This window comes from Niveispirillum sp. FG156, from assembly GCF_057809555.1.
Window position 1 is genome coordinate 1 of sequence record NZ_JBMDKE010000046.1, and the last position, 55,460, is coordinate 55,460.

A 55,460-nucleotide genomic window follows, 5' to 3' on the forward strand; every position below is an offset into this window, starting at 1 on the left:
CTTCGAAACCAAAATCGGCCGGACGGTCACAGCAGGCGTAAATGTAAGGTTCTGACGGTTTTAGCTGACTATTCCTTAACTCCCGCCTCGCATCGCCGGATGGGCATTGTGCATCCGGCGATGCATTTCTTTGTCAATAATTCCCCCGAGCCATCGGCGATTGCGGGGAAAAAGGCAGCTACAAAGGGCAGACAGATGACGGGACAGAATAGGGGGCCGCGCGCCCTGCGATCGGTTTGGACCTATCTTCTCGCCCTTCTGGTCTGGTGCGCGGCGACATTCCCGGTCATGGCCGAGGAGGCGCCGAGTACCGCCACCCTGATGCTGTCCGGGACCGGGCCGGATGATGCGATCCCTTGGGATTTTGTGATCAATGGCGGCATGCGCGCGGGCGAACAGGCCCGTATCCCGGTCCCTTCCAACTGGCAGATGCATGGGTTCGGCCATTACCAGTATGGTTATGACAAGGGGCCGCGTGCGGCGGACAAGGCCACCTATCGCCGCCGATTTACGGTCCCCGCCGATTGGAAGGGCCGCACCGTCCGCATCATTTTCGAAGCGGTGATGACCGATACGCTGGTGAAGGTGAATGGCACTGTCGCCGGTCCCGTTCATCAGGGCGGTTTCAACCGGTTCAGCCATGACATCACCAAGCTGGTCAAACCCGGTGAGGAGAATGAGATCGAGGTGCAGGTCAGCGAGGCGTCTGCGGCCATGGCCACGGATATTGCCGAGCGCCATGGCGATTACTGGGTTTTTGGCGGCATCTACCGCCCCGTCTGGCTGGAGGCATCGCCGCCGGAATCCATCGCGCAGGTGGCCATCAATGCCCTGGCGTCCGGCGATCTGACCGCTGACATCACCTTGCGCGCGCCCCGTACCGTGACGAAACTGGTGGGCCAGGTCATGACCCGCGATGGTGCGGTGGTGGGGCAGTCCTTCACCGCCACCATTCCGGATGGTGGGACAGGCCGTGTCCGTCTGACCGGCCAGATCGCGCAGCCGGCCCTGTGGTCGGCGGAGGCGCCGAACCTTTATGATCTGCAGGTGACCCTGTTTGCGGGTGACCGGCCCGTGCATCAAGTGCGGGAACGGTTCGGGTTCCGGACCTTTGAAGTGCGTGGCGGCGAGGGGCTTTATCTGAACGGTCAGCGCATCATGCTGAAAGGCGTGAACCGCCACAGCTTCCGCCCCGAAACGGGCCGCGCTGTCAGCCGCTCCCAGGCCTATGATGATGTACGTACCATCAAATCCCTGAACATGAACGCCATGCGGGTGGCCCATTACGCGCCGGAAAAGGCGTTCCTGGAAGCTGCCGATGAACTGGGCCTTTATGTCATCAACGAGTTGAGCGGCTGGCAGAATGCCCATGACACCGAGGTGGGCCGCAAGCTGGTCCGGTCATTGGTGGAACGCGACGTCAACCATCCCAGCATCCTGTTCTGGTCGAATGGCAATGAGGGTGGCTGGAACCGGGAACTGGATGGCGATTTCGCGCTTTATGATCCGCAAGCCCGTCCCCTGATCCATCCGTGGGAGGCGTTTGGCGGCATCGATACCAAGCATTACCCCCGTTATCCGGACCTGCTGCGCCGGCTGTCGGGTGAGATGCTGGTGATGCCGACCGAGTTCCTGCATGGCCTGTTCGATGGCGGCATCGGGTCGGGCCTGGATGATTACTGGCGTGCCATGAAGGCATCAAAGCGCGGTGCCGGCGGCTTTCTGTGGAACCTGGCGGATGAGGGGCTTGTCCGCACCGACCAGGGTGGGCGGATCGATCTTTACGCCACGTACGCAGCGGACGGGATTGTGGGGCCGCATCAGGAAAAGGAGCCCAGCTTCTTCACGGTCAGGGACATCTGGTCACCGGTACAGATCGATGCCCCCGTCCTGGATGACGGTTTCACGGGCACCGTGACGGTTCGCAATCAATATGACTTCACGCCACTGACGGCGGTGCGGTTCCAATGGGAATGGCTGCGCTTTGCCGGCCCTGCCGACAGGAAAGCCGATGCCAAGGTTCTGGCGAAGGGTGAGGTGGCGGGACCGGCCATCGCGCCGCATGAAGCGGGTGAACTGCGCCTGCCGGTGCCGTCTGTGTGGAAGCGGGCGGACGCGCTGCGTCTCACGGCGATGAAGGGGGATCAGCCGCTTCTGACCTGGGTCTGGGCCGCCCGACCGCATCCCGCCGATGATGTCGCCGGCAGCAGGATTGGCCGCCCGCAGGTGGTGCGCAACGGGGATGTGATCGATCTGGTGGCCGGCAACCTGTCGGCACGGTTCGATTTGAAGACCGGGCTGCTGACGGGTTTGACCCGTGATGGCCAACAACAGCCCTTGTCCAACGGTCCCCGCCTGCTGCTGGCCCGTCCCAAGGGGACGGGGGAACCGGCCTGGGTGGAACCGGTGGGGAAGGGTGAGGGGCTGTATGAATTTCCGGAACCCATGATGGCGAACATCGCCGCCATCGATCTGGGCATTGTGGACGCCGATGGCTGGGCGGGCTTCAGCCTTGAACTGTCATCCGATGGCCATAACTGGCGGCGGGTATTTGACGGTGCCCGCGTGGCACGCGATGGCCAGACCTACATCTTCCCGCCGCAGATCGTGAAGGCGATTCGCATTTCCAATTTGGCCGGCGTGCGGTCGGTGCCGAAACTGGTGTCGGTGCGGCTGGCGCATGAGGCGGACCGGTTTCTGCGCCCTGATGCCGGACTGGTCACGGTGACGGCTGGCATCGGTAACGATCTTGTAACGAGAAAGCCTGTGGCCTGGCTGGAGGCACCAGGGGCGGGCGGGCTGTCGCATGTTCGCTGGGTACTGGGTGAGGACGGTATCCTGACCCTGGATTACCGCTATGATCTGACCGGCGCCGTTCTCTATCACGGTATCGGCTTTGATCGGCCACTGGCTGAGGTCACAGGTGTACGGGCGTTGGTGCGTGGGCCGGGTCCGGTATGGCAGAACCGGCTGCGCGGCCCGGTGCTAGGCGTGCATGAAATTGCCGGCGAAGGGGCCGGCCTGCCGAAACCTGACGTCGCCGGATATTTCGCCGATCCACGCTGGGTTCGGCTGTCGGGCGGGCAGGGCACGCTGACCATCGCCAGCGATGGGGCGCCCTATCTTCAGCTTGGCGCCAGATTGGCCGATTTCCCGACCACCAGTGTGGATTTCCCAGCCAGCGATATCGGCTTCCTGCAGGCCATTCCCGGCATGGGCGCCAAGAACCAGGCCGCTGACCTGACCGGCCCGGCGGGCATGCCCTCCATGGCGAACGGGTCTTATGGCGGCCGCCTGCGGATCAAATACTGACCTGTTTACAGGAGAGTTCCCATGAAATCCGCCCGCTTCGGCATCGCAATCCTGTGTCTTGCCTGCCTGCCATCCGTCGCGCTGGCACAGGAAAGCCGTTCCATCGGTGCCGATCCGCAATTGCCGGCGCCGTTTGCCACGCCATCGGTGAAAAACACGCCCGACACAACGCCGTTCCATGAAGGGGCGGAACTGTGGACGGCACCGGGGCTGGCGGTGAACCGTTTTGCGGAGGGGCTGGATTCACCGCGTAATGCCATTGTCCTGCCCAATGGCGATGTGCTGGTCGCGGAGGCCAAGACGGAGCGCAAGAACGAAGACCCGAGCTTCGTGGATAAGGGGGCCAACTGTATCCTGTTGTTGCGCGACAATGATGGGGATGGCCGCGCGGACGAGCGCCATGTGCTGATCGGCGCGTTGCAGCAGCCCTATGGCATGGCGCTTATCGGTGACCGGCTTTATATCGCGAACGCCAATGGCGTCTTCTGGACGCCTTACCAGCAGGGCCGGTCCACGATCCCGGATGATGCGCCGCGCACCTGGATCACGCGGTTTGACCCGACCGGGTACAATAATCACTGGACCCGCAACCTGCTGGCCAGCCGGGATGGCCGTACCCTCTATATCGCGGTCGGTTCGGCCAGTAATGCCGGTGAATATGGCATGGCCAAGGAGGAGCGGAGGGCCGCGATCCTGGCCATTGATCTTGCCACCGGCAACGAGCGTGTCTTTGCCGGCGGGCTGCGCAATCCGGTCGGGATGGATATCGAACCGGTCACAGGCCAGCTCTGGACATCGGTCAACGAGCGCGATGAACTGGGTGATGATCTTGTTCCTGACTATATCACCTCGGTTGCCGATGGCGGCTTTTACGGCTGGCCCTACAGCTATTGGGGCAAGCACCCGGACCCGCGTCTGAAGGGGCAGCGGCCTGATCTGGTTGCGAAATCGATCACACCCGATTTTGCCGTGGGCGCACATGCCTCGGCGCTTGGCATTGCCTTCGGCGCGTCAAGCTCCCTGCCGGCCCGGTACCGCTCCGGCGCCTTCGTGGCGCGGCACGGTTCCTGGAACCGGTCCGAACTTCTGGGCTATGACGTGGTGTTCGTGCCCTTTGCCGGTGGCAAGGCCGTGGGGCCGCTGGAGAAGGTTCTGACAGGTTTCACCGATCAATCGGGCCATGTCCATGGCCGTCCCCGGTCATTGGCGGTGGCCAGGGATGGTGCCTTGCTGATCGTTGATGACAAGGGCGGCACGATCTGGCGCCTTTCGGCGGCCAGATGACCTCCCCGTCTACCCTTCCCAGCCGATGCTGACCCGCACGGTGCGCGGGCGGACGGGGGTTGCCTGCGGGCCCGCGCCAAGGGTGAACGGGTTGCCATAGGCGAACTGGTTGGCGTCGCTGTCGAGGATATTGTCCAAGGCAACGCCAAGCGACCAGCCCCCGGTCGCGTGCAGCGTCACCCGCCCGCCCAGCAGATCGACCGGACCCTGACTGATCCCGTCGGTGAAGGTCAGGTGGGTGCGGCCCGTGTGGCTATAGTCCAGGGCCGCCAGCAGGTTCACGCCCTCCGTGACCTGTCCGCGCCAGGACAGGCTGGCGCTGCCGCTGAGGCGTGAGGCACCGGGCAACCCGCCATCCGCGCTGCCGGTAAAGTCACGGGCGACACGGGTCAGTTCCGGATCGTTTAGGATCAAGGTCGCATCCAGCCGCCAGGGACCCAGATGCAGGCGGGGCGTCACCTCAATCCCCGTATTGCTGCCGTCCCCGGCATTGGTGGTGACGGTCAGACCATCGGCCCGCAACTGGTCGGTCTGGATATTGCGCCAGCGCGCATGGAAGATGGCCGCGTCCAGCATCAGCCGCCCCTGCCACAGCGACAGCTTCGTTCCCAGCTCATAGTTCCACAGCTCATCGGTCTGGAACCGTGCGGTACGATAATCGTCACCCGTGACCGGTCCGGCTTCTTCGATATTGATACCGCCGGGGCGATAGCCCTCCGTCATCTGGGCATAGAAAGAGGTATCTTCCCAGGCCTGCCATGAAAGGGCCAGCTTGGGCGTATAATCCGTCTCCCGCGTATAGCCCTCGGCCCTGGCTACCGATGGCACAGGCGCGCGGGCCGTTGCCTCCACCTCCTGCGCCACATGGAACAGGCGGCCACCGGCGGTCAGGGTCCAGTCGGGCTGGAACCGCCAGGACAGCTCCCCAAACAAGGCCGCCTCCTTCACCTCATCCACCCGGTCACGCCGCCACAGATCGGTGCCGGTCTCTGCCGCCGGGTTCAGGCGGCGGCTGGAATTGGCGGTCTGGCGCGACAGGTACAGGCCGGAAAGCCAGTTGAGGCCATTGTCGCCGTCATCCTTGCTGGTCAGCCGCGTTTCATGGGTCCACAGGCGGGATAATTGTGCCTCATGGAACAGTGCGGGTCGGGCCGGCAGTCCGGCCAGCCCCGGCACGGCAGTGCTGGCATCATAGAAACTATCGATCTCATGCCGGACAAAGGCAGTGGTGCTGTGCAGGTCGGCGAAGGATAGGCTACCCGTCAGGGTGACATGCGCCTCGTCGAAATCATTATCGTGCGGTTCGGCCAGTTGCGCCGCGCGGGTACAGCAACCGCGCCGTCCCTGGATATAATGGCTGTCTTCCGTGTCGATCAGCTGATAGGTGCCGCCCAGTTCCAGGCGCCAGTCATCGCTGGGCACGAAGGCGACCAGCAGGCGCCCACCCTGCGTATCTGTGCGGTCGATGTTGCGCCGTCCGCCAGCCGCATCGATCACCCCGCCCTCCCGGTCGGCATAAAGCGCCAGCCTGACCGCCAGCCGGTCGGTCAGCAGCGGCTGGTTCAACACCGCCTCCACCCCGCCGCCCGGCGCACCGTCGCGGGTCAGGCTACCGGAAAGCCGCGCCTGTGCCGACCGTTCCGACAGGTCGGGCGGGGCCGGCACGATGCGCAGGATGCCGCCGATGGACCCGCCGCCATAAAGCGTCCCTTGCGGCCCGCGCAGCACCTCCACCCGGTCCAGATCGATCAGGTGCAGGTGGGGATCGGGCGCGTTGTAATTGACCTTGGCATTGTCCAGATACAGGCCGACCGTGGCCTGGGTCTGGCCGGTAAAGGCACTGTCCGACAGGCCCCGGATGGCCAGCTTGTTCCGCCCCGGCCCCAGATGCGTGCTGCCCACCCCACCCAGCAGAGGCAGTGCGGCGTCGGGGTTTGTGCTGCCAAGACGGGCCAGATCGGCAGCGGTCAGCCATCCCACGGCAACCGGCAGATCGGCGGGGGAGGCCCCGCGCTTCGTCGCCGTCACGATGATGGGTTCTATTGGTGCCGCCTGCCCCTGATCCGCCGCTGACCGCAGCCGGGGTGCGGCCAGCGGCTCCAGCCGGTACGTGTCCGGCCCGACCTTGCGGAAGCCAAGCCCCGTCCCGGTCAGCAGCTTTGTCAGCGCCTGTTCGGGTGTCAGCGGGCCGCTGGCACCGGGGCTGTGCCGGCCCGTCAATATCTGGTCCCCGCCGATGGAGATGCCCGTCTGTCGCGACAGATCGGACAGGGCGGCACCCAGGGGGCCGGCAGGCACGGCGATCCCCTGTTCAGCGGCCAGTACCGGCAGGGCCGTCAGCAACAGGACCAGGGCGGAGAGGGGGAAAAGACGCAAAGCGGGAACCGTCAGGGGCGTTTCGACAGCACGAAGCTATCACCCTGACGCGCCACGGCAATGGGCAGCAACCCCTGCAGATTATTCAGCAGCGTTGCCTGATCAGCGTCCAGCCGCAGCACGCCCGAGAAATGCAGGCCCGCCGCCGCCCCTTCTGCCCGCATGGGCAGCGGGTAATGGCGTGACAGTTCCGCCAGGACCTGGGGCAGGGGGGCATTGTCGAAGGACAGGCGGCCCTGCGTCCAGGCGGTGACGGCCTGTGAATCCACCGCCGTGACCGGACCGGCTGTCTGGCCGTGAAGGGCGCTGATCTGCTGTCCCGGTGTCAGACGCTGTTTGGCGGTTCCATCGGCATTGCCGACATCGACCAGACCGCGCGTAACCGTGACGGTCACGCCCATATCCAGGTTGCGCACATTGAAGGCGGTGCCGACCACGGTCACCAGCCTTTCACCCGCCGCCACGGTAAAGGGACGCGACGGGTCCTTGGCGACATCGAACAGCGCCTCACCCTTTTCCAGTACGACGGAGCGGCGGTCATCCAGCATGGCGACCGACAGGCGGGTCCCGCTGTTCAGGATGATGCTGGACCCATCGGCCAGTTTGGCCGTCTGGCGCTGACCGGGGGCGGTTTCGAAAATCTGCGGCGCGGGGGTGACGGCATACTGGCTGGTCAGGGTGACCGCCAGGGCGGCTGCGGCCACGGCGGCACCCCCCAGGAACCAGCGACGGGACAGATTGGCCGGTGCCGGCATCGGGGCCGCCTTGCGCCGGCTGGCCAGATCGATGATGGCCGCCGGCTGTTCCGCCGCCGGCATCGCGTCCAGCTGCCGCCACAGCCCCTCCACCTTGTCATAGGCGATGCGGTGGGCCGGATCGGCTTCCAGCCATTCGGTGAATTCCAGCCACACCGCCTGATCGGCAACGCCCTGCAAACGGGCGTGCCAGTCCGCCGCCTGTTCCAGGCGGGGATCAAGGGGTGCTTCGGGGGGGCGGTTCACCATGTTGGCTGCTTCTGGTTCGGGCTTTGTCCTGTTGACGTCACGGAAGGGGCGGTACCCCACCCCCTCTCATGAATTATTTTTCATTCAAGACGGCGCCCCAGCCTTTTCAATAGGTTCTTCATGGCGGCGGCCATGTGTTTTTCCACGGCACTGCGGGAAATGCCCAGGCTGGCGGCGATCTCCGCATGCGGGCGGCCTTGCAGCTTGTGCATTTCGAAGACGCGCTTGCCCTGCGGCGGAAGGGCGTCGATGGCATCGCGCAGCAGGCGCAGCTCCTGTCGCCCGCCCACCACGTCTTCCGCCGTCGGGGTCTCTGCGATGGGTTCGGGTCCGTCGACCAGGGCATTGGCCGACAGCCATTCGCCATCGCGTGCGGCGGCGCGCGATCCGCTGCGCTGCCGGTCGAAGGCGAGGTTCATGGCCATGCGGTTCAGGAAGGCGGGCACATTCTCCACCCCCTCGCCCCCATCGGGCAGGGTGGCCAGCCGCTCATACATTTCCTGCACAATATCTTCCGCCTCCGCCGCACTGCCCGTGCGCGCCGTCAGAAGCCGCAGCAGAAAGGCGCGGTGTTCCAGATAGGCGGTGATCAGGGGCGGGGGCGGGGCGATGACGGGACCTGGGATCGGCGGGAAGCTGCTTTCCGATATAGACCCGGACCCACGCCCGATCAATGCAACAGGTGGGCGGCAGGTAGTTTTCGCCACAGCCTCAAATTTTTTTCAGTTCGCACCTGCGGTCCGCTGCGGGCGGTGCCGTCATGCAGTTGAAGGCCGCTGAAACCGGCCGATCCAACCGGCGGAGTGACGCCTGTGATTGAAATGCTGATGCGCGATGAGGAGGGGGTGCGGGGCAGCCTGCGGTTCGATGCCGAACGGCTGGGAACCCTGACACGCTGCCGCCCGGCTGTTGTGGCCATCACCCACCATTTCGCCCCGGAACGGCGGCGGGTGGAGGCGATGATCCGCAACACCTATGCGCAGACCTATGGCGGTGACATCACCATCACCCATCCGATGCTGATGAGCCTGCGCGACGCCGACGACCGTATCCTGGCAGGTGTCGGCTTCCGTCCGGCGGGCACCGGCCCCCTTTTCCTGGAAACCTATCTGGACCAGCCGGTCGAAACCCTGATCCCCGGTCAGCCGCAGCGCGGCCAGGTGGTGGAGATCGGCAATCTGGCCGCCGCAGAGGCCGGGGCGTCCTACCTGCTGTTCATGGCGCTGGCCGCCTATCTGCATGGGCAGGGATATGAAAAGGCCGTCGTCACCGCCACCCGCCCGCTGCGCCGCCTGTTCCGCCAGATCGGCTTCGATCCTGTCGAACTGGGCCGTGCCACGCCTGACCGTGTCGGCCCTGCCGCCGCCGCCTGGGGCAGCTATTACGCCAACGACCCGCGCGTGGTCTGCGGCAATGTCGCGTTTGGCGCTGAAAGCCTGGACCGTTTTCTGGCCGGCGATGCGCGGCAGGCGCTGCCTTCCTTCCCCACCTTTCCCCGTCTGCATCCCGCCGTTTCGGCGCCCGAGGTGATTGCATGAGCCGCATTCTTTCTGCCATCCGCATGCAGGACCCGGCAAAGCCCGCCATCAATGACTGGTCCTATGGCAGCCTGTTGGGCGCCATCGACCGGCTGGCCGCCGACCTGTGTGAAAATATCGGCCTGGACCGCCGGCCCGTCGCGGTGGAGGCGGCCAATTCCGCCGCCTGGGCCGTTCTGGACCTTGCCCTGCTGGAACTGGGTCTGGTCAGCCTGCCCTTGCCAGGTTTTTTCACGCCGGATCAGCGCAGCCACGCCCTGGCCGATGCCGGTGCCGGCTGGCTGATCACCGACAGCCCGCAGCAAGGTGGGCAGGCGCTCAGTGTGGGTACGCAAACGCTCTATATTCATCGCCTGGACCATGCGCCCGTGCTGCTGCCGGCGGGTACAGCCAAGATCACCTACACATCCGGCACGACCGGGACGCCCAAGGGTGTCTGTCTTTCGGCTGCCGGTCTGGAAAAGGTGGCGACCTCCCTGGTGCAGGTGATCGGTGCCGATTATGCGGGCCGCCACGTTGCGATCCTGCCCCTGCCGGTCCTGCTGGAAAATGTCGCGGGCCTGTACAGCACGCTGCTGGCCGGCGGCCATTATCTGGCCGCCTCGCCGGCGGAACTGGGGCTGGCGCAGCCTTTCCAGCCGGACTTTGGCCGGCTTCTGGCCGCCCTGTCGGTTGTTCGTGCCAGCAGCGTCATTTTGGTGCCGGAACTGCTGCGCGGTCTGATGGCCGCGATGGCACAAAGTGGCCGTACGCTTCCTGATCTGCGGCTGGTGGCCGTCGGTGGGGCGCGGGTGGCACCGGCCCTGCTGGCGCAGGCCGCGATGCTGGGCCTGCCGGTCTACCAGGGCTATGGCCTGTCGGAATGCGGATCGGTGGTGGCGCTGAACACCCCTGATGCAAACCGGGTGGGGACAGTGGGCCGCGTGCTGCCGCATCTGAACCTGGCGATCGACCCGGACACACGGGAGGTCAGCCTCAATAACCATGCGTTCCTTGGCTATGTCGGTGGCGACCCCGCCCTTTCCCGCATTGCCACCGCCGATCTGGGTGGCGTTGACGAGGATGGCTTCCTGTCCATCCAGGGCCGGTTGCGCAATGTCATCATCAATGCCTTTGGCCGCAACATCGCGCCAGAATGGGTCGAAGCGGAACTGATGGCGCAGCCGGAAATCCTGCAGGCGGTGCTGTTCGGCGATGCCCAGGCCGACCTGACGGCCCTGATCGTGCCCTCCCGGCTTGGGCAGGACCCGTCCGCCCTGTCGCTGGCCGTGGCGCGGGCCAATGGCGCCCTGCCGCCCTATGCCCGCGTCGCCCGCTGGCACGCTGTTCCCGCCTTCACCCCCCTGAACGGCATGCTGACCCCCAATGGCCGTCCCCGCCGTGATGCCATTGCTGCGGCCCATGCCCCCCTTCTGTCCCGTAATGAGGATGAGACACCCATGCCCCAACCCTTCTTCGACCGTCTGGTGACGGAGACGGAGCCGGCGCGCCTTTCCCTGCTGTCGGTGCCGCAGATCCAGGATGGTCTGACGGGCCGTATCAGCCTGGAAACCTACATCGCCTATCTGACGGAGGCGTATCACCATGTGAAGCACACGGTGCCCCTGATGCGCACCGCCCGTGCCGCCCTGCGTCCCGGTCAGGAATGGCTGATCCCCGCCCTGGATGAATATATCGAGGAGGAGGAGGGGCACGAGGAATGGATCCTGAACGACATCCGCCATGCCGGTGGCAATGCCGAGATGGTGCGCCATGGCACCCCGCGTGCCGCCACCCAGGCCATGGTGGATGAGGCCTACCGCTTCATCCGCGAGGAAAACGCCGCCGGCTTCTTCGGCATGGTCTATGTGCTGGAAGGGACCAGTACTGCCATCGCCACCCATGGGGCCGAAGCGGTGCGCAAATCCCTGAACCTGCCGAAAAGCTGCTTCAGCTATCTGACCAGCCACGGGTCGCTGGATATCCAGCATATGGAATTCTTCCGCACCCTGATGAACCAGGTAAGCGATCCGGCGGATCAGCAGGCAATCATCACCATGGCGAACCGCATCTTCGGCCTGTTCGCCGGCCTGTTCCGCGCCATTCCCCACAGCCGCCACACCGAGGAGGTGCGCCATGTTGCATGAGGAAAGCCTGGAAGGCCGCACCATCCTGGTCACCGGTGGTGCCGGCGGTATCGGGTCACCCCTGGTCAGCCTGCTGCGCAATCGCGGGGCGCAGGTCACGACCCTGGGGCGTGGCGACATGCCGGGGCGCCATATTCGCGCCGACCTGTCGACCCAGGCCGGCATCGCGCATGCTGCCGAACAGGCCCGCCTGCTGGCCCCGCAAATGCTGTTCAACATCGCGGGAAGGCAATATTTCGGCCCCGTGGAGGGGCAGCGTCCGGCGGACCTGCTGGGTGATTATCTGGTGAACCTTGTAGCGCCGGTAACCCTGACCCAGGCGGTGCTGCCCATGATGAAGCAGCGGGGACGCGGCCACATCGTCAATGTCGGTTCCGTCTTCGGCTCCATCAATTTCGCGCATTTCGCGGGCTATTCCAGCGCCAAGGCGGGCCTGAAGGGCTTCAGCCAGGCCCTGCTCCGGGAAGTGCGGGGGACGGGCATCACCGTCTGTCATGTGGCCCCGCGTGCCGTGCGCACCGGCTTCAACGGGCCGCTGGTGCAGCGTTTCGCCGAACTGACCGGCATGGCGCAGGATGAACCCATCCAGGTCGCCCGCCGTATCCTGGCCGCGGCCCAAGCGGGCAAGGCCGAAACGGTGATCGGCTGGCCCGAAGCCTTTTTCACCCGCCTGAACGCCCTTTTCCCCGGTCTGGTCGACCGGGCGCTGGCCGGCAACGATGCCAAGGCCGCCAGCCTTTTCTCGCATCCGACCGCCCCGACGGGCGGCGCCACCATCACGCCCCTTGGAGAGAAAAACCATGCGCGCTGACAAGAAACTGATCCTGGCCACCCTGTTCCTGCTGCTGGCCGGTTCGGCCCTGGCCTCCACCGATCCCGCCATGGACGCCAAGGTCGCGGAACTTCAGGCCGGCTGGGCCCATGTGAAATATGAGGTGAAGGGGGAGGATGCGCAGCTTTCCGGCATGGAGTCCCTTGCCGGTCAGGCCAAGACCGTCACCGCCGCCTATCCCGGCAAGGCCGAGCCCCTGATCTGGGAAGCCATCATCCTGTCGTCGGAGGCGGGGATCAAGGGCGGCATGGGCGCGCTGTCGCTGGTCAAGGAGGCGAAGGCCAAGCTTGAAACCGCCGAACAGATCGATCCCACGGCCCTGGACGGGTCCGTCAATACCTCGCTGGGCAGCCTTTACTATCAGGTGCCGGGCTTCCCCATCGGCTTTGGCAGCGATAAGAAGGCCAAGGTCTATCTGGAAAAGGCGCTGGCCCTGAACCCGGACGGTATCGATCCCAACTATTTCTACGGCGATTTCCTGTTCCGGCAGGGGGAATATGCCAAGGCGCGTGACGTTTTGAACCACGCGCTGGCTGCCGCCCCCCGTCCGGGCCGGGAGGTTGCCGATGCCGGTCGCCGGGAGGAAATCAACGCCGTGCTGGCCCAGGTGGAAACCAAGGTCGCCCGGCGCTGACTGATCCCCGGACCGTGGGCAGTGCCGGGTCAGTCAAACAGCTGATCAATCCTGGCGCTGACCCATTTGGGGTCAAACAGCCCTGCCGGATTCTGGAGAACGGAGTCCGGCAGGCCCAGTTGTTCCACAAGATCGTCGCGCACCGCGATCAGGTTGCCGGTGTGACAGACGGGGGTATAGCCCTTTTCCCGGGCAAGATTGGCCGTCGCCTGAAAGCTGGAGCCAGACACACCCTCTCCATGGATCGCCACGACCGGTGTCGGTATGGTGCTGTTGACCTCAACAATCACGATCTTGGGGCGATAGGACAGCAGCGACTTCCAGATGTGATAGTCGCTGCTGTCGATATCGATGCTGAGAACCTCGAACTCTGCCGGAATGGGGGTGCTGGACAGCAGCGCGTCAAGCGTGCGCCCCTCCTCGCTTTCATGGACGAACGCGCTGATCGGATAGAGGGCACCGGGCGGAAACTTCGCGCAGGTTTGCAGAAGGTCCTGGTACTTCGCCTCATCGCCCTCGATATAGACCCCGCGCCATCCCTGACAGGCCAGGGCAAAGCTGTTGCTGAGATGGATGCCGTCCCAAGCCCCGAATTCGCAGAACCAGCCGGACCCGATATTCAACCGCATCAGGATTTCGGCCAGGATACCATCCTCGCCATTCTGGCTGTTGATATTGGCGCGATAGGCAAGCAGGGGTGAGCTTGCCAGGAACAACCTTTCCCTGTCATTCACGATGGACAGCAGACGCCGGGCCTCGTGGCTGTCGGGATGTTGCTTCAACTCCTCCGTGCAGACCAGACGCGCCAGATGAGGATAGCCTTTGCGCAAGGCTGCGGCGGCGATCATGGTCAGCGAGCGGGGTGGGGCGGACATCATGGCTCCATGGTCTGCAATGGCGCCCCTTTGGACGTCCTCTCAAAGCTTTATCAGAATATGCTAAATGCGCGTGGCATTTTCATGCCAGGGTAAGAGGGTTGTTGGATTTCAACCGCTTGCCGCTGACAGATGGAATGAAGCCCCAACAACCCCGTAAAATCATTTCCGGGTCTGCTGCACCGCCACGCCGTCCAACGCCAGGTTCAGCTTCAGAACATTGACCCGCGGCTCTCCCAGCAGGCCCAGCAGGGGCTGTTCGACATGGGCGTCCACCAGTTGCCGGACCATGGCCGGGTCCAGGCCACGCGCGCCGGCAATGCGGGCGACCTGGAAATAGGCGGCGGCGGGGGTGATATGGGGGTCCAGCCCGCTGCCCGAAGCGGTCACCAGATCGACCGGCACCTTGTTTTCAGGTGCCGCCCCCAGCCGTTCGGCATCGTTCTTCACCCGCTCCGTCAGGGCTGCACTGGTGGGACCCAGGTTCGACCCGCTGGACGCACCGGCATCATAGCCATTGCTTCCCGCTGCCGACGGGCGCGGCCAGAAATAACGCTCGCCGGTAAAGGACTGCCCGATCAATTCCGATCCGATCACCCGGTTATCGGCATCGCGTATCAGGCTGCCGCCTGCCTGATAGGGAAACAGGGTTTGGCCGATCCCACTGATCAGCAACGGATATCCCAGGCCGCAGATCAGGGTGAACAGCACCAGCAGGACCAGGGCGGGACGCATTTCCTTCAACATGATTGGACTTCCTTACACAATGCCCAGGGCCGTGACGGCCATGTCGATCAGTTTGATGCCCGCGAACGGCACCACCAGACCGCCGATGCCATAGATCAGCAGGTTTCGGGACAGCTGGCTGGCCGCCGACCGCGCGCGGTAGGTCACGCCCTTCAAGGCCAGCGGGATCAGCGCGATGATGATCAGGGCATTGAAGATGATGGCCGACAGGATGGCCGATTGCGGGGTGGACAGGCCCATGATGTTCAGGCTGCCCAGCACCGGATAGATGCCGGCGAACATGGCCGGGATGATGGCGAAATATTTCGCGACATCATTGGCGATGGAAAAGGTGGTCAGGCTGCCGCGTGTCATCAGCAGCTGTTTGCCGATGGACACGATCTCGATCAGCTTGGTCGGATCGCTGTCCAGATCGACCATGTTCCCGGCCTCGCGCGCGGCCTGGGTACCGGTATTCATGGCGACGCCGACATCCGCCTGGGCCAGGGCCGGGGCATCGTTGGTGCCGTCGCCACACATCGCGACCAGCCGTCCATCGGCCTGTTCCTTGCGGATCAGGTTCAGCTTGTCCTCCGGCGTGGCCTGGGCCAGGAAATCATCCACCCCGGCCTCTGCCGCGATGGCCGCCGCCGTCAGGGGATTGTCGCCCGTGATCATGACGGTACGGATGCCCATGCGGCGCAGTTCGGCGAAACGGTCGCGGATGCCGCCCTTGATGATATCCTTCAGATGCACGATGCCCAGCACCCGGTCGCCGCGCACCACGGCCAGGGGCGTGCCGCCGGCCTTGGCGATGCGTTCGGCCAGGGTATCCAGTTCCGGCATCTTCACCTGTCCCGTGCCGCGCTGTGCCGCGACATGGCGCAGGATGGCGTCCACGGCCCCCTTGCGGATGGCGACACCGGCAATGTCCACCCCGCTCATCCGCGTCTGGGCGGCAAAGGGGACGAAGCGCACCTCCTGATGCGCGATTTCCGGCTGGCGCAGGCCGTATTTCTCCTTGGCCAGGACGACGATGGACCGGCCCTCCGGCGTTTCATCCGACAGGCTGGACAATTGCGCGGCTTCCGCCAGCTCCCGCTCCGTCACGCCCTGCACGGACAGAAATTCGGTGGCATGGCGGTTGCCCAGGGTGATGGTGCCCGTCTTGTCCAGCAGCAGCGTATCGACATCGCCCGCCGCCTCCACCGCGCGGCCCGAGGTTGCCAGCACGTTGAACCGCACCAGACGGTCCATGCCGGCAATGCCGATGGCCGACAGCAAGGCCCCGATGGTGGTGGGGATCAGGGTGACGAACAGGGCCACCAGCACGATCACCGGCACCGACCCCCCGGCATAAAGCGCGAAACCGGGGATGGAGACCACGGCCAGCAGGAAGATCAACGAGAGGCCGACCAGCAGCAGGTTGAGCGCGATCTCGTTCGGCGTCTTCTGCCGCTCCGCCCCCTCGACCAGGGCGATCATCCGGTCCAGGAAGGTGGAGCCCTGGGCCGCCGTGATGCGCACGATGATCTGGTCCGAAAGGACCCGCGTGCCGCCGGTCACGGCGGAACGGTCACCCCCGCTTTCACGGATCACCGGCGCGCTTTCGCCCGTGATGGCGCTTTCATCGACGGTGGCGATGCCCTCCACGATCTCCCCATCGCTGGGGATCAGTTCACCTGCCGTCACAACGACATGGTCACCGACGGCCAGAATGGCGGCGGGCACGGTTTCGGTGCCGCCGGACAGGTCCGTGCCTATCAGGCGGCGGGCCACGGTCTCCGTGCGGGCGCGGCGCAGGCTGGCGGCCTGGGCCTTGCCCCGGCCCTCCGCCACAGCCTCCGCGAAATTGGCGAACAGCACCGTGAACCACAGCCACAGCACGATCTGCAATGAAAAGCCCGTGCTGTCATTGCCCATGGCCAGATCGCGCAGCAGCAGAAAGGTGCTGAGCGTGGCGACCACGGCCACCAGGAACATGACGGGATTGCGCACCAGCACAGCCGGATGCAGCTTGGCATAGCTGGCCTGGATCGCGGGCCACAGGATAGCCCCGTCCAGCACGGAGCTGCGGGCCAGCCGTTTATTGCCATGGCCCGTGACGATATCTGCGTTTCGCATGTTCATTCTCCGGTCGCTCACGGGGTCACGGCGGCGGTCAGCATCAGATGCTCCACCACCGGGCCCAGCGACAGGGCAGGGAAATAGGTCAAGCCGCCGACAATCAGGATCATCGCCACCAGCAGCCCGACAAACAGCGGGCCGGTGGTGGGAAAGGTGCCTGCCGACGGTGGCACGAGTTTCTTGGCAGCCAGTGAGCCGGCAGCGGCCAGCATGGGCACGATGATGAAGAACCGGCCCACGAACATGGCGATGCCAAGGGTGACCGCATACCAGCTGTTGCTGGCCGTCAGCCCCGCAAAGGCGCTGCCATTGTTGGCGGCGGCAGAGGTGTAGGCGTACAGGACCTCCGAGAAACCATGCGGTCCTGCATCCTGAATGCCAGCCAGTCCCGGTGCGATGACCACGGCCACCGCCGTGAATAGCAGGATCATGGCCGGCATGGCCAGGATGGTCAGCACGGTCATCTTAATCTCCCGCGCCTCCAGCTTCTTGCCCACATATTCCGGCGTGCGACCCACCATCAGGCCGGCCACGAACAGGGCGATGATGGCCATCAGCAGCATGCCGTAAAGCCCGGCCCCGACGCCGCCGACAATGATCTCCCCCAGCGCCATGTTGATCATCGGCACCATGCCGCCCAGCGGCATGAAGCTGTCATGCATGGCATTGACGGCGCCGCAGGAGGCGGCGGTGGTGATGACCGCGAACAGGGCGGACATGGCCGTCCCGAACCGCACCTCCTTGCCCTCCATATTGCCCAGCGTCTGATCGACATGGAACCCGGCCAGCAGGGGGTTGCCCCCCGCCTCGGCGCCATAGGCCAGGGTCACGCCGGCGATGAACAGCACGCCCATGGCGGCCAGAATGGCCCAGCCCTGCTTCTCATTGCCGACGGCGCGGCCGAACAAGTTGGTCATGCCGGCACCGATGGCGAAGATCAGCAGCATCTGCACGAAGTTCGACAGGGCCGTGGGGTTTTCAAACGGATGGGCGGAGTTGGCGTTGAAGAAGCCGCCGCCATTGGTGCCCAGCATCTTGATGGCCAGCTGGCTGGCCACCGGCCCCTGGGCGATGGTCTGCTGCGCGCCTTCCACCGTGGTGGCCACGGTATAGGTGTCGAAATTCTGCGGCACCCCCTGCCAGATGAAGAACAGGGCGGCCAGAATGCTGAAGGGTAGCAGCAGGTACAGCGTGGCGCGGGTCATATCGACCCAGAAATTGCCGATGGTCATGGCCGACCGCCGGGCAAAGCCCCGCACCAGGGCCAGTGCCAAGGCGATGCCGGTAGCCGCCGACAGAAAATTCTGCACCGTCAGGCCCACCATCTGGCTGAGATAGCTCATGGTGGTTTCCCCACCATAGGATTGCCAGTTGGTATTGGTGACGAAGCTGATGGCGGTGTTGAAGGCCAGTTCCGGCGTCACCGCCGGCAATCCCTGCGGGTTCAGCGGCAGCAGGTCCTGCATCCGCAGAATGCCGTAGAAAAACAGCATGCCGGCCAGATTGAACAGCAGCATAGACAGGGCATAGGTCAGCCAATGCTGCTCCGTCCGCGCGTCCACGCCGGCCAGTTTGTAAAGCCCCGTTTCAACGGGGGCGAGAACGGGGGAAAGCAGGGTGCGTTCCCCCGCAAAGATGCGCGTCATGAAGCCGCCAAGCGGCCGTGTGACGGCGATGATGACCGCGCAGAACAGCGCGATCTGCATCCAGCCGATCAGGGTCAAATCGGAAACTCCGAAAGCCGGCGGCGCTCAATAGCGCTCAGGCCGGCACAGCACATGGATCAGGTATAGGGCCAGCCCGATGGCGGTGGCGACGCCCAGGATCAAGTCCAGCATCGTCCTACAACACCTCGCAGGCATAGGCATAGCCGACGCCCAGGGCGAACAGCCCCAGCGCCAGCGCGATCATGATGATGTCAGTCATGAAACCCCACATCGATGGGCCGTGCGGGCGCACGGCATCGACCGCATTGAAATTCAAATGCGCGTAAGGGTTCGATGGGGAACGGGGGCTGCGGACATTAAAATCCGTTTATGCCGGAAGCTGCACCAGCTCCAGCAGGCTTCCATCCGGTGCGCGCAGGGTGCCGGACAGGCGGCCGCCATAAACCGCGCCGTCGCGGCGGGCGGGCGGGGTGATCCATTCGCCGCGTACCGCCGACAGGTCGGGATGCGACAGGGTGCAGATGGCGATACCCGGCGGCAACTGCCCGTCATGCCGGGCGCGCGGGGTCGCCGCCGGCGGATACTGGTCCAGCTCCAAAAAGATGTCGCGGTCATCCACCAGGGTGGCGATCCGGTGCCGCTGATCCAGGGGAAGGCCAAAGGCGTTGGCCAGCATCGTATAGGGAATATCCAGCCGTTCCCCCAGGCGCAGGCCGGTGGTTTCCTCAAACCATCTGATGCTGGCTTCCATATCGGAGCAGGCCAGGACCAAAATGAACAGCCTGTCGATCAGGCTTTCGGCACGCGGCAGGTCGAAGGCCGGCAGGTTGCCGTTGATCTGTGTCAGATACACGATTTCCCCGTCCGGCCCCTTCACCTGCATCGGGTGGATGGTCGGCAGCCCGGTATTGAGGCGCGGCGGGCCGATGATCTCGAACGGGCTTTGCAGCATCCGTTCATTCACCGCCATGACATCCTGCACACAGATTTCCAGGGCGGCCCAGCCATGGGTGCGCAGCGGGCGGTAGCTGTCGACGGGATCGCCCGCCACGAAGCGTACGAACACCTCCGTCCCGCTGGCCGGTTGCAGAACCAGATAGGCGCGGTCGGCACTGGCGGGACAGCCCCAGGCGGCGGCAAGCGCGACCGAGAGGCTGCCGCGTTCGACAATGGCGTAATCCAGCCATTGCACATAGCGCGCGGCGCTGGCCTCCGGGTCGGTCACCGTCAGGGTGGCGGCGCGCAGCAGCTTCATTGGGCCAGTTCCTCGGCGATATTCTCGCTGGTGTCATCCAGGGCGGAAATGGTTTCCGCCTCCTGCTGCACCACGCGCAGGACACGGGCCAGGAACTCCTGGTTCCACAGGCCGCGTTCGGCGGCTTCGGCCTTGCTGGGGGCGAAGCTGTCGATCTCCGCCCGGCTCACGATACCCTTGGCCGCCAGCAGCCGTTCCAGCGTGTCCAGGCGCTGGCGGGTCACCACCAACTCGCCGGCCAGCGACATGGCGACCGCCAAGGCGCGTTCCGCCTCCCAGCTTTCCAGGAAGCGCGGGCGCGTGCCCGTGGGTTTGGCCGATGCCCCGGCCAGGGCCTGCTGGATCGACATTACGCAACCTCCTTGCGGGCACCCACAACGTGCCAGGCCGCCTTGCGGCCATAATCCTCGCCCTCGCTTTCGGCGGCGTCGGGGAAGATGGTCTTGTCCACCACGGCGGTCACCCCGCCATGGATCAGGCTTTCACGCGCAAAGCCGGCCTGCACCATCCAGGCATCCAGGTCCGCCTCATGCATCTTCGTCCAGAACGGCTCTGCATTGTAAAAGGCGTCCCAGTCGCGCATTGCCTGTTCGAACAGCGGCATCTGCGGTGAATATTGCGGCTGTTCAACATGCAGGACGATACCGCCCGGCGCCAGCAGACGGTGCGTTTCCTTGAAGATGCGCTGCATGGAGCTGTAGCTGGTTTCATGCAGGAACATCGTGGTCTGCACCCAGTCGAAACTGCCATCGGCAAGCTGCGGCAGGCTTTCGACATTGGCCTGCACGAAGCGGATATTGTCCACATTCAGGCTTTTGGCGCGGGCCAGACCATAACGCAGCATCGGCGCGCCGACATCGACGGCCACCACCTCCGCCTCGGGAAAGCCCTGGGCCAGCGGCAGAACGCTGTGACCCAGGCCGCAACCCAGATCGAGAATGCGCTTCGGCTTGAAGTCCGGCAGGTTTTTCCGGACCCAGGCGACCACCGCCTGACCGCCGCCATCCGACCATTGGCCCAGCATGCCGCCGGTCGTCGCGAACAGGCCGCAATCATAATTGGCGGCATTGGCGACATCGCCGGGGCCATACTCGGTGTGATAGCTGCCGGGCATGCAATGATGGTCGATGGCCGCGATATAGCGGGGCAGGGGCAGCGACGGGTCTAGCGTCAAACGCGGATCGCCATCGGTCAGGGCGGCGGCGCGGGCCGCCAGCTCCTCCCGCTGGCGCAGGGTGACCCAGCGTCCGGCCTGCTGGCGCATCTCCATCGTGTTCCGGCGCAGCGCCGACCAGACCTGCCAATAGGGATCGCGCGCCAGGGCGCGGCGCACCTGCTGCCGGTCCGTGAAGGTCTTGCCCGGTGCCACACGCGTGTCGAACGCCGTCTTCACGCCGGGCAGGACGCGGCTGGCCAGATGCCGGTTCATATGGGCCAGGAAGTTGAAACGCTCGACCTCGTCATGCGTCATCTCTGGGAAGATGCCGTGGCGACCGACCGCGCGGTAATCGGGCGGGCCGTCATAGGCGGCCAGCAGGGCCGCATCGCGATCCCGTTCCGGTTTGCCTGAACCGTCCATATCCTTGCACCCTCCTGCCCTGCGTCGCATGACCGTATCCGGTTGGGGCGAACTGTACGGTCCATGCCGCCCGACCGCTGCATGTCCGATCCCAAATCTCCACCACGTGGATGATAGGGCGTCTGCCCGCCCTGCGGACAATGGGGCCGGGGCCACCTGGACCAACCGTTCCGCCCCACCCCATCATCCAGGTCTGCCAGGATCGGGGGAGGCGTGGATGACCAGGGTAACGCGGCACTTCATTAAGGTTGACGGGCGGCTGGTTCATTACCGGCGCGCGGGGCAGGGGCCGGTCCTGCTGGCCCTGCACCAGTCGCCCCGCGACAGTGCCGAACTGCTGCCCCTGATGCGGGCGATGGCACCTTTTGCTACCGTGATCGCGCCGGACAATCCCGGTTTCGGCCTGTCCGACCCGCTGCCGCCGGGTCCCGCCACGATGGACCGGTTTGCCGGCGCTGTCGATCGTCTGATGGACGCGCTGGGCCTGATCCGGGCCGCGTTCTATGGCCTTCACACCGGTGCCTGCATCGCCAGCCGCTTCGCCGCCCTATATCCGCAGCGCGTCTCCGGCCTTGTCGTTGATGGCTTCATGTTCATGGAGGAGACGGAAAGGGCGGATATGCTGGCCCATTATCTGCCGGCCTTTCATCCGCAATGGGATGGCGGGCATCTGGCCTGGGCCTGGCATCGCATCCGCGATCAGGGCATCTTCTTCCCCTGGTATCGGCGCGACCCGTCGGCCCGGCTGGCCCGGCCAAAGCCTGACCTGACCCGCATCCATGATCAGATCATGGAATTCCTGCGGGCCGGCGACAGCTACCGCACCGGGTATGAGGCGGCCTTGTCGTATCGCCCGGCGGCGGACATGGTGGCCCTGACGGTTCCCACATTGCTGTTCGCGGCACAGGATGATCCGTTGTGCCGCTACATGGCAAAGCTGCCGCCGCTGCCGGACGGTGTCACGGCGGGGACGGCACCCAACCGCACCGCCGCCTGGGATGTCATCACCGGTTTCCTGCGGGGGCACCTGCCCGCCGAACCGGCACCCCCGCCGCCTGACTTTCCGGCGCGGGGCGTGACGGATGGCATCGCCTGGTTGGCGGGTGGGCAGGGGGCGCCCTGTCTGCGCCTGCATGATCTGGGTGGGGCGGGCGGTCTTCTGCCCCCGCCGTCCGCCGGTGCGTGGCTTGCCCCCGACCTGCCCGGCATGGGCGATAGTGAGGCGGTGGCCGATCCCGGCGATCTTGCCGCCATGGCCGATGCCATCGCCGGCCTGCTGACCACACGCGGCTGGACAGGGGGAGAGGTGGAGGGCTGGGGCTATGGCGCGGCTGTCGCGTCTCTGCTGGCGAGGCGGCATCCGGGACTGGTCACTGGCCTGACCCTGCATTCCGGCATCGCCGAACCGCCCCTGGATCTGCGCCCCGTGGAAGGCGGCGGACACCTGCTGGCGGCGTGGCAGCAGGCGCGCGACAGCCACCTTTTCACCCCCGGCAACGGTGTGCTGCCGGGGCCGGAGCGGTTGCAGGCGGAGAGCTGGTACTGGCTGAAAGCGGCACCGGTTCTGGACCAAGCCTGGAAGGCGCTGGGGGCGGTTGGTTGGTAGTGTATTTGGTGCCCGGAAACGGTGCCCGGCATTATCTAAGTGTTTTCGCGTATCATCTGTGGATTGTCACAGGGTGGGTGGCGTTTTGGCCCTCAGCCTACCAACATCACGCTCACGCGAAAGTAACCTTAGACACCCAAACCGTTGCGCCACAACTCGGATTGGCGTGCCCGACACAGCCTCAATCACTCGATCCCGAAAATCATGTGAATGGGACTTTCCTTGCGTCCAGTCAGCAGATCTATCCAGTGCCATCCAGTGACCGTGAATTACAATTTAAGTTTAACAGGGTGCGGAAAAACCATGCGGCGCATCCGTTCCGCCGCATCGCCAATGGCCTGTCCCGCGACATCCAGTACGCCGCCAAAGGATAGGAAACCGTGAAACGTACCGGGGTAGGTCAGGTGCTCCGCCGCGACGCCGGCATCGCGCAGGCGCGATGCGTAGAGTGCCGCCTCATCATGCAGTGGATCATATCCGCCCGTCAGCAGCAGGGCCGGCGGCAAGCCGCGAAGATCGGGTGACAGCAGGGGCGATACAGCCGGCAGGAAGGCCAGACCCGGATCGGTCAGGTAATTGCCCTTGGCCCAGGCAATGCCGTCCCGCGACAGGAAGTACTCGCCATTGCCCTTGGTCTGCCGAGAGGTGAGGCGTGGATCACCATCGGCCAGGGTCAGCACGGGGTAGAACAGTACCTGACCCCTGGGCCGCCGTTCCGTTGGGCACAGCAGCTGACAGACGGCGGCGGCCAGGGTGCCGCCGGCACTGTCGCCGCCGATCAGCAGCCGGGCCGGGTCCCCGCCATGATCCCCGATCCGGGACAGCGCCCAGCGGGTGCTGTTCAGCGCATCGTCCAACGGGGCGGGAAACGGGTTCTCCGGTGCTAGACGGTAACCCACACTGGCCACGATGAACCCGCTCTTTGCCGCCAGATGCGACAGTGGCGCGTCATAGCAGGCAAGGCCACCCATGGACCAGCCGCCGCCATGGAAGAACAGCAGCACCGGTGCCGGTCCCCGGACCGACTGCGGACGGTAGATCCGCAGCGGCAGGGGATGATCGGCCAGGGGCACCCCCTCCATCCGGATGGAGACATCATCCGCCACCGGCCCGCCCAGTTGACTGAACAGCAGGTCGTAGTCGCGCCGGGCGGTCGCCATGTCGATATCATCGATGGCGGTGCCGCCCGCCTGTCGGAAGCTTTCAAGAAGGTTGAGGGACTGCGGGTCCAGCGTCACGATCGGCCACTCCCCGTCAGTAGCGGTATTTCAGGCCCAGCGACCAGGTACGCGGCGCGCCGTAATAGGCGAGCTGGTAACCCAGGCTGTCCGACAGGTCGAAACCGTGGCTGACATAGCGCTTGTCGGTGATGTTGCGGATGCCGAATGTGCCGGTCCAATGCTCGTCCGCCGTCTGGAACGCCACCTGAGCGTTCAGCAGGGCATAGCCGGACTGGGCCAGCACTTCGCTGCTGCTGACGGTGGGATAGGTCTTGGAGCGGTAGGAGAGGTCACCATCCACGATCACCCGGCCGGCATCGCCCACTTCCCGCTGCCAGTTGGCGGCAAGGCGGAAGCTCCATTCCGGGGAATTCACGGGGGTGCGCAGGTGGGAAATGTCGGCCCCGCCCGGCCCCTTATATTCATCATACTGCGCGTCCAGCCAGGCGGCGGTGGCGGACAGGGTCAGGTCCTGCGTGGCCCGCGCCGTCATTTCCAGCTCCAGCCCCTTGGTCGTGGCGGCGCCGGCATTGGTGAACAGGGCCGCGAAGCCGCCCGTGCTGTCGGCCACGAAGCTGGAAAGCTGCAAATCCTTGTAGTCGTTATAGAAACCGGCAAGGTTCAGGGTCATCCGGCGATCCAGCAGGCTGGATTTCAGGCCGACCTCATAGGACCACATGGTCTCCGGATCATAGGCAACCGCCTGGGCCGGGTTGTTGGACCGGCCATCGAAGCCACCGCTTTTGAACCCGCGCGCCGCACTGGCATAAGCCATGACATCGTCGCTGAGTTTGTAATCCAGCCCCAGCTTGGGCGACAGCGATGACCAGTTGTCGCCCGTCTTCACATCGGTAATCCGCAGGCCGGTGCCCAGCGGCGGTGGGACGGGAGCAGTGGCCGCGAAGAATTCCTGAATCCGGTCGAAATCCTTCTTCTCATAGGTGTAACGAAGGCCGGCGGTCAGCGACAGGGCATCGGTGACGTGATAGCTGCCCTGGCCATAGGCGGCGTAGGAACGGTTGGTCTGATCGTTCAGGGAGTTGGTGACGAGGCTGATGACGGGGCCGGCAAGGCCGCTTTCCGTCTCGTCATGCTCGCGGAAATAATAGAGGCCGAAGACGCCATCGAACCGGTCACTCTTCACATTGGCCTGGAATTCCTGGCTGAACTGCTTCTGCGCCTCGTCCACGAAGACGCCGAAGATGGCGGCACCCGTGGCATCCAGGTCCAGATGCGTTTTGTAATCCATGGTCCGGTAGGCGGTGATGGATTTCAGGCTGACGGTATCGCTGGCGTCCCAGCTGATATGGGCGGCGACACCGCGCACCGACAGCTTGTTCAGGCCGTTGAAATCAGCATCGACCTTGAACGGGTCGGCATTGGGCGGGGTCCCGAACACGGCGGTGGCGCGGGCCGGGGCGCGTGAGGTATCGGGACGGTCGTCGGACCCGTCGGCGGAAAGGGACAGGGTCAAGCGGTCATTGGGCGTAGCCTTCAGGCCCAGGCGCCAGGCGAAGGTTTCCTGATCGCCATCATCCTTGCCGCTCACGGAGTTCTTGGCATAGCCGTCGCGCGACAGGTAGGCGATGGCGGCACTGCCGGCCAGTTTTTCCGGGATCAGGGGACCACGGACCGACGCCTTCACATCGCGGCGGTCATAATCGCCAAACGTGGCCTCCAGGCTGGCGGCGGTGCGGTCGTCGGGCTGTTTGGAGACGAATTTGACAGCGCCGCCGATGGTGTTGCGGCCATAAAGCGTGCCCTGGGGACCGCGCAGCACCTCCACCCGTTCCGTATCGAACACATCCAGGAAGGCGCCCTGGGCGCGGCCCAGATAGACATCGTCCAGATAGATGCCGACACCGGGATCGGCAAAGGCTAGGCTGTCGATCTGTCCCACGCCGCGGATATAGACGACGGCGTTCGACGCATCGCCCTCATGCAGGGTCAGGTTGGGCACGGCGGCCTGCAGGTCGCCCAGGTCGGACGCGCCCAGCCGGTCCAGCGCATCCGCCGACAGGGCCGTGACGGCAACGGGTGCATCCTGCAGCCGCTCCGCCGACCGCCGGGCCGTCACCACAATCTCTTCCAGGGCCAGCGTATCGCCCTGGCCCGTCTCCTGTGCCCAAACGGGCAGCACCGCGATACCGGTCAGCAGCCCCGCCATATAGGTGGCATTCCACGCGCTTGTCTTGGCCATGTTTCCTGTCCCCATCCACGCGGCGGTCAGATGCCGCCGTTGAGGCCAGCATGGCCCGTGCCGGGGACAGGATATAGCGAAGAGACAGCGGACAAGATTGCCGCAGATTTTGCGGGTATCTGGCGGCAACCTATCCCAGGCTGGCGCGATAGGCCCGCCAGCCACCGAAAGGGGTGATGTCGGTGGCACCGGCTAGGGCGTGACTTTCGCACAGGAAACAGGTGACCTGACGGCCATCATCCAGCGTCACCTTGCCCACGCCCAGCGGGGCGGGGATGCGGGCGACGAACTGGCCGAAGGCGGCGGGGGGTAAGGCCCATTCCTCTGCCACGATCCCCGGCCCCGTGAAGCCGGGCTCACGCACCAAACCGGGCTTGGGCGGTACGGTCCCGGCCAGGGCATAGAAGCGGTAATCGGGGGCGGTGCGCACATCGGCCAGCTTGATCCCGCCGACGCTGGTCAGCTCCTGGTTCAGCGGCATGCCCGACAGATGGGCACCGACCACCACGATAGGCAGCCAGTCGGCGGGTGTGGTGGGCATGATCTCTCCCTTGCCATGCAGGCGGCTGGCCAGCAAGGCCAGACCATTATCGGTGAAGGCAGGCCCGACCAGCGTAACGCCAAAGGGCAGGCCATTGGGGCGGCACCCGGCGGGCACGGCTACGGCGGCACAGTCCAGCAGGTTCACAAAATTGGTGTAGCGGCCCAGATGGCTGTTCAGCCGCACGGGATCGGCCAGCATGTCCGCGACCGTGTAGATGGTGGGCGTGGTGGGCAGCAGCAGCAGATCAACATCGCACCACAGGCGGGCAATTTCCTGAGTGTAGAAGGCCAGGGAATATTGGCCGACAAAGGCCTCCACCGCTGTCTTGCCCTCCGCCCCGGCGATGATGGCGCGCACGGTGGGGTCCATGGCGTCGGCCTGACCCTCAAAAAACTCCTCAATCGCGGCCAGACGTTCGGCCACCCAAGGGCCGCCATAAAGCAGATGCGCACATTCGCGCAGCGGCTTGTAATCAAACGGTACCGCCGTGCCGCCCAGGGACACCAGCCGTTCCACCGATGCGTCGTACAGCGCCTCTGCCGCGTGATCGCCCAAGAACTCCTTCTCCGCCCCCGTCAGCACGCCAAAGCGGAAGCCGGACAGGCGCAGGGGCCGGGTCTGGGGTGGCCGTGAGAAGGGGTCGGCGGCATCAAACCCTTCCGCCACACGGCGGACGAGGTCACCATCGGCCACATCATGGGCCAGTACCGTGATGCAATCCTGTGAGCGGCAGGCGGGCACGAGGCCAGAGGTGGACAGCAGACCCTTGCTGGGCTTGATCCCCACCAAATCGTTAAAGGCAGCGGGCACCCGGCCCGATCCCGCCGTGTCGGTGCCAAGGGCAAAGGCCACCTGCCCGCGCGCCACCACCACCGCCGACCCGGAACTGGACCCGCCAGAGATATAGTCGCTGTTGAACACACAGCGCGGGGCGCCATAGGGGCTGCGCGTGCCGTTCAGCCCTGTGGCGAACTGATCCAGGTTGGTCTTGCCCACCAGGATCGCCCCGGCGGCGCGCAGTTTGGCCACCACCGTGCTGTCGGATGCGGGCGTGAAGGCAAAGGCGGGGCAGGCGGCGGTGGTGGGGATGCCGCCCGCGTCGATATTATCCTTGGCGGCAAAGGGGATGCCCCAGAGCGGCTTTGCCGGGTCATAGCCACCCGCCGCCAGCGCCGCTGCCTCGGCACGAAGCTGTTCGGCGGGAACCAGGGATATCCAGGCGGCAGGATCAGGGTTGGCGGCCAGACGCGCCAACACCGCCTCAATCACCGCGACCGGGTTGCTGGCCCCGCTGCGATAAAGCTCGGTCAGGGCCTGGATGGTCAGTTTTTCGGGCAGCATCAGACGATATCCTCCAGAATGGCGACGGTCTGTCCGGCATTGACGGTGCGGCCCGGCTTCGCGGTGATCTCCCGCACCCGGCCCGCACTGGCGGCCTTGACCTCCATCTCCATCTTCATGCTTTCCAGGATCAGGATGGTGTCACCGGCGGCCACCACCTGGCCCGGCTCCACCATCACCTTCCAGACATTGCCTGTTACACCTGTTTCGACACCGGAACAACCATCGGGCAGGCTGGTATTGTCGGTCACCGGGCCGCCATCGTCGCTGACGAAACTGTCCAGGCCACGGGCCTTCCAATCTTCCCGCTCGGCCTCAAACGCCGCCTGCTGGCGGGTTTTGAAGGCATCAATGCCGGCAGCATTCTCGGCCTGGAAACGCAGGTGTTCGGCATAGTCCAGCGTTGTTTCCTCTATCCGCACGGGGTAGCGGCCATGGGGGAAAGCCTCACGCGCTTTAGCCAATTCCTGTTCCGTTACGGGAAAGAAACGAATTTGGTCAAAGAAGCGCAGCAGCCAGGGGCTGCCCTGCTGGAAGGGGGAGGTGCTGCGCCAGGAATTCCACACCTGGATGGTGCGGCCAAACAACTGGTATCCGCCCGGCCCCTCCATGCCATAGATGCACATATAGGCCCCGCCGATGCCCACGGCATTTTCCGGGGTCCAGGTGCGGGCGGGATTATATTTGGTGGTCACCAGCCGGTGGCGCGGGTCCAGCGGCGTGGCCACCGGTGCACCCAAATAGACGTCGCCCAGCCCATAGACAAGGTAGGAGGCATCGAAGACGATGCGCTTTACGTCTTCCTGACTGTCCAGCCCATTGATGCGGCGGATGAATTCAATATTGTCCGGGCACCAGGGGGCGTCGGCCCGCACCAGTTCCTGATACTTGGTCATCGCCAGCCGGACCTGTGGATCATTCCACGACAGGGGCAGATGCACGATACGGCTGGGCACCTTGGCCTGCTCAATGCTGCCCAGGCCCGCCTCAATCTCCGCCAGCACAGCCAGCAGCGTGCGGAGCGGCAACGTTCCGCTGTCGTAATGAACCTGGAGGGAGCGGATGCCGGGGGTCAGGTCGATGATGCCGGGCAGGGCACGCTCACGCAAGGCTGTGACCAGCAGATGCACACGCAGCCGCAGGCCCAGGTCCAGCGCCATCGGCCCGTATTCCACCAGCAGATAATCATCCCCCGCCCGGCGATAGACCACAGGCACCGGCCCGTCGATGCGCGCCAGGATGGGGGAGGGGAGGGTGGCATGGGTGATGATGGCGGGGGCCTTGGGTGTCACAGATACCGGCACAAACCGCACCTTGTCGCCGGGCCGCAACTGCCCGACCTTCCACAGATCATCCTTGGCGACGACCACCGGGCAGACGAAACCGCCTAGGCTGGGGCCATCGGGGCCTAAGATGATGGGCATGTCGCCGGTAAAGTCCACAGCACCAATGGCATAGGCATTGTCATGGATGTTGGACGGGTGCAGCCCCGCCTCCCCGCCATCGGCGCGGGCCCAGGCCGGGCGCGGGCCGATCAGGCGCACGCCGGTGCGGGCGGAATTGAAATGCACCTCATAGGTGGCGGCAAACAGGTCGGCGATATCCGCTTCCTGGAAAAAGTCCGGGGCGCCATGTGGCCCGTAATGGACGGACAATTGCCAGTCATTGGACAGAATGGGCAGGGCGGGCGTTTCGGCCACCCCCACCGGCAGCCCGGCCAGGGTCAGCGTGTCACCCGCCTTCAGGCAGCCGGTGGCATGCCCCCCAAAGCGGCCCAGCGCGAAGGTGGCCTTGGAGCCCAGATATGTCGGCGCATCAAAGCCACCGGCCACGGCCAGATAGGTGCGCTGCCCCGCCCCCTGAATACGGCCCAGCGCCAGGGTCTGCCCGGCCTTGACGGTGACCGGTGTGCCATGGGCCACGCCCACACCATCCAGCGTCGCCGCCATCACCGCCCCCGTCAGGGCGATGGTGGCATCGGCATTGAAGCGCAGGGTGGGGCCGGTCAGGGTGCATTCCAGCGCCGCCGTGCCCTCCGCATTACCCAAAAGCCGGTTGGCCAGACGGAAGGATTTATCATCCATCGGCCCCGATGGCGGCACGCCGACATCCCAATAACCCAGCCGCCCCGGCCAATCCTGGATGGAGGTCTGGGCACCGGGGGCCAGCACCTCAATCGTCGCCGGGGTGAAGGCGAAATCCTTCAGCACCGATGTGGCGACTTTCCCCTGTCGGAACACATCCGACCCGATGATGGCAGCCAGATAGGACAGGTTGGTTTCAATCCCGGCCACGCGGCTGGCGGCCAGGGCGGCTGACAGCTTGTCGATGGCGGCATCACGGCTGTCGGCATGCACGATCAGCTTGGCCAGCATCGGGTCGTAATTGGCCGTGACCTCCGTGCCGGTCGCCACCCAGCCATCGACACGGATATCGGTGGGGAAGGTCACATCGGTCAACAGGCCGGTAGAGGGGCGGAAATCGGCGGCGGCATTTTCGGCATAAAGCCGGACCTCAATCGCGGCCCCCTGCGGGATCAGGCTTTCCTGCGGGGGCAGGGTGAAATCACATGCTGCCTGCCGCACCATCCATTCCACCAGATCGACGCCGAACACGGCCTCTGTCACCGGATGTTCGACCTGCAACCGCGTATTCACCTCCAGGAAATAGACCTGGGCGCGGGCCACATCATAGATGAACTCCACCGTGCCCGCGGACGCGTACTTGACCGATTGGCCCAGGGCGATGGCGGCATCGCGCAGGTGCAGGCGCACCGCATCGGGCAGGCTGGGGGCGGGCGTTTCTTCCACCACCTTCTGGTTACGGCGTTGCAGGGAGCAGTCGCGCTCCCCCAGTGCCACGACCCCGCCCTTGCCATCGCCGAAAATCTGCACCTCGACATGCCGCGCCTCGGCCACGAAGCGTTCCAGATACACCCGCGCATCGCCAAAGCTGCTGGTGGCCATGCGCTGGACGGCGGCGAACTTGGCGGCCAGCTCCTCAGCAGAATGGCAAAGCTGCATACCGATGCCACCACCGCCCGCGGTACTTTTCAGCATGACGGGGAAGCCGATCTCGGCCGCCGCCACCTGCGCCTGTTCCACATCCTCCAGAATGTCGGTGCCGGGCAGCAGCGGCACGCCCGCCGCCTTGGCCAGGGCGCGGGCCGTGTGCTTCAGGCCGAAACCTTGCAGATGTTCCACGCGCGGGCCGATGAAGGTGATGCCCGCCGCGTTCAGCCGTTCCACAAACCGGGCATTTTCCGACAGGAAGCCATAGCCGGGGTGGACCGCCTGCGCCCCCGTCGCCTTGCAGGCGGCGATGACGGCATCAATATCCAGATAGGATTGTTTGGCGGGCGAGGGGCCGATATGCACGGCCTCGTCCGCTGACAGGACCGGCAGGGTGAAACGGTCGGCGTCGGAATAGACGGCGACAGAGGCGATACCCATGCGCCGCAGGGTTTTGACCAGCCGCGCGCAGATCTCGCCACGATTGGCGATCAGGACCTTGGTGAACATCAGATATCCCCTTTGGCGTCAGGCAGCCCAGACCAGCACCCGGATGGGCGTGGGGTCGAAGGCGTTGCAGGGATTGTTCACCTGGGGACAGTTGGAGATGACACACAGCAAATCCTGATGTGCCACCATTTCCACATAATCCCCGCCCGATGACACGCCATCGGCAATGGCCAGCGTACCGTCAGGGTCGATGGGCACATTCATGAAGAAATTGATGTTGGGCACGATATCGCGCTTGCCCATGCCATGGCGCGACACGGCGATCAGGAAGTTTTCCCGACAGGCATGCATGTATTTGGTCTGTTGCCCGAAGCGCACGGTGTTGCTTTCGCAGGAGCACGCCCCGGCGGATGTATCATGGCTGCCGCTGGTATCGGCAATCACGGTGGCCAACGGGTTGCCCCGGTTGGAATATAGCACCGACCCCGGCCCGATATAGGGCGTACCCTGGGCCAGCACCGTATCCTGCGCGCTGTAACGCTCAGTATGGTCGGAAAGGCTATAGAACAGGGTGTCGACGGCCTGACAGCCCTCGCTGTCGATGATGCGGAACACCTGGCCCTTGCGCACGATGCCGGACCAGGGATGTTCCGCCGGGATCACTTCATCGTGGATGGCGGTGCCCAGGTCACGGCTGGACAGGACGGGGGTGAAGCTGCTGTTGGTCATGATAAATCCCTCCCCCGCTTAGGCCGACAGATAGGCGTCGGTATTGACGAAACCGCGTACAGCCTCTGCCGTGGCGGTGCGGCACAGGTCATCCGCTGCGGGTGCGGGGGCCGTGTGGATGGTCAGGTCCACAGGCACAGGTTCCACGCGCGGGGCCAACGGGTGCGGGGTGTTGGAGAGGGCCAGGATCAGGTCCATTTCGGCCCGTAGCGATACGAAATCACCCGGTGTGACGGCGCTGGCATCAAAGGCGAAGGTGCCGTCCGCACTGACGCTGGCGGGCGCGAAGAAGCTGATGCAGGGCGGGATATCCCGCTGCGTCAGCCCATGTTTGCCAGCGGCCAGGATGAAATTGTCCCGCGCGTTGCGGATACCGCTGTCGGGGCCATAGGTGCGGGTGACAGAGGCCGGGGTGGACCCGCCGATCACCGTGTCATGCCGCCCGCAACTATCCTCCACGATCGACAGCAGCACCCGCCCCATGTCGGAGAACAGGACCCGGCCCTTGCGCAGGTCCGCCGTCCACTGGATCTTGATCGTGTCGGCATGGTTGTACCGTTCCGACGGGTCGGCCAGGTTCCAGGCCAGAAGCGACACACCCGGTGTCGCCCCCGGATTGCTGATGCGCAGCACCTGCCCGCGCCGGATCACCCCGGTCCAGTACCAGCCACCGGGCAGGCTCTCGGACAGGATGATGCTGTCGGCGCTGGGCGGGGCTGCATCACGCGGGCTGGGCGGCGGCAGGACCAGCGGCGCATGGCCGGCACCGGCGGATTTCAGTTCCAGGTAGCGGGCGCGATTGGCAGCGATCTGTTCTGGGGTCTGGCGGGGCATGATGCTCCCTCCTCACGCGGCGTCGGCCGGGTCGTCCCGGTCCGGTTGCCCGTCGACAGCGGCCGGGTCGTCCCGGCGGGGCGGATTGGGGTCTGTGCCGAAGCCTGGATTGCCCGCCACCCGGCGGGGCCAGACCTCGATATCGTTGGTGATGCTGGCGCCGTAACGCAACCGTTCTTCGGGCAGGTTGCGGCGGCGGTCAAAGGCGATGACCCGGGTGCCCAGGTGAAAGGCCTCCGACAGATCATGGGTGACCATGACCACGCTCATCGGATGTTCGTGCCACAGTTTGCGCATCAGCTTATGCACATCGCCCCGGATGCCGGGGTCCAGCGCACCAAACGGTTCATCCAGCAGCAGGACCTTGGGCTTGGCAATCAAGGCCTGGGCCAGGGCCAGCCGCTGCTGCATGCCGCCCGACAATTGGGCGGGGTACTTGTCCAGCGCGTGGCTCAGGCCGACCGCGTCTAGCAGGCGGGCGGCCTCATCCTTGGCCTGACGCCGGGCGGCGCCGAACAGGCGGCCCAGCACCCCGCCGCCCTTCAGCTCTGCCCCCAGCAGCACATTGCCCAGCACGGTCAAGTGCGGGAACACGGAATAACGCTGGAACACCACGCCCCGGTCGGGGCCGGGTTCGGGCGAGATGGGAACGCCGTCGATCAGGATTTCGCCCTTGGTCGGGGTTTCCTGGGACAGCAGCATGCGCAGAAAGGTGGTCTTGCCACAGCCGGACGGGCCGACCAGGGCCACAAAGGAACGCGGGGCGATTTCCAGGTTGATCTGTTCCAGAACCACCTGCTCGCCATATTCCTTCCAGACATTGCGAACGGAAATCTGCGTCATGCCCCGGCCCTCGCATCCTCAAACCACGGGAAGGCGCGGCGTTGCAGCACCCGCAAGCCCAGATCCATCAGGAAGCACAGCAAGGTGATCCAGGCGACATAGGGCAGGATCACATCCATGGCCAGATAGCGGCGGACCAGGAAGATGCGGTAGCCAAGGCCGCTTTCACTGGCAATTGCTTCCGCCGAAATCAGGAACAGCCAGGCGGGGCCGAGGTTCAGGCGGATGCTGTCAATCAGGCGTGGCAGGATTTGTGGCAGCACCACGCGGATGGCAATGGTCCAGCTATTGGCCCCCAGCGTCTGCGCCTTGATCAATTGCTGTCGCGGCAGATCATCGATCTTCAGCATCAGATCGCGGATCAGGCACGGCAGCACGCCGACTACGATCAGGGTGATTTTCGATGCCTCCCCCAACCCCACCATGATGAACAGGATGGGCAACACGGCCAGGGGCGGCACCATCGATACCACCGTGACAAACGGGGACAGAGTGGCGCGGACATAGGGCAGCAGACCGGCGGACAACCCAACCAGCAAGCCGCCCGCCGCCGCGATGGCGATGCCCACCGCTAGCCGGGCGAGCGAGGCGCCGGTATCCAGCCACAGCAGCACATCGCCCGTGCGCTTGTCGGCGGTAAAGGCCATGCGGTCGATGGCATCGGCAAAGGCGGTCAAACCCGGCAGCAACTTGTCCGCCGGGTTTTCCGCCAGCCGCACCGCCGACCCCATTGCATAGGCCACCAGCACCGCCATAAAGGGCAGGGCCGCCAGCAGCAGCCAGCTTGTGCGGTCGGGTCGCTTGTTGATCAGGCGCATGGACGGCTCTTTCATTGCTCTGACGGTCGGGGCGCTTTACCCCTCACCCTCCCAAGCCTGTCAAGGCTTGGGAGGGTGAGGGATCAGCCGATTGGCTTGTTCCAACCGTAACCCGATCGCCCGTTACAGCTTCCCGTCTGCCGCCGCCGCCATGTAGGTGTCGGTGAAACGGAGCTTCACGAAGCTCTTGCTGCCATAGGTCACCCCACCCGGAAACTCGATCCCCACGGCTTCCGCCGACGGCGCGCCGTTGCCAAGCAGGCCGTGGTCGAACAAGAAGCCTGCAACCTTCTGCATGGTGGCCTTCGGTTCGGCCCCGCGCACGAAAGCCAGCGCGTCGGCGGGCTTGAAGAACATACGGGTAGCCTTCAACTGTGCGTCATACCCGGCTAGATCGGTGCCGGACGCCTTGCCCATGGCGGTGCGGGCGGCCACACCGGCGGGCGTGTCGGCGGACATCAGGGCCATGGTTTCATACCAGATGCCAGCCAACGCCTTGCCGAAGGCCGGATTGTCCTTCAGCGTGTCGGTATTGGCGACGGTCAGGTCGATGATTTCGCCGGGGATCTGGCTGCTGTCGAACACCTTCTTCGCACCCGGCGTGGCCAGGATTTCGGCGACCAGCGGGTTCCAGGTGACGACCGCCGTCACATCCGCCGTGGACCATGCGGCGACCATGTCAGCGTCAGAGGTGGAAACGACGCTGACATCCTTCTTTTCCGTCAGCTTCACGCTTTCCAGCGCGCGGGTCAGCAGATAATGGCTGACCGAATATTCCACCAGATTGACCTTCTGGCCCTTGATATCGGCCAGCTTATCCTTGCCCTTCAGGATGACGGCGTCATTGCCGTTGGAGAAATCGCCCACGATGACGGCGGTGGTGTCCACGCCACCGGCGGCAGGGATGGACAGGGCGTCCATGTTGGTGACGGTGACGGCGTCAAAGGCACCGGCGGTGTACTGGTTGATGCTTTCAACATAATCGTTGAACTGCACCACCTCGATCTTGATGCCGTATTTGTCGGCCCATTTCTTCACGATGCCCTGATCGGCAGCGTACTGCCACGGCATCCAGCCGACATAGATGGACCAGGCCAGCTTGAATTCCTTCTTCGGCGCCGCATAGGCGGGAAGGGAGAGCAGCGAGGCGGCAACCAGGCCGGCGGTCAATTTTCCAAGGAAGCGGCGCGTCTTCATCATCCAACCCCTGTCGTTCCAAACCGGTTTGGGGGTTGGCGGAGACCGTAAGGGGGCGCCAACCCACCTCGATCTCCCGGGCTTTTGTCCCGCCGTGTACCAGACAGGGCCGGCAACCGGCGGCGTCTGGCGGCAGCTCTCGGACCAGACACCGTGGTTTCCCACGGTCGGAACCCTAGCCACCTTTAATACGCTGTATAGCAGCAAGGTCCGTGCCAGCCGGTGTGGCGCGGATTTGCGGGGGTGCGGGATTTGAGGTGCCACAACGGCAGGCAGTTTGCCTGCATCTGCCGCATAAAATTTGGGCAGGGGCGAATTGATGGAGCGCGAGGTTGACAGGCCGAGCCTGCTTGGGCCATCTGCCTGCCTGTTGCCCGACCTGATGGAGTAGTTTGCCGTGATCGAACGTCTGATCGAACGCACCTTGTACTCGGCCCGCTGGCTGCTGGTGCCGATGTATCTTTGTCTGGCATTGGTGCTGGTCGCGTTCACTGTCCGGTTCGGTGTCGAACTGATCCATCTGTTCGATTACGCCCTGTTCGGCGAGAGCGAGGCCGATCTGATCCTGGCGGCGCTCAGCCTGGTCGATCTGACCCTGGTCGGCAGTCTGGTGGTCATGGTCATGATCAGCGGGTATGAGAATTTCGTGTCGCGCATCGAACTGGACGAGAATGACGAGAAGCTGTCCTGGCTGGGCAAGCTGGATAGCGGCACGCTGAAAGTGAAGGTCGCCGCCTCCATCGTGGCCATTTCATCCATCCACCTGCTGAAAAGCTTCATGGATGCCGACAAGGTGACCAATGACAAGCTGATGTGGCTGGTCATCATCCACCTGACCTTTGTGGTGTCGGCTGTGCTGATGGGCTGGCTGGACAAGCTGTCCTTCGCCGGCAAGGGCAAGGATTGACGGTTTGTCATTGAAGATGCAGGTCACATGTCCAGCCCGGCATGTGACCTTTTGTTTCAAGGTTGCAATATTTCGCTTTAACCACAAAAAATTTATTAAAAAACCCTTAAACCTGCGTTATGTGAACGCAACATATCCCGTGGGGTAAGGGGGAACCGGGATGACCGGTCGTTTCAGCGGAATGTGGTGGCGATCGGCGGCCCTTCTGGCCGTTATCATGATATCTATCCCCGCCATGGCCCGTCCCCTGACATTTGCCTTCGGTGATCACAACGAGGCACCGTTCGCCATTGTCGAAAATGGGCAGTTGAAGGGCGGGTTTGCCCTGGAGTTTGGCCGGGCGCTGGCGACGCGGCTGGGTCTGGATGCCGCGTTCCGGTTTGTGCCGCGTAACCGTATCGCTGCCGAAATCTCCACCGGCAGCGTCGATGCCTATTGTCTGGCGGCACAGCCCTATTATCCGGCCTTCGCGCCCGACCGCTTCACCCAGTCATTCTTCACCGATCACGACATCGTGCTGCTGTCTGCCGGACTGCGCGGTCCGGCGGCAATAGACTCGCTGCTGGGCGCGCGGGTGGGGACGGTGTTGGGCTTCCTCTACCCTGCCGCCGTCGAAACGTTGTTCAGCAGCGGAAAGGCGGAGCGTATTGATGCGCGCAATGCCGATGGCAATCTGCGCAAGCTGCAAGGCGGGCGCCTGGATGCCGTTATCTTGCCACTGGCGACATGGCGTCTGGCTGTATCGCGTGACGAGGCCCTGGCAAAGGTCGCAAGACCGGATTTCATCCCGGTTGCCACGCGTGACCGCGTGTGTCTGGTCAGCCCCGCCAGTCCAGTAACCGTGCCCGAAGTGAACCTTGCCATCCAGTCATTGGCGTCGGATGGAACATTGGCGGTGATGCTGCGCGATCTGGGATTGTCAACCTCGCTGCAATCGTCGCAACTGCCGCTGACGGCACCGGGGCCGGCGCGCCGCTGATCAGTCCAGCAGACCGTCAATATCGGTCATCAGCCGCTGACGCCGCTGCACAACCGGTACATTGTCGGCACTACCGGTCGTGGCGTCCGGCACGTCTGCCATCGACGCTACGTCGTCGGCCTGTTCATCGGCCAGGACAGCCGCCACGGCCGCCCGCACATCGTCCCGGCGTGCAGCCGGCACCCAGAATTCAAGCCGCACCAGCCCCGCCGCCTTGCGGCGGGCGCGTGCCCTGATTTGCCGGATCGCGTCGCTCATACCGTCACCTCTTCAGATGCGACCACAGTAATGCAACCTGCATGCGAATGAAAAGTGCAGCCAGCGCGGTGCGGTCATTCCATCACGGCGGCGTGCTTGTCCAACGCGGCGGCCGCCTTCGGCTTGCGCAGCAGCAGCAATAGCGGAATGGCCGCCAGCGTGACCAGCATCATCATTTGAAAATCATTGATATAGGCGATCATCGCTGCCTGTCGGTTCACCATCAGGTCGGCAGCGGCCAGCAATTCCGGGGCGGCCTGTCCCACCATGCTGATCGGCCCGTCGATATTGGTGTTGAAGGGGCTGATATGGGCGGACAGTTCGGCATGGTTGATCTGGGTGAAATGCGCCAGCGCCGCCGTCACGACCGACACGCCCAGGCTGTTGCCCATGTTGCGCACCAGACTGAACAGGCCGGCGGCATCGGGCCGGTCGGCGGGGGCCAGGGTCGCAAAGGCCATGGTCGACAGCGGCACGAATACCATGCCGATCCCCAAACCCTGGATCACACCGGACAGGATGATGGGGCTGGAATCCATGACGATGGTGAAGCCCGTCATCATATGCAGCGACCAGCCGGTGACGCAAAGACCCGTCAGGATCAGCAGGCGTGGGTCCACTACCCGCATCAGCCGTCCGACCATCAGCATGGAGATCATTACGCCCACGCCACGCGGGGCCATCACCATGCCCGTGGTGATGGTGGGATAGCCCATCAACCGTTGCAGCATCGGTGGCAGCAGGGCCATGGCGGCCAGGACGACGATGCCGATGATGAAGATGAAGACCAGCCCCAGCAGCAGGTTGCGGTCGCGCAGAAGATGTGGCGGCAGAAACGGCTTTTCCGCCGTCATCATATGCACACCGAAACCCCAGAAGGCGGATACCGCCACACCCAGTTCCAGCCAGATTTCGGGTGAGGCGAACCAGTCCAGCTGTTCGCCCCGGTCCAGCATCAGCTGCAAGGTGCCCACACCAATGGACAGCAGCGCGAAGCCGATGAAATCAAACCCGCGCTGCCGCGTGGGTGCCTTTGGCAACCAAGCCAGGATGCCCAGGAAGGCCATGATGCCGATGGGCACGTTGATGTAGAAAACCCAGCGCCAGTTCAGGCTTTCGGTCAGCCAGCCACCCAGGGTGGGGCCGATGACGGGGCCAACCATGACGCCGGCCCCCCACATGGCCATGGCCTGACCATGACGGTCGGGCGGGTTGATGTTCAGCAGCACCGTTTGTGACAGGGGCACAAGAGCGGCACCGAACACGCCCTGCAGCAGCCGCCAGATGACCATTTCCGTCAGGCTGCCGGCGGTGCCGCACAGCATGGAGGCCGCCGTGAAGCCGACCACGGAGATCAGAAAAAGCTGCTTCAGCCCGATCCGGTCGGTCAACCATCCGGTCATCGGCGTCATGATGGCGGATGCGACGATATAGGAGGTCAGCACCCAGGTAATGCTGTCCTGCGCGGCTCCCAGACTGCCCTGCATGCTGGGCAGGGCGACATTGGCGATGGTGGTGTCCAGCACCTGCATGATCGTCGCCATCATGATGGCGACAGTCAGGGGGCCCTTTTTAAGGGTGGCTGTGTCGGTCATGGCGGATCTCCCGCGTTACCGTGCCGCCGCCTGTGCGGTGGCAAAGCCGGGCAGGCCGCGGCTATGGCCCGTATCGATATCGACATTGGCGGACAGGCCGGCACGCAGCGGCACCGACTGGCCCTCTGCCAGTTGCAGACGGACGGGCACGCGCTGCACCACCTTCACCCAGTTGCCCGTCGCGTTCTGCGCGGGCAGGACGGAGAATTCCGATCCCGTGCCGGCACCGATGCTCACGACCTTTGCCGTCAGGGTGCGGCCGGGATAGGCATCCAGTTCAATCGTCGCCGTCTGACCCGGCTTCATGTTGGTCAGGTCGGTTTCCTTGACATTGGCTTCCACATAGGTGGCCTGTGTCTCCACCACGCTCAACATCGACATGCCGGGCAGGGCGAACTGTCCCACACGCAGGCGGTCGGTCTGGCTGGCGATGCCGTCGGCGGGCGCGTGGACCAGAGTGCGCTCCAGATCCAGGGTGGCCCTGTCACGCGCGGCCAGGGCCTGCATCACGGTTGGGTGACGGTCGGTGGCGATGGCGGGATCACCGCCAAGGTCGGCCAAGGCGGCGGCCACACCCTGACGGGCCTTGGCCACGCCCTGTTCGGCGGCGCGCAGCTCATTGCGCGTCTCGTCCAGCTTGGCCTGGGCGGCATAGCCGTTGCGGGCGAGGCTGGCCTGCCGGTCATGGTCGCGCTGACGGAACTCCAGCTCCTGTTCGGCTTCTGCCAGTTCGGCCCGCTTCTGCGACAGGTCGGCACGCATGCGCTCAACATTCAGCCGGGCGGTCGCGATGGCGGCTTCGGATTGTGCCAGGGCGATGCGGTAGGGCTGGGCATCAATCTCGAACAGCACGTCACCGCGCTTCACCACCATGTTCTCCGCCACATGCACGGCAGTGACCAGACCCTGCACCTCTGGTGCAACGGCCACCTTGTCCTGCTTCACATAGGCATTGTCCGTGCTGACATAGCGGCCACCTGTGGCCCAGACATAGGCGCCGGTACCCGCCAGCACGACCGGCAGGGCCAGACCCAGCGCCAGTCGGCGCCAAGCGAGCAGGGGGCGCTTTGCCGTGTCACTCATGATCTTCACCTTTGGAAAGGTTGGTCCGCACCCGCGACAGCAGATGCATCAGTTGTTCGCGCTCCGCCTTGTCCAGGCCGGCCAGCGCTTCCTCATAAATCTCGTCAACCACCAGCCGCATGGGGGCCAGCGCCTCCCGTGCCTTGTCCGTCAGGAACAGCAGGCGGGCGCGGCGGTCGGTCGGGTCAGGCTGACGCTGTACCCAGCCACCTTCCTCCATCCGGTCCAGAAGGCGGGTGAGCGTGATCGGCTCCACATCCAGCGCCTCGGCCAGCTCCGCCTGCTTCATCCCCTCCTGTTTGGAGATTTTGAAGATGGCGTGCCATTGGGCGCGCGTGCTGCCCGTAAAGCGCAGCCGCTGGTCAAAGCGCTTGCGCAGCAGCCGGGCCGTGTCCGCCAGGGATGCGCCGAATGGGGGCGTGGGGTCAAGGTTACTCATAGGCATACATAATATAAGCATGCTTACTATAAGCAAGGCATGGGTCGCCCCGGCAGCCATGCAGAAATATCGGGGGCACAGAACAGAACCCGTATCCTGGTGAATTGAGGAGATGGCGGCAATCTGCCGTGACCTGCGCGATGCTAAGGCATGACGCCCTTGGCATGCCACCCGCGCGCCCGGCCCCCGTTGCGCGCCCGCACCCTTCGCCCTAGGGTCATTGTCCATGGGGGCGCCTTTGGACGGGCAGCCCGGAAGACATAAGGGTGGGCCATGCCTTTCACCGCGAAGATTCTTCTGCTCGGCTCGGGTGAGTTGGGGCGCGAGTTTGTCATTTCCGCCAAGCGTCTGGGCGCGCAGGTCATCGCGTGTGATGCCTATGACAATGCGCCGGCCATGCAGGTGGCCGACGGGCGGGAGGTTTTCCCCATGCTGGACGGTGACAAGCTGCGCGCCGCCGTGGAAAAGCACCAGCCGGACTTCATCGTGCCGGAGGTGGAGGCCATCCGTACCGAGATGCTGGCCGAACTGGAAAGCGAAGGCTTCACGGTGGTGCCGTCGGCCCGCGCCACGCAGATGACCATGAATCGCGACCGTATCCGCGAACTGGCCGCTGTCGATCTGGGCCTGCGGACCAGCAAGTACCGCTATGCCGAAAGCTTTGACGAGGTGAAGGCGGCCATTGCCCATACCGGCCTGCCCTGCGTGATCAAGCCCGTCATGTCGTCGTCCGGCAAGGGCCAGAGTACCGTCAGGGAAGAAGGCGCGCTTGAAGCCGCCTGGAAATATGCCGTCGCCAATATGCGCGGCGACCGGGCCAAGGTGATCGTCGAGGAGTTCATTCCGTTCGAATATGAAATCACCCTGCTGACCGTGCGGACCAAGGACGGCATCGTCTTCTGCCCGCCCATCGGCCACCGTCAAGAGCGCGGTGACTATCAGGAAAGCTGGCAGCCGATGGGCATGCGGGCCGACCTGTTGAAGTCGGCACAGGACATGGCGGCCAAGGTCGTCAATGACCTGGGTGGCCATGGCATTTTCGGGGTGGAATTCTTTGTGACCAAGGATGAGGTCATCTTCTCCGAACTGAGCCCCCGCCCGCATGATACTGGCATGGTCACCCTGACCTCGCAGAACCTGTCGGAATTCGACCTGCATGCCCGCGCCATTCTGGGCCTGCCGATCCCGGCGGTCGAACTCTATGGCCCCTCGGCCAGCGCCGTGATTCTGGCCGACCGGGAGGCCCAGGAATTCGCCTTCACCGGTCTGGCCAACGCCCTGTTCACGGGCCGCCCGGATCAGGCGGTTGATGTCCGCCTGTTCGGCAAGCCGACCACGCGCCCCTATCGCCGCATGGGCGTGGCCCTGGCGCGGGGCACCGACACGGATGAGGCGCGGACAACCGCCTTTGAGGCGGCCTCGCGCATCCGTATCGATTACAAGTGATGACGGCCAGCCCGCCGCCTTCTTTCAGTGCCATGACCGGTATCCAGACCGGCAGCCCGGCTTTCCGCCGGGTCTCCCTGGCGTTGTTCGCGGCGGGCTTTTCCACCTTTGCCCTTCTCTATCATGTGCAGCCTTTGCTGCCGTTGCTGGCCGAGGGGTTCGGTGTGGCGCCGGCAGAGGCTGCGCTGGCTCTTTCCCTTGCCACCGGTTTCCTGTCGGTCTCGCTGCTGCTGTCCGGTGCCCTGGCCGATATTTTCGGGCGCAAGCCGGTGATGGCGGCCTCGCTGACCCTTTCCGCGCTGTTGACACTACTGACCGCCATCATCCCGTCCTGGCACGGGCTCTTGCTGGCGCGTGCCCTGTTTGGGGTGACGCTGGCGGGGCTGCCGGCGGTGGCGATGGCCTATCTGGGTGAGGAAATGCACCCGTCCGCATTGGACCGGGCCATGGGCCTCTATATTGCGGGATCGGCGATGGGCGGTATGGCGGGGCGGCTGGTTACTGGCGTCGTCGTCGATTTTCTGCCCTGGCAGGCGGCGACCATCGGGATCGGGCTGATGGGGTTGATTGCTGCTTTCGCGGTCTGGCGGTCATTGCCGGTGTCGGCGGGATTTGTGCGGCGACCTGCACGGCCGGGCCTGATGCTGACCGCGCTGGCAGCTCCGCTGCGTCGGGCCGATCTGCGGCTGCTGTTCGCGCAGGGCTTCCTGCTGATGGGCGGCTTCATCACCATCTTCAATTACATGGGTTTCCGTCTGCTGCTGCCGCCCTTCGACCTGCCGCAGTCGGTCGCGGCGCTGATTTTCAGCGCCTATCTGCTGGGCATGGGCTCATCCTCCACCGTGGGCCGGTTGACGGTACGGTGGGGCCGGGCACCGGTGATGGTGGGGGCCGTGCTGATCATGACGGCAGGTGTCGCCCTGACGCTTGCGGACACGCTCTACACCATTGTCCCCGGTATCGGGCTGATGACATTCGGCTTCTTCGGGGCGCATTCAATCGCCAGCGGCTGGGTTGGGGCACTGGCCCCCGCCACGGGCAAGGCACAGTCATCATCCCTCTATCTCTTCTCCTATTATATGGGGTCCAGCCTTGTTGGGGCCGGTGGGGGCGTTATCTGGGCCGCATGGGGCTGGGGTGGGCTGGTCGCGGTGGTCGGCCTGATGCTGATCCTGTCGCTTTTCGCCATCGCTGCCTTGTCGCGCATGACGCGGGGCTGAGGCATGGATACGATCCTCAACATCATCCTGCCTGTCTTCGGTCTGGTCGCCATCGGCTTCGTGGTCGGCAGGCCGCCGGTGTTTCCGGCGGATTTCGCCAAATCCCTCTCCAACTTCATTTTCTATCTGGCGCTGCCCTGCCTGCTGTTCCGGTCCATGGCCTCGCGCGGGCTGCCGCATGGCGATGAAATCAACCTGATCGTGGCCTATTATCTGGCGCTGACCGCCATCATGCTGGCCAGTTTCCTTTATGCCCGCTGGGTTTACCGGGAAACGCTGGGTGGGGCGGCCACGCTGATGCTGGGGTCGTGTTTCTCCAACACGGTGCTGGTTGGGGTTCCCTTGATGCTGGCGGCCTTTGGGCAGGCGGGGTTGCAGCAGATGCTGCTGCTGGTCACGGGGCACGCCGCCTGGCTGATCGGGATCGCAACGGTCCTGGCCGAGGCGTCCAGGGCAGGGCAGGGCGGTGGGGCCCTGCGCATCGCGGGTCAGACCATGGCGGCCCTGGTCAAGAACCCCGTGATCATTGCCATTCTGTCAGGCTTGGCTTTTGGTGCCACTGGCCTGACCATTCCTGGGCCGATCGACGGCATGATCCGCATGCTGGGTGAAGCCGCCGTGCCCTGTTCCCTGTTCGCGCTGGGTGCCAGTCTGGTGGGGTTGACCGTTACGGACCTTGTTGGGCGAACGTTGTTCATGACGATGGTCAAACTGTTCGTGCTGCCGGCGGCGGTGTTTGTTTCAGGCCGTTACATTTTCGATTTGCCCCCGCTGACTCTGGCGGTTGCCGTGACAACGGCCAGCATGCCAAGCGGTATGAACGCGTTTCTCTTTGCCCAGCGTTACGAAACCCATGTGGCCCGTACCGCCAGCTCCACCATGTTAACCACGCTATTCTCTGCGCTGACCACAGGTCTGATCATCGATATTTTTCGTGGCGGCTGAATTTCCGTGTTCTTGCTGGCATTTTTGATCGCAGCCGCAATAATTCGTTACATGCGTGAAACCATGTGTGACTTTCCGCGACAATCTTCCGCATGTAATGTCCGGCAATAGGACGGGGGGAACGTTGTTCATCGCAGGGGGCGGTGGGCAGCGGTGGATCGCCCTCGCCCGGTAGCCGCGCCCGTTGTCGCGGCCCCGACGATGGTGAACGATATGACGGTGCAGCCTCTTCACACCCGCCCTGGCCATGATGGCAACGATAATCGGCCCAATCTTCCGGGTGGCCAGCGCTGGACCCCGCCGGGCGGGCGACGTCCGTCCAAGCTGAAATGGATATTGCTGGGCACCGTGGTTGTGGCGCTGGCGGGGGCTGGCGCCTATGTGGCGTTCAAGCCCAAGCAGGCTACTGATGGCAAGCCCGCCGCCGCCGCGGAGAAGGGTGAGAAGGACAGCTCCTCCATCCTGACCGTGACGGCGGTGAAGGCGACGGCCAGCGATGTGCCGCGTCAGCTGCTGGTCACCGGCTCCCTGGCTTCCTGGGATGAACTGCCCATCGGGACCCAGACATCCGGCCTCGCCATCACCGAGGTCCTGGTCGATGAGGGTGACAAGGTGAAGGCCGGACAGTTGCTGGCCCGTTTCGATGACAAAGTGCTGCGCGCCGATCTTCTGTCACGTGAGGCGTCGCTGCGTGAGGCGCAGGCCCTGGCCGCGGAGGCGGAGGCCAATATCCGCCGTGCCGAGGAACTGGCCCGTACCGGCGCCATCTCCACCCGCGATCTGGATGCCCGCCGGTCGGCGGCCCTGACGACCAAGGCCCGTGTCGGCGTGGCGGAAGCAGCCCGCGCCCAGGCCACGGCGCGTCTGGCCCAGACGGAGGTGCGTGCACCGACCGATGGCACCATCGCCAAGCGTAATGCCCGCCTGGGTGCCGTCATGGGCGCCGGTGGGACCGAACTGTTCCGCATCATCCGCGATGACCGCGTCGAACTGCTGGCCGAGGTGCCGGAGATCGACCTGCGTCAGTTGGCCGTCGGGCAGACGGCGGAATTGTCGGCGGTCGATATTAACGGCAAGCCCTTTATCGGGACCATCCGCATCATCTCTCCCGTGGTTGATACCAAGACGCGTATCGGCACCGTGAAGATCGATGTGCCGCATGATCCGTATCTGCGGCCCGGCATGTTCCTGACGGCCCGCGTCCGTACCGGCACGCAGAGCGCACCGGTCCTACCCGAAGAGGCCGTGGTCTACCGCGATGCCAAGAGCTGGGCCGTGGTGGTCGATGCCGCCAAGGATGACAAGGGGCATCACACCGTGACGGCGCGGGAGGTGCAGACTGGTCCGCGCGATGGCAACCGTCTGGCCATTCTGTCCGGTCTGAAGCCGGGTGAGGATGTGGTGCTGACGGGTGCGGGCTACCTGAAGACCGGCGACAAGGTGATTGTCACCCCGACGCCGGCCGACAAGGTCAACCCGCTTCCCGCCAACTGACCGCTGATTAGAGAAAGGCACCGGACATGAGCCGCGGCAATATCTCGGCGGTCGCCATCCGCCATCCCGTACCACCCATCGTCCTGTTCATCATCCTGACGCTGGCTGGCCTGATTTCCTTCTGGAAGATGGATATCACCGGCAATCCCGACATCGACTTCCCCATCGTTAATGTGGGTGTGTCGCGTCCGGGTGCGGCCCCGTCGGAACTTGAACAGGAAGTGACGAAGAAGATCGAAGATGCGGTGTCCAACATCACGGGCATCGACCACGTTTCTTCCAACATCACCGACGGCTATTCGAACACCACGATCGAGTTCAAGATCGGCTATAATACCGACCGTGCCGTCAATGACGTGCGCGACGCGGTCAGCCGTATCCGTTCGGATCTGCCGCAGGATATCTATGAACCGCAGGTCCAGCGTCTGGACGTGACGGGCGACGCCATCCTTTATTATGCCGTGACCTCCAGCCATCGCACGGTCGAGCAGCTTTCCTGGCTGATCGACAGCGATCTGGCCCGTTCGCTGAAGCGCGTGGATGGTGTCGGCGAGGTCGAGCGTCTGGGTGGCCAGAACCGTGAAATCCGCGTCAACCTGAGCCCTGAGCGCATGATGGCGCTGGGCGTGACGGCGGGCGAGGTCAATTCACAGTTGATGCAGCTGAATATCGATATGCCCGGCGGGCGTGGCGAGATCGGTGCCGCAGAGCAGTCCATCCGCACACTGGGCCGGGCCCAGAGCGTGGATGACCTTCGCAATGTCGAGATCGCGGTGGCCGGTGGCCGCAAGGTGCGGCTGTCCGATATTGCCGATATCGTGGACGGCACGTCCGAACTGCGCGGTGTTTCGCGTCTGGACGGTGTGCCCACCGTGGGCTTCGCCATCAGCCGTTCGCCCAATTCCTCGGAAGTGACCATTGCCAAGGGCGTGGATGAGGTTATCGCGCAGCTGAAGAAGGACTATCCGGACCTGACCTTCAAGCTGATCATCTCCAACGTGAAATACACGGTGGACAGCTACATCGCCTCCATCGAGGCGCTGGTGGTTGGTGCCTTGCTGGCGGTGGGTGTGGTCTGGTGGTTCCTGCGCGACATGCGCGCCACCCTGATCTCTGCCTTGGCCATGCCGCTGTCGACCATCCCGACCTTCCTGGTCATGGAATGGTTCGGTTTCACCTTGAACGGCATCACCATGCTGGCCCTGGCCCTGGTGGTGGGTATCCTGGTCGACGATGCGATCGTGGAGATCGAGAATATCGTCCGCCATATCCGGCAGGGTAAACGTCCGTTCGAAGCGGCCCTGGAAGCGGCTGACGAGATCGGTCTGGCCGTGGTGGCCACGACAATGACCATCGTTGTCGTGTTCCTGCCCGTGTCCTTCATGCCCGGTATCGCCGGTCAGTTCTTCAAGTCGTTCGGCGTCACCGTGGCCGTGGCGGTGCTGTTCTCGCTGCTGGTCGCGCGCTTGCTGACGCCGTTGATGGCAGCCTACTTCCTGAAACCGGCACAGCCGGACGAGCATAAGGAAGGCCCCTGGGCCGACCGCTATCAGACGCTGCTGGGCTGGTGCATCACGAACCGGTGGAAGACCATTGCCGCCGGCACCCTGTTCTTCTTCGCATCGGTGGGTCTGACCCTGGCGCTGCCGTCGGGCTTCATCCCGGCACAGGATATCGGCTTCTCCAATCTGCAGATGGAAATGGCCCCCGGCGTGAACCTGGAGCAGATGGACGCCTCCGTTCAGCGCGCCGCCAATGTGCTTCGCGCCCAGCCGGAAGTGGAGACGACCTGGGCCCGTGCCGGTCGTGGCGGGCAGGTGCGCCGTGGTTCCATCATCGTAATGCTGAAGCCGCGTGGCGAACGTATCCACCAGAAGGAGTTCGAGACCCGCGTCCTGCCGGAGTTGCAGAAGATCCCCGGTGTCCGCTTCTCCTTCAATTCGACGGGTGGCTTTGGCAACCGTGACGTCTCGATCATGCTGACCTCTGAAAACGGTCCGCTGCTGGACGCCCATGCCAACAAGGTTCTGGCAGAGATGCAGGCGCTGCCGATGCTGAAGAACGTGACCTCGACAGCGGCCCTTCAGCGTCCCGAAATCCAGATCAGGCCGATGTTTGAACGGGCGGCTGAACAGGGCGTGTCGGTGATTTCCATCGGTCAGGTTGCCAAGGTGGCGACCCTGGGCGAAATCGACACCAACTCCGCCAAGTTCAATCTGGGTGACCGTCTGGTCCCGATCCGGGTGCAGCTGGACCCGGCGGCCCGTGGCGACCTGGATACCATCGCCAATCTGCGTGTCCGCACCAATACCGGCGCCACGGTCCCGCTATCTGCGGTGGCCAGGCTGGAAATGGGGTCGGGTGCGGTGCAGATCGACCGCTTCGACCGCGCCCGCCGCATCTCTGTGCAGGCCGACCTGAACAGTGCCGAACTGGGTGAGGCGACGAAGGCCATCAATAATCTGCCCTCCATGGCTCACCTGCCGTCGGGCGTGTCCAAGCCGGCCTATGGCGGGTCTGAGCAGATGCAGATCATGATGATGGGTTTTGCGGTGGCGCTGGGCACGGCGTTCCTGCTGATCATCGCGGTGCTGATCCTGCTGTTCCACAACTTCTTCCAGCCGGTGACAATCATGACGGCGCTGCCCCTGTCGCTGGGTGGTGCGGTGATCGGGCTGCTGATGTGCAACATGGCCCTGTCGCTTCCGGCACTGATCGGTATCCTGATGCTGATGGGCATTGTGACCAAGAACTCTATCCTGCTGGTGGAATATGCCATCGTCGCCATGCGCGACCATGGGATGGGCCGGCGGGAGGCGTTGCTGGATGCGGGTGCCAAGCGTGCACGGCCCATCATCATGACCACCATCGCCATGGTGGCCGGCATGGTGCCCATCGCCTTCGGCTGGGGTGCCGATACGGAGTTCCGTCAGCCCATGGCGGTGGCCGTTATCGGTGGTCTGATCACCTCCACCATGCTGTCGCTGGTCTTCGTGCCGACCATGTTCACCCTGATGGATGATTTCCAGAACTGGATCGGGCCGAAGCTGGGCCGCATGCTGACCAGCCGGGAGCCGGAACTGCCGCTGCGTCCCCACATGGTGGATGGCGAATAAGCCAACTTCCATTGCTGTCCTGAAAGATTACGCCCGGATGGTCTCCATCCGGGCGTAATCTTTTTACGCGCCTTGGGGGCGATCTTGTAATAAGCGGCATGGGCTGCATGACTGGCATTTGCCGCCGCCACTTGTGAACCGGGGCGCTTGCCCCTATCCCGGCAGATGCTGGCCGCCCATTCGGGTGCGGCCCTGACAAGATAAGGAACTGTTCGGTGAGCATCGTCCGTCTGCATCCCGGCCGCCGCATGAGCGAAGCCGTCATCCATGCCGGTACCGTCTATCTGGCCGGCCAGGTGGCAACCGATACCAGCGCCGACATCAAGGGCCAGACGGCCCAGGTCCTGGCGCAGATCGACGCCCTGCTGGCCGAGGCCGGATCATCCAAGTCCAAGATCCTGTCCACCACCATCTATCTGTCCTCCATCGGCAACTTCGCCGCCATGAACGAGGTCTGGGACGCCTGGGTGGACCAGAGCAACCCACCGGCCCGCGCCACCGTGGAGGCCCGCATGGCCGCCCCCGGCTATCTGGTGGAAATCGTCTGCATCGCGGCTGTTTAAGCAGCGTGACGCCCCAGACCAACGGCCCTCTGGCGGGGGCCGTTGGTCTGCGCTATCTGAACGGCCTTGAACGGCGGACCCCGGCCCGCCGCCCCCGAAAAGACCCGGAGCCAGAAATGCCCGATGATGTTGTGAAGCAGAGCTTCAGCCTGTTCCCCCTGGGTGCCGACACCACGCCCTATCGCAAGCTGACCAGCGATTACGTCTCCACCGTCGAGTTTGACGGCGAGACCGTGTTGAAGGTGGAGCCGGAAGGGCTGCGCCTGCTGGCCGAAGCCGCCTTCATGGACATCAACCATTTCCTGCGTCCCGGCCATCTGGGCCAGCTGCGCGCCATCCTGGAAGATCCCGAGGCATCGCCCAACGACCGGTTCGTGGCGCTTGACCTGCTTAAGAACGCCTCCATCGCTGCCGGCGGTATCCTGCCCATGTGTCAGGATACGGGTACGGCCATCATCATGGGCAAGAAGGGCCGCAAGGTCTGGACCAAGGGTGCCGACGAGGCTGCCCTGTCCGAAGGCGTGGCCGACGCCTACCGCAAGCGGAACCTGCGCTACAGCCAGGTGGCGCCGCTGTCCATGTATGAAGAAAAGAACACCCGCACCAACCTGCCGGGCCAGATCGAGATCTTCGCCGACGGCGAGGACGCCTACAAGTTCCTGTTCATGGCCAAGGGTGGCGGGTCGGCCAACAAGACCTTCCTGTTCCAGGCCACGCCGTCGGTGCTGGCGCCCGACCGTCTGATCCCCTTCATCGAGGAGAAGATGGCCTCGCTGGGCACGTCCGCCTGCCCGCCTTATCACCTGTCGGTGGTCATCGGCGGTCTGTCGGCGGAACAGAATCTGAAGACGGTGAAGCTGGCCTCGGCCCGCTATTATGACAGCCTGCCGACCCAGGGTTCCGAATCCGGCCACGCCTATCGCGACCTGGAGATGGAGCAGGCCTTGTTCAAGGCCGCCCAGGGGCTGGGTATCGGGGCGCAGTTCGGCGGCAAGTATTTCTGCCACGATGTCCGCGTCATCCGCCTGCCGCGCCATGGCGCCTCCATGCCCATCGGCATCGGTGTCTCCTGCTCGGCCGACCGTCAGGCCCTGGCCAAGATCACCAAGGATGGCATCTATCTGGAACAGCTGGAAACCGATCCTGCCCGCTTCCTGCCGGAAGTGGATGAGGCGGCGCTGTCGGGTGAGGTGGTGAAGATCGACCTGACCCAGCCCATGGATGATATCCGCAAGGTCCTGAGCCAGTACCCGATCCGCACCCGCGTGTCCCTGACCGGTCCGCTGATCGTGGCGCGCGACAGTGCCCATGCCAAGTTGCGGGCTCTGCTGGATGCCGGGCAGCCGCTGCCCGACTATTTCAAGAACCACCCGATCTATTATGCCGGCCCGGCCAAGACGCCGGAAGGCTATGCGTCCGGCTCCTTCGGTCCGACGACGGCGGGCCGTATGGACAGTTTCGTCGATCAGTTCCAGGCGGCGGGCGGCTCCTTCGTCATGCTGGCCAAGGGCAACCGCTCACCGGCTGTCAAGAATGCCTGCCAGAAGCATGGCGGCTTCTATCTAGGCTCCATCGGCGGGGCCGCGGCCCGTCTGGCCCAGGACTGTATCAAAAAGGTCGAATGCATCGCCTATCCCGAACTGGGCATGGAGGCCATCTGGCGCATCGAGGTGGAGGATTTCCCCGCCTTCATCATCACCGATGACAAGGGCAATGATTTCTTCGACGCCGCGAAGTGACAGCAGACAGCGCCCCATCCACCCGGATGGGGCGTTTTGCATTCCCAGGCCGTCAGTCCGATGGGGCGGACAGCAGCGCCATGGCCTGTTCACAGAACGCCGCCCGCTGCCGCTCATATTCAATGCCGGCTTTCAGGACCAGATGGCGCAGCTGCTGACCCTTGTCCGTCGGGGCCGGGGTGAAATCCCGCTTCTCAATATCCTGATAGGTTTTCAGCCGGTCACGATGATGCTGCGCCAGTTCGGCCAGCGTGTCCGGCAGGGTGGTCGGCCCCACCATCGCCTCGGCCCGCAACCGCACCATCATTTCATCCCGGATGGGCAGCGGCTCCTGACGCTCCGCTGTCCACCGCGCCAGCTCCGCCCGTCCCGCCGGCAGCACCTGGAACGCCCGCTTGCGCCCGCGCGCCCCGTCCACCGCTGTCCCCTCGATCAGGCCCGCTGCCTCCAGCCGCGCCAGTTCGCGATAAATCTGCTGATGCGTGGCCTGCCAGAAATAACCGATGGAGCGGTCAAAACGCCCTGCCAGTTCCGAACCGGCGCCGGGGCGTTCGATCAGGGCGGTCAGCAGGGCGTGGGGCAGGGACATGGGGGCGGTCCAATCAAGGGGGCTAATAGCTATTGAGATTCGGGTGGGTTTTTAATCTGTTTGGATTGCTGAATTGCCTCCCCGGCGAAGGCCGGGGCCCGGGTATCAACTTTTCCATCTGCTTTGCTATCCGCAGCACTACCGTCGGGCGCGTACCCCCTGGGCCCCGGCCTTCGCCGGGGAGGCGATATTCTCAACACCGTTTTATCTCAACAGTCTTTCTTTGGATTTTGTCAGGTTCAGATGGAACAAGCTGGCTTCGCTCCGACAACAGCCTCTTGATCAGTGTGGACCCAAAGAAAGAGGCTTCGTCAGGCTTTGGCCTTGAAGGCCGCGATATCCTGTCCCACGCGCCGCCCCATCTCTGCGGCCAGGGCCTGCAAGCCGCTCAGGGGACGGATCATCACTTCGAACTCCCGGATCAGTCCGTGCTCATCAAAGCGGATGAAGTCGATACCCTTCACCTGTTTGCCCTCCACCGTGGCGGCAAATTCCAGCACGACATTCAGCCCGTCCGCCGTTACAGCAGTGCGGTGATAGGTGAAGTCGCCGAAGACCCGCATGACGGTGCCGATGGCCAGCAGCAGGGCATCCGCCCCTTCATAGGCTGTATGGGCCACGGGCGACCGGAAGATCGCCTGTTCATGGGTGATGCCGCGCAGGGCGGCGATGGACTGGCTGGCGACGATCTCGTGCCAGATGGCCAGGGAGGCGGCAGCAGCCGGGTGCAGGCCTGACGGTTGGGTCATGGATTGCTTCTCTCTTCTGTCGGGCGGGTCAGAGGGCGACGGCCAGGCGCGTGCCCTGGTTGATGGCCCGCTTGGCATCCAGTTCGGCGGCGACATCGGCCCCACCGATCAGATGGACACGGATGTCCCGTGCCTCCAACCCAGCCTGCAATTCCCGCAGCGGCTCCTGGCCCGCGCAGATGACGACATGGTCGACATCCAGCACCTGATCCTGGCCGCCGATGGTGACATGCAGGCCGGCATCATCAATGCGGCGATAGGTGACGCCGCCTATGGTGGCCACCCCATGCATCTTCAGAACCGTGCGGTGGATCCAGCCCGTGGTGCGGCCCAGATTCTCGCCCAGCTTGCCCTCCGTGCGCTGCATCAGGAAGACCTGCCTTCCATTATGTTCCAGCTCCGGCCTGGTGCAGCCGCCGGGTTGGCGATAGTCGGGATCGACACCCCACTGTTTGAAGAAACGCTCGGCTGATGGCGCCTCATGCCGCTCCACCAGATAGGTGCTGACATCAAAGCCGATGCCGCCGGCCCCGATCACGGCCACCTTGCGGCCCACCGGCACCTCGTCGCGCAGAACGTCCAGGTAACCCAGCACCTTGGGATGGTCGATCCCCTTAATCGCCGGTTTGCGCGGTACCACGCCGGTGGCCAGCACCACCTCGTCAAACCCACCCTCGGCCAGCATGTCGACATCGGCGCGGGTGTTGAGGCGCACCGTGACGCCCTTCAGCTCCAGTTGCCGGCGGAAATAACGCAGGGTTTCGTTGAACTCCTCCTTGCCGGGGATTTTGCGGGCGATGTTGAACTGTCCGCCCACCTGGGCCGATGCCTCGAACAAGGTCACCTTGTGCCCGCGCTCCGCCGCCGTTACCGCAAAGGACAAGCCCGCCGGCCCAGCCCCCACCACGGCGATATTCTTAGGCGATGCCGTCGGGGCGATGATCAGCTTCGTCTCATGACAGGCGCGCGGGTTCACCAGACAGGAAGTGATCTTGCCGCTGAACGTATGGTCGAGGCAGGCTTGATTACAGGCGATACAGGTATTGATCTCATCGGCCTTGTTCTGGCGCGCCTTGGCCACGAAATGCGCATCGGCCAGGAAGGGACGGGCCATCGACACCATGTCGCAATAGCCTTCGGCCAGCAGGTTCTCAGCCACCTCCGGCGTATTGATGCGGTTGGTAGCGATCAGCGGGATGGAGACCTTGCCCTTCAACTGCCTCGTCACCCAGGCAAAGGCCGCGCGCGGCACGGAGGTGGCGATGGTGGGGATACGCGCCTCATGCCAGCCGATCCCGGTATTGAGGATGGTGGCGCCCGCCGCCTCGATAGCCTGACCCAGCTGAACCACCTCTTCCAGGGTCGATCCGCCTTCAACCAAGTCCAGCATGGACAGGCGGTAGATGATGATGAAGTTCGGCCCCACCTTTTCCCGGATACGGCGGACGATCTCAACAGGCAGGCGGATACGGTTCTCGTAAGCCCCGCCCCACTCGTCATCACGATGGTTGGTGCGGGCGGCGATGAACTCATTGATCAGGTAACCTTCCGATCCCATCACCTCAACACCATCATAACCGGCAAACTGGGCCAGGGCGGCACAGCGCACGAAATCGGCAATGGTCTCCTCGACCTCCTCTCCGGTTAGGGCATGGGGAACGAAATGGTTGATGGGGGCCTTGATTGCAGAGGGGGCGACCAGATCCTTCTGATAGGAATAGCGCCCGAAATGCAGGATCTGCATCGCGATCTTGCCGCCTTCCTGATGAACGGCATCCGTCACGATACGGTGGTGGGCGGCCTCCTCTTCCGTCGCCAGCACGGCGCCGAACGGGGCAGGGCGCCCACGCTCATTGGGAGCGATGCCGCCGGTAACGATCAGCCCAACCTCACCGCGCGCCCGTTCCGCATAAAAGGCGGCCATCCGCTCAAAGCCATTGGGCGCTTCCTCCAGCCCCACATGCATCGATCCCATCAGCACGCGGTTGCGCAGGCTGGTGAAGCCAAGGTCGAGCGGCTGAAGCAGGTGGGGGTAGGCCGTCATGTCGGGTTCCTTTATGCAACTGGTTGAATAAAACATGACCGTCGGCCCGACCCGCCGCAAGCTGTTTCAAAACATGGCCGGCGCCGTGACGCCTGCGTGCCCTACATGGCCCGTTCTGGGTTCATTTCAGAAAAGTGACATATGTCTGCAGAAAGTTGTTGCGTTG

Annotated in this window: 43 protein-coding genes and 1 riboswitch; of the genes, 16 read left to right on the forward strand and 27 right to left on the reverse strand. The window is 64.3% G+C overall.

Going from position 1 to position 55,460, the window contains the following annotated elements; all coding sequences use genetic code 11:
* Nucleotides 1-195: 195 nt before the first annotated feature.
* Together ACODSP_RS23625 and ACODSP_RS23630 are read left to right on the forward strand one after the other, a co-directional pair.
* The gene (locus ACODSP_RS23625) at nucleotides 196-3,312 is read left to right on the forward strand and encodes a glycoside hydrolase family 2 TIM barrel-domain containing protein (protein WP_488967994.1); all 3,117 of its coding nucleotides are present in this window, start codon (nucleotides 196-198) and stop codon (nucleotides 3,310-3,312) included.
* A gap of 21 nt (nucleotides 3,313-3,333) precedes the next feature.
* On the forward strand, nucleotides 3,334-4,596 hold the full coding sequence (locus tag ACODSP_RS23630) for a PQQ-dependent sugar dehydrogenase (RefSeq protein ID WP_488967995.1): 1,263 nt from the start codon (nucleotides 3,334-3,336) through the stop codon (nucleotides 4,594-4,596).
* 9 nt (nucleotides 4,597-4,605) lie between these two features.
* Here ACODSP_RS23630 and ACODSP_RS23635 read toward each other — a convergent pair whose 3' ends face one another.
* The 3 genes from ACODSP_RS23635 to ACODSP_RS23645 form a co-directional block, all read right to left on the reverse strand.
* Nucleotides 4,606-6,972 carry a TonB-dependent receptor gene (locus tag ACODSP_RS23635; protein ID WP_488967996.1) on the reverse strand — a complete coding sequence of 789 codons (2,367 nt, stop codon included), beginning with the start codon at nucleotides 6,970-6,972 and terminating at the stop codon, nucleotides 4,606-4,608.
* Nucleotides 6,973-6,983: 11 nt separating this feature from the next.
* Nucleotides 6,984-7,976 (reverse strand): FecR family protein, encoded by a 993-nt coding sequence (locus ACODSP_RS23640; protein ID WP_488967997.1) that lies wholly within the window; start codon nucleotides 7,974-7,976, stop codon nucleotides 6,984-6,986.
* An 80-nt stretch (nucleotides 7,977-8,056) separates the two neighbouring features.
* Complete coding sequence (locus ACODSP_RS23645) at nucleotides 8,057-8,650, reverse strand: RNA polymerase sigma factor (protein WP_488967998.1); 594 nt, start codon at nucleotides 8,648-8,650, stop codon at nucleotides 8,057-8,059.
* 153 nt (nucleotides 8,651-8,803) lie between these two features.
* On the opposite strand from ACODSP_RS23645, the gene ACODSP_RS23650 reads away from it, so the two are divergent.
* Genes ACODSP_RS23650 through ACODSP_RS23665 form a run of 4 tightly spaced genes read left to right on the forward strand, consistent with a single transcriptional unit; the run spans nucleotide 8,804 to nucleotide 13,106 of the window.
* Entirely contained in the window at nucleotides 8,804-9,514 is a 711-nt protein-coding gene (locus ACODSP_RS23650) for a thermostable hemolysin (RefSeq protein ID WP_488967999.1), read from the forward strand.
* Complete coding sequence (locus ACODSP_RS23655) at nucleotides 9,511-11,640, forward strand: AMP-binding protein (protein ID WP_488968000.1); 2,130 nt, start codon at nucleotides 9,511-9,513, stop codon at nucleotides 11,638-11,640. Before ACODSP_RS23650 ends, ACODSP_RS23655 begins: the two co-directional genes overlap by 4 nt.
* Nucleotides 11,630-12,451 (forward strand): SDR family NAD(P)-dependent oxidoreductase, encoded by an 822-nt coding sequence (locus tag ACODSP_RS23660; RefSeq protein WP_488968001.1) that lies wholly within the window; start codon nucleotides 11,630-11,632, stop codon nucleotides 12,449-12,451. Before ACODSP_RS23655 ends, ACODSP_RS23660 begins: the two co-directional genes overlap by 11 nt.
* Nucleotides 12,441-13,106, forward strand: coding sequence for a tetratricopeptide repeat protein (locus tag ACODSP_RS23665; protein ID WP_488968002.1), 666 nt, complete (start codon nucleotides 12,441-12,443; stop codon nucleotides 13,104-13,106). Before ACODSP_RS23660 ends, ACODSP_RS23665 begins: the two co-directional genes overlap by 11 nt.
* A gap of 29 nt (nucleotides 13,107-13,135) precedes the next feature.
* Here ACODSP_RS23665 and ACODSP_RS23670 read toward each other — a convergent pair whose 3' ends face one another.
* The 8 genes from ACODSP_RS23670 to ACODSP_RS23705 form a co-directional block, all read right to left on the reverse strand.
* Nucleotides 13,136-13,984 carry a hypothetical protein gene (locus ACODSP_RS23670; protein ID WP_488968003.1) on the reverse strand — a complete coding sequence of 283 codons (849 nt, stop codon included), beginning with the start codon at nucleotides 13,982-13,984 and terminating at the stop codon, nucleotides 13,136-13,138.
* A gap of 159 nt (nucleotides 13,985-14,143) precedes the next feature.
* The gene (gene kdpC / locus ACODSP_RS23675; protein WP_488968004.1) at nucleotides 14,144-14,728 is read right to left on the reverse strand and encodes a potassium-transporting ATPase subunit KdpC; all 585 of its coding nucleotides are present in this window, start codon (nucleotides 14,726-14,728) and stop codon (nucleotides 14,144-14,146) included.
* Between the two features lie 12 nt (nucleotides 14,729-14,740).
* Complete coding sequence (kdpB, locus tag ACODSP_RS23680) at nucleotides 14,741-16,831, reverse strand: potassium-transporting ATPase subunit KdpB (protein ID WP_488968005.1); 2,091 nt, start codon at nucleotides 16,829-16,831, stop codon at nucleotides 14,741-14,743.
* Nucleotides 16,832-16,848: 17 nt separating this feature from the next.
* Nucleotides 16,849-18,540 (reverse strand): potassium-transporting ATPase subunit KdpA, encoded by a 1,692-nt coding sequence (gene kdpA / locus ACODSP_RS23685; RefSeq protein WP_488968035.1) that lies wholly within the window; start codon nucleotides 18,538-18,540, stop codon nucleotides 16,849-16,851.
* Between the two features lie 45 nt (nucleotides 18,541-18,585).
* The gene (locus ACODSP_RS23690; RefSeq protein WP_488968006.1) at nucleotides 18,586-18,702 is read right to left on the reverse strand and encodes a potassium-transporting ATPase subunit F; all 117 of its coding nucleotides are present in this window, start codon (nucleotides 18,700-18,702) and stop codon (nucleotides 18,586-18,588) included.
* Between the two features lie 166 nt (nucleotides 18,703-18,868).
* Complete coding sequence (locus ACODSP_RS23695) at nucleotides 18,869-19,756, reverse strand: VOC family protein (RefSeq protein WP_488968007.1); 888 nt, start codon at nucleotides 19,754-19,756, stop codon at nucleotides 18,869-18,871.
* Nucleotides 19,753-20,106, reverse strand: a complete 354-nt coding sequence (locus ACODSP_RS23700) for a hypothetical protein (protein WP_488968008.1) — start codon at nucleotides 20,104-20,106, stop codon at nucleotides 19,753-19,755. The genes ACODSP_RS23695 and ACODSP_RS23700 overlap by 4 nt, the downstream gene beginning before the upstream one ends.
* Nucleotides 20,106-21,335: a class I SAM-dependent methyltransferase gene (locus ACODSP_RS23705; protein WP_488968009.1), complete on the reverse strand. Its 1,230-nt coding sequence runs from the start codon at nucleotides 21,333-21,335 to the stop codon at nucleotides 20,106-20,108. Before ACODSP_RS23705 ends, ACODSP_RS23700 begins: the two co-directional genes overlap by 1 nt.
* Before the next feature lie 217 nt (nucleotides 21,336-21,552).
* Between ACODSP_RS23705 and ACODSP_RS23710 the strand changes: the two genes are divergently transcribed.
* Nucleotides 21,553-22,941 (forward strand): alpha/beta fold hydrolase, encoded by a 1,389-nt coding sequence (locus tag ACODSP_RS23710; protein ID WP_488968010.1) that lies wholly within the window; start codon nucleotides 21,553-21,555, stop codon nucleotides 22,939-22,941.
* Nucleotides 22,942-23,210: 269 nt separating this feature from the next.
* Here the strand turns inward: ACODSP_RS23710 and ACODSP_RS23715 are convergent, their stop codons facing one another.
* The 9 genes from ACODSP_RS23715 to ACODSP_RS23755 form a co-directional block, all read right to left on the reverse strand.
* The gene (locus ACODSP_RS23715; RefSeq protein WP_488968011.1) at nucleotides 23,211-24,179 is read right to left on the reverse strand and encodes an alpha/beta hydrolase; all 969 of its coding nucleotides are present in this window, start codon (nucleotides 24,177-24,179) and stop codon (nucleotides 23,211-23,213) included.
* Between the two features lie 16 nt (nucleotides 24,180-24,195).
* On the reverse strand, nucleotides 24,196-26,361 hold the full coding sequence (locus ACODSP_RS23720) for a TonB-dependent receptor (protein WP_488968012.1): 2,166 nt from the start codon (nucleotides 26,359-26,361) through the stop codon (nucleotides 24,196-24,198).
* 130 nt (nucleotides 26,362-26,491) lie between these two features.
* Nucleotides 26,492-28,246: an allophanate hydrolase gene (gene atzF / locus ACODSP_RS23725; RefSeq protein WP_488968013.1), complete on the reverse strand. Its 1,755-nt coding sequence runs from the start codon at nucleotides 28,244-28,246 to the stop codon at nucleotides 26,492-26,494.
* A complete protein-coding gene (uca, locus tag ACODSP_RS23730) occupies nucleotides 28,246-31,767 on the reverse strand; it encodes an urea carboxylase (RefSeq protein WP_488968014.1) in 3,522 nt (1,173 codons plus the stop codon). Before uca ends, atzF begins: the two co-directional genes overlap by 1 nt.
* Nucleotides 31,768-31,785: 18 nt before the next feature.
* On the reverse strand, nucleotides 31,786-32,436 hold the full coding sequence (locus tag ACODSP_RS23735; protein ID WP_488968015.1) for an urea amidolyase associated protein UAAP2: 651 nt from the start codon (nucleotides 32,434-32,436) through the stop codon (nucleotides 31,786-31,788).
* Between the two features lie 18 nt (nucleotides 32,437-32,454).
* Complete coding sequence (locus ACODSP_RS23740; protein WP_488968016.1) at nucleotides 32,455-33,270, reverse strand: urea amidolyase associated protein UAAP1; 816 nt, start codon at nucleotides 33,268-33,270, stop codon at nucleotides 32,455-32,457.
* Nucleotides 33,271-33,282: 12 nt separating this feature from the next.
* A complete protein-coding gene (locus tag ACODSP_RS23745; RefSeq protein WP_488968017.1) occupies nucleotides 33,283-34,113 on the reverse strand; it encodes an ABC transporter ATP-binding protein in 831 nt (276 codons plus the stop codon).
* Nucleotides 34,110-34,931, reverse strand: a complete 822-nt coding sequence (locus ACODSP_RS23750) for an ABC transporter permease (RefSeq protein WP_488968018.1) — start codon at nucleotides 34,929-34,931, stop codon at nucleotides 34,110-34,112. The genes ACODSP_RS23745 and ACODSP_RS23750 overlap by 4 nt, the downstream gene beginning before the upstream one ends.
* A gap of 123 nt (nucleotides 34,932-35,054) precedes the next feature.
* A complete protein-coding gene (locus ACODSP_RS23755; protein WP_488968019.1) occupies nucleotides 35,055-36,131 on the reverse strand; it encodes a putative urea ABC transporter substrate-binding protein in 1,077 nt (358 codons plus the stop codon).
* 68 nt (nucleotides 36,132-36,199) lie between these two features.
* Nucleotides 36,200-36,318: riboswitch (guanidine-I (ykkC/yxkD leader) on the reverse strand.
* A 207-nt stretch (nucleotides 36,319-36,525) separates the two neighbouring features.
* On the opposite strand from ACODSP_RS23755, the gene ACODSP_RS23760 reads away from it, so the two are divergent.
* Together ACODSP_RS23760 and ACODSP_RS23765 are read left to right on the forward strand one after the other, a co-directional pair.
* Nucleotides 36,526-37,035 (forward strand): TIGR00645 family protein, encoded by a 510-nt coding sequence (locus ACODSP_RS23760; RefSeq protein WP_488968020.1) that lies wholly within the window; start codon nucleotides 36,526-36,528, stop codon nucleotides 37,033-37,035.
* A 217-nt stretch (nucleotides 37,036-37,252) separates the two neighbouring features.
* Entirely contained in the window at nucleotides 37,253-38,014 is a 762-nt protein-coding gene (locus tag ACODSP_RS23765; RefSeq protein ID WP_488968021.1) for a substrate-binding periplasmic protein, read from the forward strand.
* Here ACODSP_RS23765 and ACODSP_RS23770 read toward each other — a convergent pair whose 3' ends face one another.
* The 4 genes from ACODSP_RS23770 to ACODSP_RS23785 all read right to left on the reverse strand — a co-directional run bounded on the left by ACODSP_RS23770 (nucleotide 38,015) and on the right by ACODSP_RS23785 (nucleotide 41,389).
* Complete coding sequence (locus ACODSP_RS23770; protein WP_488968022.1) at nucleotides 38,015-38,272, reverse strand: hypothetical protein; 258 nt, start codon at nucleotides 38,270-38,272, stop codon at nucleotides 38,015-38,017.
* 74 nt (nucleotides 38,273-38,346) lie between these two features.
* Complete coding sequence (locus ACODSP_RS23775; protein WP_488968023.1) at nucleotides 38,347-39,867, reverse strand: DHA2 family efflux MFS transporter permease subunit; 1,521 nt, start codon at nucleotides 39,865-39,867, stop codon at nucleotides 38,347-38,349.
* Between the two features lie 15 nt (nucleotides 39,868-39,882).
* Nucleotides 39,883-40,950 (reverse strand): HlyD family secretion protein, encoded by a 1,068-nt coding sequence (locus ACODSP_RS23780; RefSeq protein WP_488968024.1) that lies wholly within the window; start codon nucleotides 40,948-40,950, stop codon nucleotides 39,883-39,885.
* Nucleotides 40,943-41,389 (reverse strand): MarR family winged helix-turn-helix transcriptional regulator, encoded by a 447-nt coding sequence (locus ACODSP_RS23785; protein WP_488968025.1) that lies wholly within the window; start codon nucleotides 41,387-41,389, stop codon nucleotides 40,943-40,945. Before ACODSP_RS23785 ends, ACODSP_RS23780 begins: the two co-directional genes overlap by 8 nt.
* A 273-nt stretch (nucleotides 41,390-41,662) precedes the next feature.
* On the opposite strand from ACODSP_RS23785, the gene purT reads away from it, so the two are divergent.
* The 7 genes from purT to ACODSP_RS23820 all read left to right on the forward strand — a co-directional run bounded on the left by purT (nucleotide 41,663) and on the right by ACODSP_RS23820 (nucleotide 51,912).
* Nucleotides 41,663-42,835, forward strand: a complete 1,173-nt coding sequence (gene purT / locus ACODSP_RS23790; protein ID WP_488968026.1) for a formate-dependent phosphoribosylglycinamide formyltransferase — start codon at nucleotides 41,663-41,665, stop codon at nucleotides 42,833-42,835.
* The gene (locus tag ACODSP_RS23795; protein WP_488968027.1) at nucleotides 42,835-44,055 is read left to right on the forward strand and encodes an MFS transporter; all 1,221 of its coding nucleotides are present in this window, start codon (nucleotides 42,835-42,837) and stop codon (nucleotides 44,053-44,055) included. The genes purT and ACODSP_RS23795 overlap by 1 nt, the downstream gene beginning before the upstream one ends.
* 3 nt (nucleotides 44,056-44,058) lie before the next feature.
* On the forward strand, nucleotides 44,059-45,000 hold the full coding sequence (locus ACODSP_RS23800; RefSeq protein ID WP_488968028.1) for an AEC family transporter: 942 nt from the start codon (nucleotides 44,059-44,061) through the stop codon (nucleotides 44,998-45,000).
* Between the two features lie 213 nt (nucleotides 45,001-45,213).
* On the forward strand, nucleotides 45,214-46,494 hold the full coding sequence (locus ACODSP_RS23805; RefSeq protein WP_488968029.1) for an efflux RND transporter periplasmic adaptor subunit: 1,281 nt from the start codon (nucleotides 45,214-45,216) through the stop codon (nucleotides 46,492-46,494).
* Between the two features lie 26 nt (nucleotides 46,495-46,520).
* Nucleotides 46,521-49,610, forward strand: a complete 3,090-nt coding sequence (locus ACODSP_RS23810; protein ID WP_488968030.1) for an efflux RND transporter permease subunit — start codon at nucleotides 46,521-46,523, stop codon at nucleotides 49,608-49,610.
* 215 nt (nucleotides 49,611-49,825) lie between these two features.
* A complete protein-coding gene (locus ACODSP_RS23815) occupies nucleotides 49,826-50,173 on the forward strand; it encodes a RidA family protein (RefSeq protein ID WP_054169384.1) in 348 nt (115 codons plus the stop codon).
* Nucleotides 50,174-50,289: 116 nt separating this feature from the next.
* Nucleotides 50,290-51,912 carry a fumarate hydratase gene (locus ACODSP_RS23820; protein ID WP_488968031.1) on the forward strand — a complete coding sequence of 541 codons (1,623 nt, stop codon included), beginning with the start codon at nucleotides 50,290-50,292 and terminating at the stop codon, nucleotides 51,910-51,912.
* A 52-nt stretch (nucleotides 51,913-51,964) separates the two neighbouring features.
* Here ACODSP_RS23820 and ACODSP_RS23825 read toward each other — a convergent pair whose 3' ends face one another.
* The 3 genes from ACODSP_RS23825 to ACODSP_RS23835 all read right to left on the reverse strand — a co-directional run bounded on the left by ACODSP_RS23825 (nucleotide 51,965) and on the right by ACODSP_RS23835 (nucleotide 55,294).
* On the reverse strand, nucleotides 51,965-52,501 hold the full coding sequence (locus tag ACODSP_RS23825; RefSeq protein WP_488968032.1) for a PadR family transcriptional regulator: 537 nt from the start codon (nucleotides 52,499-52,501) through the stop codon (nucleotides 51,965-51,967).
* A 311-nt stretch (nucleotides 52,502-52,812) separates the two neighbouring features.
* Nucleotides 52,813-53,250 carry a nuclear transport factor 2 family protein gene (locus tag ACODSP_RS23830; protein WP_488968033.1) on the reverse strand — a complete coding sequence of 146 codons (438 nt, stop codon included), beginning with the start codon at nucleotides 53,248-53,250 and terminating at the stop codon, nucleotides 52,813-52,815.
* 28 nt (nucleotides 53,251-53,278) lie between these two features.
* Nucleotides 53,279-55,294: an oxidoreductase gene (locus ACODSP_RS23835; protein WP_488968034.1), complete on the reverse strand. Its 2,016-nt coding sequence runs from the start codon at nucleotides 55,292-55,294 to the stop codon at nucleotides 53,279-53,281.
* Between the last annotated feature and the right edge of the window lie 166 nt (nucleotides 55,295-55,460).

Excerpts from the sequence above, each read along its gene's own strand:
- ACODSP_RS23625 (WP_488967994.1), top strand. The coding sequence starts at position 196 with ATGACGGGACAGAATAGGGGGCCGCGCGCCCTGCGATCGGTTTGGACC.
- ACODSP_RS23630 (WP_488967995.1), top strand. The coding sequence starts at position 3,334 with ATGAAATCCGCCCGCTTCGGCATCGCAATCCTGTGTCTTGCCTGCCTG.
- ACODSP_RS23640 (WP_488967997.1), bottom strand. The coding sequence starts at position 7,976 with ATGGTGAACCGCCCCCCCGAAGCACCCCTTGATCCCCGCCTGGAACAG.
- ACODSP_RS23650 (WP_488967999.1), top strand. The coding sequence starts at position 8,804 with ATGCGCGATGAGGAGGGGGTGCGGGGCAGCCTGCGGTTCGATGCCGAA.
- ACODSP_RS23655 (WP_488968000.1), top strand. The coding sequence starts at position 9,511 with ATGAGCCGCATTCTTTCTGCCATCCGCATGCAGGACCCGGCAAAGCCC.
- ACODSP_RS23660 (WP_488968001.1), top strand. The coding sequence starts at position 11,630 with ATGTTGCATGAGGAAAGCCTGGAAGGCCGCACCATCCTGGTCACCGGT.
- ACODSP_RS23665 (WP_488968002.1), top strand. The coding sequence starts at position 12,441 with ATGCGCGCTGACAAGAAACTGATCCTGGCCACCCTGTTCCTGCTGCTG.
- ACODSP_RS23670 (WP_488968003.1), bottom strand. The coding sequence starts at position 13,984 with ATGATGTCCGCCCCACCCCGCTCGCTGACCATGATCGCCGCCGCAGCC.
- kdpC (WP_488968004.1), bottom strand. The coding sequence starts at position 14,728 with ATGTTGAAGGAAATGCGTCCCGCCCTGGTCCTGCTGGTGCTGTTCACC.
- kdpB (WP_488968005.1), bottom strand. The coding sequence starts at position 16,831 with ATGCGAAACGCAGATATCGTCACGGGCCATGGCAATAAACGGCTGGCC.
- kdpA (WP_488968035.1), bottom strand. The coding sequence starts at position 18,540 with ATGCAGATCGCGCTGTTCTGCGCGGTCATCATCGCCGTCACACGGCCG.
- ACODSP_RS23690 (WP_488968006.1), bottom strand. The coding sequence starts at position 18,702 with ATGCCTATGCCTGCGAGGTGTTGTAGGACGATGCTGGACTTGATCCTG.
- ACODSP_RS23695 (WP_488968007.1), bottom strand. The coding sequence starts at position 19,756 with ATGAAGCTGCTGCGCGCCGCCACCCTGACGGTGACCGACCCGGAGGCC.
- ACODSP_RS23700 (WP_488968008.1), bottom strand. The coding sequence starts at position 20,106 with ATGTCGATCCAGCAGGCCCTGGCCGGGGCATCGGCCAAACCCACGGGC.
- ACODSP_RS23705 (WP_488968009.1), bottom strand. The coding sequence starts at position 21,335 with ATGGACGGTTCAGGCAAACCGGAACGGGATCGCGATGCGGCCCTGCTG.
- ACODSP_RS23710 (WP_488968010.1), top strand. The coding sequence starts at position 21,553 with ATGACCAGGGTAACGCGGCACTTCATTAAGGTTGACGGGCGGCTGGTT.
- ACODSP_RS23720 (WP_488968012.1), bottom strand. The coding sequence starts at position 26,361 with ATGGCCAAGACAAGCGCGTGGAATGCCACCTATATGGCGGGGCTGCTG.
- atzF (WP_488968013.1), bottom strand. The coding sequence starts at position 28,246 with ATGCTGCCCGAAAAACTGACCATCCAGGCCCTGACCGAGCTTTATCGC.
- uca (WP_488968014.1), bottom strand. The coding sequence starts at position 31,767 with ATGTTCACCAAGGTCCTGATCGCCAATCGTGGCGAGATCTGCGCGCGG.
- ACODSP_RS23735 (WP_488968015.1), bottom strand. The coding sequence starts at position 32,436 with ATGACCAACAGCAGCTTCACCCCCGTCCTGTCCAGCCGTGACCTGGGC.
- ACODSP_RS23740 (WP_488968016.1), bottom strand. The coding sequence starts at position 33,270 with ATGCCCCGCCAGACCCCAGAACAGATCGCTGCCAATCGCGCCCGCTAC.
- ACODSP_RS23745 (WP_488968017.1), bottom strand. The coding sequence starts at position 34,113 with ATGACGCAGATTTCCGTTCGCAATGTCTGGAAGGAATATGGCGAGCAG.
- ACODSP_RS23750 (WP_488968018.1), bottom strand. The coding sequence starts at position 34,931 with ATGCGCCTGATCAACAAGCGACCCGACCGCACAAGCTGGCTGCTGCTG.
- ACODSP_RS23755 (WP_488968019.1), bottom strand. The coding sequence starts at position 36,131 with ATGATGAAGACGCGCCGCTTCCTTGGAAAATTGACCGCCGGCCTGGTT.
- ACODSP_RS23765 (WP_488968021.1), top strand. The coding sequence starts at position 37,253 with ATGATATCTATCCCCGCCATGGCCCGTCCCCTGACATTTGCCTTCGGT.
- ACODSP_RS23770 (WP_488968022.1), bottom strand. The coding sequence starts at position 38,272 with ATGAGCGACGCGATCCGGCAAATCAGGGCACGCGCCCGCCGCAAGGCG.
- ACODSP_RS23775 (WP_488968023.1), bottom strand. The coding sequence starts at position 39,867 with ATGACCGACACAGCCACCCTTAAAAAGGGCCCCCTGACTGTCGCCATC.
- ACODSP_RS23780 (WP_488968024.1), bottom strand. The coding sequence starts at position 40,950 with ATGAGTGACACGGCAAAGCGCCCCCTGCTCGCTTGGCGCCGACTGGCG.
- ACODSP_RS23785 (WP_488968025.1), bottom strand. The coding sequence starts at position 41,389 with ATGAGTAACCTTGACCCCACGCCCCCATTCGGCGCATCCCTGGCGGAC.
- purT (WP_488968026.1), top strand. The coding sequence starts at position 41,663 with ATGCCTTTCACCGCGAAGATTCTTCTGCTCGGCTCGGGTGAGTTGGGG.
- ACODSP_RS23795 (WP_488968027.1), top strand. The coding sequence starts at position 42,835 with ATGACGGCCAGCCCGCCGCCTTCTTTCAGTGCCATGACCGGTATCCAG.
- ACODSP_RS23800 (WP_488968028.1), top strand. The coding sequence starts at position 44,059 with ATGGATACGATCCTCAACATCATCCTGCCTGTCTTCGGTCTGGTCGCC.
- ACODSP_RS23805 (WP_488968029.1), top strand. The coding sequence starts at position 45,214 with ATGACGGTGCAGCCTCTTCACACCCGCCCTGGCCATGATGGCAACGAT.
- ACODSP_RS23810 (WP_488968030.1), top strand. The coding sequence starts at position 46,521 with ATGAGCCGCGGCAATATCTCGGCGGTCGCCATCCGCCATCCCGTACCA.
- ACODSP_RS23820 (WP_488968031.1), top strand. The coding sequence starts at position 50,290 with ATGCCCGATGATGTTGTGAAGCAGAGCTTCAGCCTGTTCCCCCTGGGT.
- ACODSP_RS23825 (WP_488968032.1), bottom strand. The coding sequence starts at position 52,501 with ATGTCCCTGCCCCACGCCCTGCTGACCGCCCTGATCGAACGCCCCGGC.
- ACODSP_RS23830 (WP_488968033.1), bottom strand. The coding sequence starts at position 53,250 with ATGACCCAACCGTCAGGCCTGCACCCGGCTGCTGCCGCCTCCCTGGCC.
- ACODSP_RS23835 (WP_488968034.1), bottom strand. The coding sequence starts at position 55,294 with ATGACGGCCTACCCCCACCTGCTTCAGCCGCTCGACCTTGGCTTCACC.